At 42.8% G+C, this 57,671-nt stretch carries 45 protein-coding genes and 1 tRNA gene (2 of these 46 cut by a window edge); 18 read left to right on the top strand and 28 right to left on the bottom strand.

All coding sequences use genetic code 11. The features are described 5' to 3' along the window. Positions 1-825: the 5' portion of a 1,2-phenylacetyl-CoA epoxidase subunit PaaA gene (gene paaA, locus AC1DCV_RS14605; RefSeq protein WP_477023817.1), read on the bottom strand. The gene continues 174 nt to the left of window position 1, outside the view; the window shows 825 of its 999 coding nt (coding positions 1-825); the start codon lies at positions 823-825; its stop codon lies beyond the left edge, outside the window. 164 nt (positions 826-989) lie between these two features. Here paaA and AC1DCV_RS14610 point away from each other — a divergent pair, with 164 nt between their 5' ends. Then, positions 990-1,640: a hypothetical protein gene (locus AC1DCV_RS14610; RefSeq protein WP_477023818.1), complete on the top strand. Its 651-nt coding sequence runs from the start codon at positions 990-992 to the stop codon at positions 1,638-1,640. A gap of 67 nt (positions 1,641-1,707) precedes the next feature. After that, the gene (locus AC1DCV_RS14615) at positions 1,708-3,159 is read left to right on the top strand and encodes a S41 family peptidase (protein WP_477023819.1); all 1,452 of its coding nucleotides are present in this window, start codon (positions 1,708-1,710) and stop codon (positions 3,157-3,159) included. 73 nt (positions 3,160-3,232) lie between these two features. Here AC1DCV_RS14615 and AC1DCV_RS14620 read toward each other — a convergent pair whose 3' ends face one another. From AC1DCV_RS14620 to AC1DCV_RS14635, 4 genes are all read right to left on the bottom strand, one after another. Continuing rightward, complete coding sequence (locus AC1DCV_RS14620) at positions 3,233-4,165, bottom strand: M28 family peptidase (protein WP_477023820.1); 933 nt, start codon at positions 4,163-4,165, stop codon at positions 3,233-3,235. Positions 4,166-4,209: 44 nt separating this feature from the next. Then, positions 4,210-6,345 carry a ferrous iron transport protein B gene (gene feoB, locus AC1DCV_RS14625; RefSeq protein ID WP_477023821.1) on the bottom strand — a complete coding sequence of 712 codons (2,136 nt, stop codon included), beginning with the start codon at positions 6,343-6,345 and terminating at the stop codon, positions 4,210-4,212. Between the two features lie 175 nt (positions 6,346-6,520). Then, a complete protein-coding gene (locus AC1DCV_RS14630; protein ID WP_477023822.1) occupies positions 6,521-8,284 on the bottom strand; it encodes a PspC domain-containing protein in 1,764 nt (587 codons plus the stop codon). 34 nt (positions 8,285-8,318) lie between these two features. Further along, on the bottom strand, positions 8,319-8,657 hold the full coding sequence (locus AC1DCV_RS14635) for a PadR family transcriptional regulator (RefSeq protein WP_441578144.1): 339 nt from the start codon (positions 8,655-8,657) through the stop codon (positions 8,319-8,321). Positions 8,658-9,034: 377 nt separating this feature from the next. Here AC1DCV_RS14635 and AC1DCV_RS14640 point away from each other — a divergent pair, with 377 nt between their 5' ends. The 3 genes from AC1DCV_RS14640 (at position 9,035) to AC1DCV_RS14650 (ending at position 11,955) form a co-directional block, all read left to right on the top strand. Beyond that, the gene (locus AC1DCV_RS14640; protein ID WP_441578145.1) at positions 9,035-9,328 is read left to right on the top strand and encodes a hypothetical protein; all 294 of its coding nucleotides are present in this window, start codon (positions 9,035-9,037) and stop codon (positions 9,326-9,328) included. Between the two features lie 202 nt (positions 9,329-9,530). Continuing rightward, positions 9,531-11,180 (top strand): SulP family inorganic anion transporter, encoded by a 1,650-nt coding sequence (locus AC1DCV_RS14645; RefSeq protein ID WP_477023823.1) that lies wholly within the window; start codon positions 9,531-9,533, stop codon positions 11,178-11,180. Between the two features lie 94 nt (positions 11,181-11,274). Next, positions 11,275-11,955: a carbonic anhydrase family protein gene (locus AC1DCV_RS14650; RefSeq protein ID WP_477023824.1), complete on the top strand. Its 681-nt coding sequence runs from the start codon at positions 11,275-11,277 to the stop codon at positions 11,953-11,955. 145 nt (positions 11,956-12,100) lie between these two features. Here the strand turns inward: AC1DCV_RS14650 and AC1DCV_RS14655 are convergent, their stop codons facing one another. The 3 genes from AC1DCV_RS14655 to AC1DCV_RS14665 form a co-directional block, all read right to left on the bottom strand. Continuing rightward, positions 12,101-13,237 (bottom strand): methionine aminotransferase, encoded by a 1,137-nt coding sequence (locus tag AC1DCV_RS14655; protein WP_477023825.1) that lies wholly within the window; start codon positions 13,235-13,237, stop codon positions 12,101-12,103. Positions 13,238-13,337: 100 nt separating this feature from the next. Continuing rightward, positions 13,338-14,429 (bottom strand): mannose-1-phosphate guanylyltransferase, encoded by a 1,092-nt coding sequence (locus AC1DCV_RS14660; RefSeq protein WP_331965876.1) that lies wholly within the window; start codon positions 14,427-14,429, stop codon positions 13,338-13,340. Positions 14,430-14,431: 2 nt separating this feature from the next. Then, entirely contained in the window at positions 14,432-15,406 is a 975-nt protein-coding gene (locus AC1DCV_RS14665; protein WP_477023826.1) for a KpsF/GutQ family sugar-phosphate isomerase, read from the bottom strand. 156 nt (positions 15,407-15,562) lie between these two features. Between AC1DCV_RS14665 and recQ the strand changes: the two genes are divergently transcribed. The 4 genes from recQ to AC1DCV_RS14685 all read left to right on the top strand — a co-directional run bounded on the left by recQ (position 15,563) and on the right by AC1DCV_RS14685 (position 19,785). Further along, a complete protein-coding gene (gene recQ, locus AC1DCV_RS14670) occupies positions 15,563-17,764 on the top strand; it encodes a DNA helicase RecQ (protein WP_477023827.1) in 2,202 nt (733 codons plus the stop codon). 30 nt (positions 17,765-17,794) lie between these two features. Continuing rightward, positions 17,795-18,562, top strand: a complete 768-nt coding sequence (locus AC1DCV_RS14675) for a DUF3050 domain-containing protein (protein ID WP_477023828.1) — start codon at positions 17,795-17,797, stop codon at positions 18,560-18,562. Between the two features lie 82 nt (positions 18,563-18,644). Then, a tRNA-Phe gene (locus AC1DCV_RS14680) sits at positions 18,645-18,717 on the top strand. 324 nt (positions 18,718-19,041) lie between these two features. Next, positions 19,042-19,785 (top strand): hypothetical protein, encoded by a 744-nt coding sequence (locus AC1DCV_RS14685; RefSeq protein WP_477023829.1) that lies wholly within the window; start codon positions 19,042-19,044, stop codon positions 19,783-19,785. A 415-nt stretch (positions 19,786-20,200) separates the two neighbouring features. Here the strand turns inward: AC1DCV_RS14685 and AC1DCV_RS14690 are convergent, their stop codons facing one another. The 4 genes from AC1DCV_RS14690 to AC1DCV_RS14705 form a co-directional block, all read right to left on the bottom strand. Continuing rightward, entirely contained in the window at positions 20,201-20,611 is a 411-nt protein-coding gene (locus AC1DCV_RS14690; RefSeq protein ID WP_477023830.1) for a DsrE family protein, read from the bottom strand. 42 nt (positions 20,612-20,653) lie between these two features. Continuing rightward, complete coding sequence (locus AC1DCV_RS14695) at positions 20,654-21,628, bottom strand: c-type cytochrome (RefSeq protein WP_477023831.1); 975 nt, start codon at positions 21,626-21,628, stop codon at positions 20,654-20,656. After that, on the bottom strand, positions 21,625-22,323 hold the full coding sequence (locus tag AC1DCV_RS14700) for a hypothetical protein (protein WP_477023832.1): 699 nt from the start codon (positions 22,321-22,323) through the stop codon (positions 21,625-21,627). The genes AC1DCV_RS14695 and AC1DCV_RS14700 overlap by 4 nt, the downstream gene beginning before the upstream one ends. A 262-nt stretch (positions 22,324-22,585) precedes the next feature. After that, positions 22,586-23,398, bottom strand: coding sequence for a helix-turn-helix domain-containing protein (locus AC1DCV_RS14705; protein WP_477023833.1), 813 nt, complete (start codon positions 23,396-23,398; stop codon positions 22,586-22,588). Between the two features lie 320 nt (positions 23,399-23,718). Here AC1DCV_RS14705 and AC1DCV_RS14710 point away from each other — a divergent pair, with 320 nt between their 5' ends. Next, the gene (locus tag AC1DCV_RS14710) at positions 23,719-24,492 is read left to right on the top strand and encodes an outer membrane beta-barrel protein (RefSeq protein WP_477023834.1); all 774 of its coding nucleotides are present in this window, start codon (positions 23,719-23,721) and stop codon (positions 24,490-24,492) included. 251 nt (positions 24,493-24,743) lie between these two features. On the opposite strand, the gene AC1DCV_RS14715 is transcribed toward AC1DCV_RS14710, so the two are convergent. The 3 genes from AC1DCV_RS14715 to AC1DCV_RS14725 all read right to left on the bottom strand — a co-directional run bounded on the left by AC1DCV_RS14715 (position 24,744) and on the right by AC1DCV_RS14725 (position 28,612). Beyond that, positions 24,744-25,187 carry a hypothetical protein gene (locus AC1DCV_RS14715; RefSeq protein ID WP_477023835.1) on the bottom strand — a complete coding sequence of 148 codons (444 nt, stop codon included), beginning with the start codon at positions 25,185-25,187 and terminating at the stop codon, positions 24,744-24,746. Between the two features lie 182 nt (positions 25,188-25,369). After that, positions 25,370-26,170, bottom strand: a complete 801-nt coding sequence (locus tag AC1DCV_RS14720; protein ID WP_477023836.1) for a lipid II flippase Amj family protein — start codon at positions 26,168-26,170, stop codon at positions 25,370-25,372. 36 nt (positions 26,171-26,206) lie between these two features. Beyond that, on the bottom strand, positions 26,207-28,612 hold the full coding sequence (locus AC1DCV_RS14725; RefSeq protein ID WP_477023837.1) for an ABC transporter permease: 2,406 nt from the start codon (positions 28,610-28,612) through the stop codon (positions 26,207-26,209). A gap of 228 nt (positions 28,613-28,840) precedes the next feature. Between AC1DCV_RS14725 and AC1DCV_RS14730 the strand changes: the two genes are divergently transcribed. From AC1DCV_RS14730 to cls, 3 genes are all read left to right on the top strand, one after another. Further along, complete coding sequence (locus tag AC1DCV_RS14730; RefSeq protein ID WP_477023838.1) at positions 28,841-30,988, top strand: alpha-galactosidase; 2,148 nt, start codon at positions 28,841-28,843, stop codon at positions 30,986-30,988. 115 nt (positions 30,989-31,103) lie between these two features. Next, positions 31,104-32,057 (top strand): carotenoid biosynthesis protein, encoded by a 954-nt coding sequence (locus tag AC1DCV_RS14735; protein ID WP_477023839.1) that lies wholly within the window; start codon positions 31,104-31,106, stop codon positions 32,055-32,057. Between the two features lie 22 nt (positions 32,058-32,079). Further along, positions 32,080-33,558: a cardiolipin synthase gene (cls, locus tag AC1DCV_RS14740; protein WP_477023840.1), complete on the top strand. Its 1,479-nt coding sequence runs from the start codon at positions 32,080-32,082 to the stop codon at positions 33,556-33,558. A 5-nt stretch (positions 33,559-33,563) separates the two neighbouring features. Here the strand turns inward: cls and AC1DCV_RS14745 are convergent, their stop codons facing one another. The 5 genes from AC1DCV_RS14745 to ybeY all read right to left on the bottom strand — a co-directional run bounded on the left by AC1DCV_RS14745 (position 33,564) and on the right by ybeY (position 39,566). Continuing rightward, positions 33,564-33,980: a hypothetical protein gene (locus AC1DCV_RS14745; RefSeq protein ID WP_477023841.1), complete on the bottom strand. Its 417-nt coding sequence runs from the start codon at positions 33,978-33,980 to the stop codon at positions 33,564-33,566. Between the two features lie 118 nt (positions 33,981-34,098). Beyond that, entirely contained in the window at positions 34,099-35,460 is a 1,362-nt protein-coding gene (locus tag AC1DCV_RS14750; RefSeq protein ID WP_477023842.1) for an outer membrane beta-barrel protein, read from the bottom strand. Beyond that, positions 35,453-36,040 (bottom strand): RNA polymerase sigma factor, encoded by a 588-nt coding sequence (locus AC1DCV_RS14755; protein WP_477023843.1) that lies wholly within the window; start codon positions 36,038-36,040, stop codon positions 35,453-35,455. The genes AC1DCV_RS14750 and AC1DCV_RS14755 overlap by 8 nt, the downstream gene beginning before the upstream one ends. 362 nt (positions 36,041-36,402) lie before the next feature. Next, entirely contained in the window at positions 36,403-38,271 is a 1,869-nt protein-coding gene (gene mnmG, locus AC1DCV_RS14760) for a tRNA uridine-5-carboxymethylaminomethyl(34) synthesis enzyme MnmG (protein ID WP_477023844.1), read from the bottom strand. Between the two features lie 869 nt (positions 38,272-39,140). Continuing rightward, a complete protein-coding gene (gene ybeY / locus AC1DCV_RS14765; RefSeq protein ID WP_477023845.1) occupies positions 39,141-39,566 on the bottom strand; it encodes an rRNA maturation RNase YbeY in 426 nt (141 codons plus the stop codon). 163 nt (positions 39,567-39,729) lie between these two features. Here ybeY and AC1DCV_RS14770 point away from each other — a divergent pair, with 163 nt between their 5' ends. Next, positions 39,730-39,966 carry a FeoA family protein gene (locus tag AC1DCV_RS14770; protein ID WP_477023846.1) on the top strand — a complete coding sequence of 79 codons (237 nt, stop codon included), beginning with the start codon at positions 39,730-39,732 and terminating at the stop codon, positions 39,964-39,966. Positions 39,967-40,117: 151 nt separating this feature from the next. Here the strand turns inward: AC1DCV_RS14770 and AC1DCV_RS14775 are convergent, their stop codons facing one another. Then, complete coding sequence (locus AC1DCV_RS14775) at positions 40,118-40,345, bottom strand: hypothetical protein (protein WP_477023847.1); 228 nt, start codon at positions 40,343-40,345, stop codon at positions 40,118-40,120. Between the two features lie 1,623 nt (positions 40,346-41,968). Then, positions 41,969-42,925 (bottom strand): quinolinate synthase NadA, encoded by a 957-nt coding sequence (gene nadA / locus AC1DCV_RS14780; protein WP_477023848.1) that lies wholly within the window; start codon positions 42,923-42,925, stop codon positions 41,969-41,971. A gap of 817 nt (positions 42,926-43,742) precedes the next feature. On the opposite strand from nadA, the gene AC1DCV_RS14785 reads away from it, so the two are divergent. Together AC1DCV_RS14785 and AC1DCV_RS14790 are read left to right on the top strand one after the other, a co-directional pair. Beyond that, positions 43,743-45,830, top strand: coding sequence for a peptidylprolyl isomerase (locus AC1DCV_RS14785; RefSeq protein WP_477023849.1), 2,088 nt, complete (start codon positions 43,743-43,745; stop codon positions 45,828-45,830). A gap of 144 nt (positions 45,831-45,974) precedes the next feature. Continuing rightward, complete coding sequence (locus tag AC1DCV_RS14790; protein WP_477023850.1) at positions 45,975-46,481, top strand: DUF2480 family protein; 507 nt, start codon at positions 45,975-45,977, stop codon at positions 46,479-46,481. On the opposite strand, the gene corA is transcribed toward AC1DCV_RS14790, so the two are convergent. Together corA and AC1DCV_RS14800 are read right to left on the bottom strand one after the other, a co-directional pair. Then, positions 46,478-47,584 carry a magnesium/cobalt transporter CorA gene (gene corA / locus AC1DCV_RS14795; RefSeq protein ID WP_477023851.1) on the bottom strand — a complete coding sequence of 369 codons (1,107 nt, stop codon included), beginning with the start codon at positions 47,582-47,584 and terminating at the stop codon, positions 46,478-46,480. The genes AC1DCV_RS14790 and corA overlap by 4 nt on opposite strands. Positions 47,585-47,910: 326 nt before the next feature. Then, entirely contained in the window at positions 47,911-49,170 is a 1,260-nt protein-coding gene (locus AC1DCV_RS14800; RefSeq protein ID WP_477023852.1) for a DUF3472 domain-containing protein, read from the bottom strand. 274 nt (positions 49,171-49,444) lie between these two features. Here AC1DCV_RS14800 and AC1DCV_RS14805 point away from each other — a divergent pair, with 274 nt between their 5' ends. After that, entirely contained in the window at positions 49,445-50,041 is a 597-nt protein-coding gene (locus AC1DCV_RS14805) for a type 1 glutamine amidotransferase domain-containing protein (protein WP_477023853.1), read from the top strand. 36 nt (positions 50,042-50,077) lie between these two features. Here AC1DCV_RS14805 and AC1DCV_RS14810 read toward each other — a convergent pair whose 3' ends face one another. Both AC1DCV_RS14810 and AC1DCV_RS14815 read right to left on the bottom strand, forming a co-directional pair. Next, on the bottom strand, positions 50,078-50,473 hold the full coding sequence (locus AC1DCV_RS14810; RefSeq protein WP_477023854.1) for a septal ring lytic transglycosylase RlpA family protein: 396 nt from the start codon (positions 50,471-50,473) through the stop codon (positions 50,078-50,080). A 49-nt stretch (positions 50,474-50,522) separates the two neighbouring features. Then, on the bottom strand, positions 50,523-51,044 hold the full coding sequence (locus AC1DCV_RS14815) for a DUF2867 domain-containing protein (RefSeq protein ID WP_477023855.1): 522 nt from the start codon (positions 51,042-51,044) through the stop codon (positions 50,523-50,525). A gap of 153 nt (positions 51,045-51,197) precedes the next feature. Here AC1DCV_RS14815 and AC1DCV_RS14820 point away from each other — a divergent pair, with 153 nt between their 5' ends. Continuing rightward, positions 51,198-52,934: a thiamine pyrophosphate-dependent enzyme gene (locus AC1DCV_RS14820; RefSeq protein ID WP_477023856.1), complete on the top strand. Its 1,737-nt coding sequence runs from the start codon at positions 51,198-51,200 to the stop codon at positions 52,932-52,934. 93 nt (positions 52,935-53,027) lie between these two features. Here AC1DCV_RS14820 and tamL read toward each other — a convergent pair whose 3' ends face one another. Continuing rightward, entirely contained in the window at positions 53,028-55,526 is a 2,499-nt protein-coding gene (gene tamL / locus AC1DCV_RS14825) for a translocation and assembly module lipoprotein TamL (protein ID WP_477023857.1), read from the bottom strand. Next, positions 55,510-57,671, bottom strand: partial view of a translocation/assembly module TamB domain-containing protein gene (locus AC1DCV_RS14830; protein ID WP_477023858.1) — the end only. Its footprint extends 2,923 nt past the window's final position; only the last 2,162 of its 5,085 coding nucleotides appear in the window; its start codon lies off the right edge, out of view; it ends in the stop codon at positions 55,510-55,512. The genes tamL and AC1DCV_RS14830 overlap by 17 nt, the downstream gene beginning before the upstream one ends.

Genomic DNA, 57,671 nt, shown 5'->3' on the forward strand with positions numbered 1-57,671 from the left:
ACTTTCTGCATTTTTCTTCAGCGCGGGATCCGGCAACGTCATTCCCAGTTCCCATATTTTAGGAACATAAGATTCCAGGAACTGATTACGCATATCGTCGTTGCTGGCCATTTTCACCTTCCACTGCATCAGCTTTTCACTGTGGCTGGACGTTTTATCGGGAGGGCCAAAGAAATGCATAATAGGCTGCCACCAACGGTTCAGCGCATCCTGCAACATGGCTTTTTGTGCCGGCGTACCAGTAGCCAGTTCAATGAAAGCATCGTGACCTTGTTTCAGATGGAAGCTTTCTTCATAACAAATGCGTTCCAGCGCCCTGCAATAGGGCCCGTAAGAACCTTTTGCATTGGCTACCTGGTTTACAATGGCTGCTGCGTCTATCAGAAATCCAATCACCGCAACGTCTGCCCAGGTTTCTGCCGGGTAATTAAATACGTTGGAATACTTTGATTTTCCGCTAAGGAGATCATTGATCATGGCCTCCCTGGATTTACCCAGTGTTTCAGCGGCATTATAGAGTAATTGTCCATGGCCTATTTCATCCTGGACTTTGGCTATTAACGCCAGTTTACGCTTAAATCCCGGTGCCCTGGTAATCCAGGTGCCTTCTGGTAATGCGCCAATAATTTCAGAGTGAGCGTGTTGTTCAATCAGGCGTATCAACTGTCTGCGATACTCCACCGGCATCCAGTCGCCGGGTTCTATCTTTTCGCCTTTGGCAATACGTTCCTCAAATGCAGCGAGCTTTTCAGGCTCATCATGCTGTTCTTCTTCCCTCAACTGTTTCCTGTTGGGTTCATCGAAAATATATCCACCGCCGTACATAGTGCGATTGTTTTGGTCGGAAGTAATTTACGGAAAAAAGCCCGTTTTAGCCCGAAATCATTGTCAAAAACCGCTGGGAGAAATGTTATAGAATCGCCAAATTTTCCCACAGTGAAACAGATAGCCGGGGCATTACAGTAATTTTAGTCCGGTCTATTTTACCAATGCTACCCAACACCGCTATACTGTGCTTGCTGTTACTGCCCCATGGGCACAAACATCCGGGTTCCTCTCCGGAGAAACACCGCCATTATACCGTGATACAACTGAATTTTGAGGAAAAACAAGACGTCACCTCCCCTGTTTCAGATACCATTTTTTATGCACCTGACAGAAAACTGCAGTGGGATGATTTCCTGGCTAAACCATCACCTTCCGGACCTAGCGCCGCAGTGGCCTATACCAGCTTTGCCTACGATGGCAATAGTAACCTGGTAAATGATACCCTGCGCATTACCCTGCGCCTGCAGGTGTTTTTTATAAAAAGCGCGTCCTGGGTAAGAGCGGATGCCAAAAGCAGCTACGCACTGGCCCATGAACAACTGCATTTCGATATCACCCGGCTGGTGGTAGAACGGTTCAAACAAAAACTCCGGCAAACCGCCCTGAACCGCGATGACTATGATAGTATCATACAATATCAGTATCTTCAATCATTCCGGGAAATGAACCGGCTACAATACAAGTTTGACCAGGAAACCAATCACGGCCTGAATCCGGCGGCCCAACTACGCTGGCGGGACAAAGTGAATGTAGGCCTTAGAAATAATGGCGTACTGCCTGAAGAACTGGGTATTGAAGAGATGAGCTTTTAGAACCGAACCGAAATTTCTATGCCCTTGCGTTTAGCCATACCGGTTATACTGCACAAAACAGGAATACATGCGATCTAGCCAACTTTACCAAACACTGGCCACAGGCCTCTTTATGCTCTTTCTACTGTCCGCCTGTAACAAGGACAATAACAGCGGCCGGAACCGGGATCCCGATAATAATAACGGTTCAGCGAAAAGCATTAATGACAGCATCTTCTTTATCTCCAAAGACATTTACCTGTGGACGGATGCGCTACCAGATTCAGGTACCTTCAAACCCAACAGTTACTCAACGCCCAAGGCGATGTTTAAAGCTTTAATGTCCTATAAAAAAGATAATGCTAACAACATCCTCGACAGATACAGCTTTTTGGATAACGGAGGTACCTCCCGGGTGCTCCAGCAAGGGATTGCAGGTGATATAGGCTTTGAAGTAGGCTATCAGACCCAAACTACCTTGTATGTAGTGTATGTATATCCCGGCTCTCCGGCAGACAAAGCCGGCATCAAGCGCGGATGGAAACTGACCGCTGTAAATGGTGTTACCAGTTTTAAATATGGTGACGGTACAACGGATGAACTGTTGAATAATGCTTTTGCCAGCGCCAGCGCCACCTTTGGTTTTCTCAAACCAGATAACACACCGCAGCAAAACACATTAACCGCKGCTGAATACAAAGTGAACCCCGTGCTTTATTCCCATTTATATGACTTCAATGGTACCAAAATCGGCTATTTCGTTTTCAACAACTTCCTCGCATTGGCAGATGTAAAAACAGCGATCGATACCACCTTCGATTCCTTTGCGAAAGCAGGCGTAAAACAGGTTATTATTGACCTACGGTATAATGGCGGCGGACTGCTGGAAACAGCCGAATACCTGGCCAACAAACTGGTGCCGGCTGCCAAATCGAATACAGAGATGTATTCCCAATATTTTAATAACAACGTGAATACCAATAACTACAGTAGTTATTTCAGAAACATGAAGGCCCTCCCTTATTATCCTACCCGTAACTGGACAGATATTTTCTATGCGGAAGCCACCACGTATAAAACAGCTAAATTCCAAAAGGAAGGCGCACTGGAACTGAATAAGATCAACTTCCTGGTAACAAGAAATACGGTGTCTGCCAGCGAAATGCTGTATAATGTGCTGAAACCAGCCATGACAACCAAACTGGTGGGTGATACTACTTACGGCAAACCTGTTGGATTTATCAGTATTTCCTTTGGTAGCTATGACATGTACGCAGTGAATTTTCAGACTAAAAATGCCGCTGGTGAAGGAGATTATTTCACTGGTTTAAAACCGCAGGTGCTGGCTGATGATGACTACACCACTGACTGGGGAAATTTAGCAGATCCTTTGCTGCGGGCTTCACTGGTAGATATGGGCGTACCGGCTGCATCTCTGGGACGTTCCGCTAAAATCACCGGTAACAGATTGGCCCGTACATCGGCTAACAGATTGGATGCCACTCACTTTAAAGGCATGATTCAAACATTCAAAAAATAGGAAACTATTTGCGGATGCAGCCATTTTTTCGCGTAATACTTCTACCGAAAAAATGGCTGCATCCGTAAAACCACTACATTATTTTTGCCCCACTGTATTTATTCTCCGGCATATCACTATCCATCTTTTTCACTACGTCTAAAATTGTCTGCACTGCCCTGTAATAAAAGGAATGATTAATTCGTGTATACTCGTCCGTTGCATGATGATAGTCAGGGTGATCTTCTACACCAAAGTACAGGAAGGGAATTTTTTGTTTAAAGAATTCGTACTGATCACTTTGCCGGGTCCAGTCCTCTGCACCGCTATCCGGCCTATCATGACCGGCTATCAGCTCCACGCCACTATGGGCAGCTATCTCATCAATATATTTCTTTGTGTCTGGAAATTGAAACGTACCACATACATACAATTGGTTTTTGTCGTTGTGGGCAATCATATCCATATTAATGTTCTGGCGGATTTGCGTGACTGGTACAGGAGGTTGTGCTACAAAAGCCTTCGCACCCTGTAAACCTTCTTCCTCTCCATCCAGTGCTGCAAAGATCAGGGTATAACGGGGAGGATGTTTTTTAAAGTACGCTGCCATCGCCAGCAATCCGCCTACACCGGAAGCGTTATCGTCTGCTCCGTTATAGATTGAATCGGTGCCATTGGCATTGGCTTTTATACCCAGATGGTCATAATGTGCAGAGATTACTATTACGGTGCTTAACTTACCTGGAATATAGCCGTACAGGTTAGTGCCCATTACCTTCTTATCTCCTTCCTGGAAATAGAATGAATATTCGTAGGTATCATGGTAGGCCGCAAGGCCCAACTTCTTAAAGCGGTCAATGATATAAAACTGTGCCATGCGACTGCCGCGGGATCCAGCTTTACGGCCTTCAAATTTATCTGCAGAAAGCGTGCGTATGTCCTTCATCAGTTGTGAAGAGTCTACGGCTGTTTGTGCCATTAGGGGGAGCGCAAATAACAGGCAAAAGCTGTAACAGAGCAATTTCATAAACAATGCATTTACGATTAACTATAAATGCAATGTACAAGATATTATTTGAAGATATTAAAGATGATGAAACTGCAAACATAGGCCAGTGCGGTCATGTATACAAGCTGTATCACAGGGTATTTCCACGATTTCGTTTCCCGTTTAACAATCGCCATGGTGCTCATACACTGCATGGCAAATGCATAGAAAAGCATTAACGACAACCCGGAAGCCAGGGTATATACAGGCGCTCCGTCAGGCCAGGTGGCAGAAGACAGCTTCTCGCGCAATGTGGCATTATTATTTTCGGGATCTTCTCCCACACTGTAAAGGGTAGCCATGGTGCCTACAAACACTTCACGGGCGGCGAAAGACGTGATCAGTGCAATGCCTATTTTCCAGTCAAAACCCAGGGGGCGGATGGCCGGTTCAATAGCATGACCCAGTACTCCCGCATACGAGTTGGATAACCTGGCCGATTGGAATTCTTTGTTCAATATGGTGGCTTCCTTTGAGTCCGGAGCGACCTTGGATAATAACTGTTCGTATTTCTGATGTACCGGCTGCATTTTGCTGGCGGGGCCATAAGAGGCCAGGAACCATAAGATCACAGATATGACTACAATCACTTTACCGGCATCTCGTACAAATATTTTTGCTTTTTCTACCATGGTGGTGCCAACGTTTGCCCAACGTGGTGAGCGATACACCGGCAATTCCATGATAAAATAACTCTTCTCCTTAATGCGCACAAACAACTTCATGACAGCAGCAATAAAGATGGCCATAAAGAAGCCCAACAGGTATAATCCCATCATGATCAGGCCCTGTAAGCCGAGAATACCCAACACACGTTTGTCCGGAATAACCAGCGCAATCATCATGGTGTAAATAGGTAACCTGGCAGAGCAACTCATTAATGGTGTCACCATGATGGTGATGAGGCGTTCTTTTTTATTTTCAATGGTACGGGTAGCCATAATAGCCGGCACCGCACAAGCCACACCACTGATCAGCGGCATTACAGACTTACCATTCAATCCTACCTGTCGCATTAAGCGATCCGTTAAAAAGCTGATACGGGCCATGTAGCCGGTATCTTCCAGGATGGTGATCAGCCCAAAGAGGATCATGATCTGAGGGATAAATACGGCAAAACCGCTGATACCCGCCAGTATACCATTTATGAAGAAATCGGTGACTTTATTATCGGGCAGCGTACTGCTTAACCAGCCACTCAGTGCGCCAAAACTGCCTTCAATCCAGTCCATTGGATAAGAAGCCAGCCAGAAAATGCTCTGGAACAGGAGGAACATCACCACCAGTAAAATGGCGTATCCCCAGAAACGATGCAGCAACAGGTCATCAATTTTTTCTGAACGCAATTGTTTTTGCAGCGGATCATTTTCCACTACCGTTGCCTTCATGATATGCTTGATGCGGGCATATCGTTGCATAATTTCTTCTGCCTGTATCTTGGTTTTATTGAATTGGTACGTTTGCAGTGCATTTTTGATGGCCTGTTTCTCACCACTGCTGATAAATGACAGGTCATCTACGTTAACGGCAATATGTAAAGCGCCGTAATCGCTTTTACAGGCGGGTACAGCTTTCTTCACTTCTTCAATCACCTCTCTGGCCAGTGCGCTGTTATTGATAAAATCTCTGGGGGGCGTTCTGTATTGCGAACGTATAGCCAGGTCTATTACTTTTTTAATTTCAGTAACTCCTTTATTCTTACGTGGATTAATGGCCACTACAGGTACGCCTAATTCTCTTTCCAGTCCGTCCAGATCTATTTCCACTCCTTTTTTGCGTGCAATGTCCATCATGGTCAGGCCAATGATAACAGGGATCTTAAGGTCGATGATCTGGGAGCAAAAGAGGAGATTACGTTTCAGGTTGGAAGCATCTGCCACTATAATAACCAGGCGGGGGGTATCATTGCTGTTCTGATTAATCAGCACATCATAGGTCACATATTCATCTGCACTTTTAGGGTACAGGCTATAAGTTCCAGGCAGGTCAATGATATTGGCGGTGACGCCAGGTACTATCTGAGCTGTTCCGGTTTTCTTGTCTACCGTTACTCCCGGGAAATTGCCCACCTTCTGGTTTAAACCGGTGAGCGCATTAAAAAGGGAACTTTTACCACTATTCGGATTTCCTACCAGCGCGATGTTTATGGGAGCCTGCATTCCTTGTCTTATCCTATTATTTAATATAATGAGCTGAATATGCAAAGTTAAACATTAATCATAGGGATGAATGATCCGATCGGGAAAATCTCAGAAAGGGTATGTTAAAAAAAAGTGAAGTGAAAACATGGCGGCGTTTTCACTTCACTTGATTTATAATTAAGCAATTATGCTATTAGCTGTTGTATTTATTCACCATCAGAAAGGCCAGGAAAGAAACGCTTCCGTCTAATGCTGCTGTCTTTTTGACTGCTTTAACTGCATTTTGAGCAGATGGGCCTTTGTAACGATATCCTTCTCCTGTGGAGTCATTGTGCTCTTTTTGAGGAGCTGGCTTAGGTTCGTTAAGGTCATTGGTACCATCTGGTGTCATTTTCAGATTAAGCGGGCCTTCACCGTCATTATTATAATCATCATTATCCCAGTTATCATCATCAGAGCTATACCGGCTGAAAGAATAGTTGCGATATACTTCGCGATCTATTTCTATGTTCTTGCCTACCGGTACTCTTATGGTTACCGTAACACGCTGGCCGCGGTATTTAGAATGCGGAGACAGGGAGAATCCTTCCGGCAGGTACAGGATAGAGTCATTCTGATTCAGACGGAATGCGATATCATGTGCCAGTTCTTTTGCCTGTTGTACATTGCGGCCTCTTGAAAAGCGGGATACTTCTACACCAAAGCTGTCGTTCGGGCTTTTTTCCACTCTTATGCGGATGTAGTTAATGAGTACGGTATCATCGGCTACCAGCAAATGGTCATCAAAGAAACCGAAATGCATATCATCATCTCCTTCCGTCAGGATGCCACCTGGTGCCTTTTTCAGGATCAGTTTACCCTTAGATGGCTGTTGAATGGCTATTGTTTCCGTTTCTGTAGCGGGTCTTCTGAAGTCTTTCACTACTGAGGATACCACTACGGCTGCAAAAGCCAGTCCGAGCAACCAAAGGAACATTAAAGTATAACCAGCATAACGGTTTGTTTCTCTTACACCGGTGAGTTTACGGATGATAAATATTACCAGTGCCACAATCGGAATACCTATCAGTAAGCCGATGGCTGGCCATATGAAGAAGTTCTGAGCACCACTGAGGAAAAGATCTTTCAAGGGGAAAAGGGCCGCGGAAGATACTGCCATAGCTATTCCTACCACGATGAGGCAGATCAGCATTACTACAGCAAAGAAATAAAAGAACCCCTTGGTAACGGCTACCAACACTTTACCTAATCCACTTGCCAGGTTCACAAAAAAGCGTTCAATATCACTACCTACTTGCTTGCCGCGGCCCTGCGAAAAATTTCGGATATCTTCTCCTACATTTTTCACCTGGCCTTTCATATGATTTAATTCTTCCTGGATGGTAGATCTGATATTATTCAGGTCTACTCTTTCGCCTCTCATTTCCAGCTTCTCCGCTGCGGTATCAGCAGACGGAGTAGCTATCCAGAGAATGAAGTATACGAGGATACCGGTACCAAAACCACCAATGGCCAGCAGGGCGAAGATGATGCGGAAGATCACCGGATCAATATTAAAATAAGCGCCCAAACCGCTACATACACCACTCAGTACTTTGTTTTCCGGATCACGGTAAAGGCGTTTACGGGGACGAGGTATATATCCTGCGTCTGAAGCGTCATCCCTTTGTTGTTGTTTAGTTCCTTCTCCGGAAGCATCATCAAATTGCTCTGGTGTGCCCATGGAAGCTTTTACGGCTGTTACATCAGCATCTGTAATGCAATGTGCGCCTTTCTTCAGTATATCATGGAAAACTTCAGCAATACGGCTTTCAATGTCAGACACAATTTCATCCCCACCTTCCTCTTTCGAAAAATATTTCTTCAGGCTACCCAGATACTGGCTAAGTATCTCGTACGCACTATCCTCGATGGGGATAAGTCGGCCCGACAGGTTTATGTTGATTATCTTTTTCATTACTAGTTCATTTAGGTTTTAGGTAAGTCTTCTCTTAAAGAGGGGTACTGCTTTGTGTTAGTTGATGTACTGCATTAGCCAGTTCGTTCCAGGTACTTTCCAGTTCCTGATAAAAGGCCTCCCCTTTATCCGTCATGGAAAAATATTTTCTTGGAGGACCTGAACTGCTTTCTACCCAGCGATACGTGAGTAGCTCTGCATTTTTCAATCTTGTTAATAAAGGATAAAGGGTGCCCTCCAGGATATCCAGCTTCGCTTCTTTCATCTTTTCGATGATATCTGACGGGTAAGCTTCTCCTTGCTTAATGATGGACAGTATGCAAAACTCCAGCACTCCCTTCCTCATCTGCGATTGTGTGTTATCAATGTTCATGGCAAGTGAGCTTTAGTTTTTTTTCTTAATGGTGGTTTCTGATCAGTTATAGTTGTAATAGCTATTATTTCAATTGTACGATACAAAAGTAGGGAATATTTACTACTATGCAATACCGAATACCATAGAAAGCAAAATAACTTGCTTAGAAGGCTACCTGAAAAAGTGGGTAAAAAGCAATACAGGTAGGCATCTTCGTAAAAAAACAATAATATAGTTGATAGCGATAAAAGTGATGAACGGTATTTAGCACGGATAAACGGAAATTAGGTTGAAATAAGCCTTTTTAGTGTTAAATTGCTTTAACATTTTTTTAATGGCTACAAATCGCAATTTGTGCTTTCCCTCAATTACATTTGTACAAGCGTAAAATACACATGAAGAAAATTATCGGCATATTCCTTTTGGCACTAATGGTGTCTCAATTACTTCCAATCAAGGAAGTAGGGAAACTGCTGTTTAATAATCAGATTGTGGAAGAGCATCCTGTTGATTGTGGTGGAGACCACATCAAAATTGCCAAGGAACTGAAATTCTGCAAGCAATTTGATGAAGTTCAATTTAACCCACTGCTCATTATTGGTATTCTTCAATATCATTTAATGGAAGATATTCCAAGCAACCCTGCTCAGGAAATACACGCCCCCCCTCCCAATATGCATATCGCATAATTCCCAAAGCAGTTGTGATCACAACCGCTGATTTTTCTATTCTTTTTATTTATTCATTCAATTACTACCAGGAATTCGTGTATCCGTTATCGTAATACGAGCATCGGGTCCCAATGGTAGTGTTATTCTATCTGATTGTTTCCACGGTTGCGGCAAATGCTGCTATCCGGAAATGCGATCCCTTAACGGAAAAGCTTATTTTATGAACAAGCAAACATCATTATTCTCTAATATAAAAGGCGACTTCTCTGCCGGCCTTGTTGTTTTCCTCATTGCGGTGCCACTGTGCCTTGGCATAGCGCTGGCCTCTGGTGCTCCCCTGTTTGCCGGTATGATTTCCGGTATCGTGGGTGGCCTGGTCATCGGCTTCCTGAGCGGCTCGCAATTGAGTGTAAGCGGCCCTGCGGCCGGTCTTACGGCAGTAGTACTGGTAGCCATTACCAAGTTAGGCGCGTTCGACGTATTCCTGCTCTCTGTGGTTATTGCCGGCGTGCTTCAACTGGTGCTGGGTCTGATAAAAGCCGGTACTGTAGCCAACTACTTCCCTTCCAATGTTATCACCGGGATGCTTACGGCCATTGGTATTATTATTATACTGAAACAATTGCCCCATGCTTTTGGCTATGATGCCAACACTGAAGGCGATTTTACCTTTTTCCAGATAGATGGCGACAATACTTTCAGTGCCCTGCTTTCTGCTGTTAATCATATCAGCATTGGCGCAACACTGATTACCATTATATCCATTTTCATTATTCTGTACTGGAGCAAGATCCCGAAACTCAATGTAGTGCCAGCGCCGCTGGTAGCAGTAATTACCGGCATTTTGCTGAATATAGCATTTTCCGGCAGCGAGTTGCTGGCACTGGGATCTAATCACCTGGTATCTTTACCGGTACCTGCCAGCTTTGGTGATTTCGTAAACCAGTTCACCTTCCCCAACTTCAACGCTATCACTAATAAAGAAGTGTGGATTATCGGGGTAACCATTGCGATTGTAGCGTCTGTAGAAACATTACTGAATGTGGAAGCAACCGATAAACTGGATCCAATGAAGCGCTATACCTCTCCTAACCGTGAGCTGAAAGCCCAGGGTATTGGTAATATCGTGAGCGGTTTAATTGGTGGTTTGCCTATCACTTCCGTGATTGTTCGTTCCAGCGCCAACATCAACGCAGGTGGTAAAACTAAAATGTCTACCATGGTACATGGTGCATTACTGTTGACCTGTGCGGCACTTATTCCCGTGGTATTAAATAAAATTCCGCTGGCTACACTCGCCGCAGTATTGCTCGTAACGGGGTATAAGCTGTGTAAGATTTCCATCTTTAAAGAGATGTTTAAAAACGGCAAATACCAGTGGGTGCCGTTTGCGGTTACTGTTGTGGCGATTGTATTTACTGATCTGCTGATTGGTATTGCACTCGGTATGGTAGTAAGCGTACTGGCCATTTTACGTGGTAATATGAAAAGCTCCTATTATTTCCGCAAGGAAAAATACCATAGCGGCGACAGTATCCGTCTGGAACTGGCCCAGGAAGTTTCTTTCCTGAATAAAGCCAGCATCCTGCTCACGCTGGATCATATGCCCGATAATATCACGCTGGTAATAGATGCACATAAAACAGCGTATATAGATTTTGATGTACTGCAAACCATTCGCGAATTCAAAGACATCAAAGCACCACAAAAAAATATTAAAGTAATCCTGACGGGGTTTAAAACGGTGTATAATATTCAAAATACACCCGATCTCACAGCTGAAGAGCAATCCAGGCTGACGTCTCCTCTGGTTCACACGATTTCTTCCGGTAACCACAAAGAGTTGCTGAAAGAATTGCAGTTAAACTAATATCCGGGGCATACGCCTCCGCGCCGATTCAAATGTAAACGGAATACCATGCTTTTATCCGTTCATGTTTTTTCAATTTTTAAAAATGACAATCATGAAAACACTCAATAAAATATCTCAATCCAATATAACACCTAAAAAGGCTTTAGAATTACTGAAAGCCGGCAACAGCCGGTTTGTGGATAACCTTCGCCTGAACCGTAACCTGCTGCAGATGGTGAATGATACCTCTGACGGACAGTGGCCCATGGCGGCTATTGTGAGCTGCATGGACTCCCGTACTTCTGCAGAACTGGTTTTTGACCAGGGACTGGGCGATATTTTCAGTATACGTTTAGCCGGTGGCGTTATTTCAGATAACGTACTCGGTAGTCTTGAATATGCCTGTAAAGTAGCCGGTTCAAAATTCATCGTGGTATTGGGCCATACCAAATGTGGCGCCATTAAAGGAGCCTGCGATGCCATAGAAATGGGCAACCTCACCGGGTTGCTGAATAAAATAGCACCCGCCGTTTTTGCAGAAAAAACAGTAAAAAACGATCGTAATTCCCACAACAGTAAATTTGTGGAGGCGGTAAACAATATTCACGTAGAACGTTCTGTACAGGCCATTATGGAACAAAGCAATATTCTGCGTGAAATGATTCAGAAAGGAGAAGTTGGCATCATCGGGGCTGTGTATGATGTAGAAACCGGTATCGTGAGCTTCAAGGAGAACACGCTTATACTGGAAAACAACAGACCTGCGGAACCAGCTGCAGCGGTAGCTGTTTAATAAGCCGCCTTTTATAGCCGGGAATAAATTTGCTTTTTCATAAAAAAAAGGGAGGCATTAATAACCCGTTTGATCAATTTATTTAAAGGCAATTGATCAAACAGTTATTAACAGCCTCCTTTTTTTATTTGCAGTCCGATGCCTTTTATATGTGCAGGAGCTTTGCAGCAGCCTGTTCGAGTGTGGCCTGCTTTTTAGCAAAACAAAAACGGATTACATGATCATCTTTTCCATCCTGGTAAAATGCGGATACCGGGATCACCGCTACACCAAATTCTTTGGTCATGCGGATCGCAAAATCTTTATCTCCTTCTTCCGAAATCCGGTCGTACTTCATCAGCTGAAAATAGCTTCCCTCGCTGGATAGCGGAGTAAACCGGGTATCTTTCATCAGTTGCAGAAAATAATCTCGTTTTTGCTGGTAAAATGCCGGCAGCTCCAGGTAGTGTGAAGGTGTTTCCAGGAATTTAGCCAGACCATATTGCATGGGGGTATTTACTGAGAAGCAGAGATATTGATGCACTTTTCTATACTCTTTCATCAGGTGCTCCGGTGCTACACAATAGCCCATTTTCCAGCCGGTATTATGAAATACTTTGCCAAAGGAAAAAGTAACAAAACTGTTGCGGTAAATAGCAGGGTAACGCAAAATGCTATGATGGGTGGCGCAGTCAAATATCAGGTGTTCATACACTTCATCAGATAATACCAGCAGGTTAAATTCTGCCACCAGCTTTTCCAGTTCCTGTATATCGTTTTCCTGTAAAATACTTCCGGTAGGATTATGCGGAGTGTTCAGCATAATCATTTTTGTGCGGGGAGTTATCTTGCTGCGCACTTCCGCCCAGTTAATACGGTAATCAGGAAATGAAAGCGATATCAGGATAGGTATGCCCCCGTTTACCAATACGTTGGGAATATAGCTGTCGTATGCAGGTTCAAAAATGATCACTTCATCACCAGGATGAATACACGTAGCAATAGCGGTGAAGATGGCGTAAGTACCTCCCGGGGTAATAGTGATTTCGGTATCCGGGTTAACGGTTTGCTGGTAAAGATGACTGATTTTTTCTGCGATGGCGGATCTGAGTGGCATCAGTCCGGGCATGGGAGCATACTGGTTATGGCCTTGTTGCATGGCTTCATTCACCATCGCTTTGAGCTCATCGCTGCAATCGTAATCCGGAAATCCCTGGGAGAGGTTAATGGCTTTGTGGGTGGCCGCCAATGCGGACATGACGGTAAATATAGTAGTGCCTACATTGGGCAGTTTAGAGACCATTTATACTTTTTTTGATATTGAAATTTAGGCATTTAGTAGCAAAGCAAGTTGCTTTCAGCAGCTAAATATCTAAATTTCAATATCAAAAAAATGAAAAACTTTAGAGGAATTTTTCGCCCTTATTGCGTTTTATTTCTCCAACATATTCTTTGATCTGTTGTTCATTTTCTTTTTTACAGATGAGTAATACATCGTTAGTATCTATTACGATGAACTCATCCAGTCCCTGCAGCAGTACCAGTTTATCGTTGGGTACTTTTACCATACATTTGGTGGCATCTATTACCACTACGTTTTTGCCCTGAACCGCGTTGCCGAGATAATCTTTTTCCAGGTTTTCGTAAGCGGAAGCCCAGGTACCAAGGTCGCTCCAGCCGAAGTTGGAAGGGATGACATAAACGTTGCTGGCTTTTTCCATGATACCATAGTCGATAGAGATGTTGGTACACTGAGGGTATACCTTTTCCATCACCTCTTTCTCCTGTGGGGTATTCAGTGCCGGTGTAGCCTGTTCAAACAGTTCGTCTATTTCCGGCAGGTATTGTTTAAATGCTGCCAGGATGGTTTTCACATTCCATACAAAGATGCCGGCATTCCAGAGGAAATCGCCACTCTGGAGGAAGGTTTTAGCCAGTTCCAGGTTAGGTTTTTCTGTGAATGTTTTTACCTGGTATACATTGTCGGACACTTGTTGGGGTTCGAACTGAATATAGCCATAGCCGGTATCGGGTCTGGTGGGTTTAATACCCAGTGTTAGCAGGGCACTGTTTTTTTGTACAAACAGCAGTGCGTTGAGGCATGCGTTGGTAAAAGCAGGTCCATCCATAATCAGGTGATCTGCCGGTGCACAAATGATATTGGCCAGCGGGTCCTGTTTATGGATTTTATGGGAGATATAAGCAACACATGGAGCTGTATTTTTGCGGGAAGGTTCGCTCACAATATTGGCAGCAGGCAATTCAGGTAACTGATCGCTCACCTTGCTGTTATACTGGTGATGGGTAACCACAAAAATATTTTCCTTTGGGATGAACTGCGCGAAGCGTTCATAAGTCCATTGGAGCAGGGTTTTCCCCGTGTTCAGGATGTCCAGGAACTGCTTGGGATTGTCTGTGCGGCTGTGGGGCCAGAAGCGGCTGCCTATACCCCCTGCCATTATTGCCACATAAAAATGGCTGTTCAGCTGTGTCATTTCTAAATAATTCCTTCTCTGATTAAATCATGTAAGTGAATAATACCTTGATATCGCTCTCCGTCCATTACCAGCAGTTGGGTTATATCGTGCTGGCGCATCATTTCAAGTGCGTTGATAGCCAGCTGATCCTGCTGAATCATTTTTGGGTGCAGCGACATTATATCTTTGGCCGTTACAGCTGCTGTAGGAACATCTTTCTCCAGCATTCTGCGCAGGTCACCATCTGTAATAATGCCTCTTAATAATCCTTTTTCATCCACCACTGCGGTTACCCCCAGCATTTTGGAGGATATTTCCACAATTACCTCTCTTAAGGAGCTGTTTAGCAGTACCTGTGGGGATTGATGTTGTTTGCTGAGATCCCCTACTTTAAGATACAACTTCTTTCCCAGGGCCCCGCCGGGATGGAATTTTGCAAAGTCAGCAGCCGTAAATCCGTGCCATTCTATCAGGCATACCGCCAATGCATCTCCCATTGCCAACTGTGCAGTGGTACTGGTGGTGGGTGCGAGGTTATTAGGGCAGGCTTCCTGGCTAACAGTGGTGTTGAGTACAAAATCGGCTTCCTGGGCCAAAAACGAGCTTGTATTCCCCACCATGGCGATGAGTATGTTGCCAAAATTCTTCACAAGGGGAACCAGTACCTTTATTTCAGCAGAAGTACCGCTTTTCGAAATACACATTACGATATCTTCCTCTCTGATCATCCCCAGATCTCCATGAATCGCATCTGCTGCGTGCATGAAAAGTGCGGGGGTCCCGGTAGAATTAAATGTGGCCACTATTTTCTGGGCAATAATGGCACTTTTACCGATGCCGGTTACTACCAGCCGTCCTTCACATTGCGCGATCTTTTCAACAACTTTCTCAAAATCTGCATCTATAAACTGTTGCAAATCATTAATAGCTGATGCCTCCATGGCAATTGTGCGTTTGGCTACGTCTCCTATATTGATAGTTTGATTCCTTTTCATGACGAATTACAAATTTATCATTTTTTAGTCAGCACTGGTGCTGTTATGTAATTTATATTGATACTCCGCGCTTTTTTAAGTAACTTCGTGTCCCCTAAAAAACATATAAAATTATTTCGTCATTTGTTGGTTCTTTAGAGTTAAAATTTGAATGCAATGGCTGTTGTTAAGGAACGTTTGATGGATGCATTACGCGAACACTTCGGGTTCGATTCCTTTAAAGGAAATCAGGAAAAAATTATAAATAGCATCCTMTCAGGCAAAGATACTTTTGTTATAATGCCAACTGGTGGAGGTAAATCACTATGCTACCAACTACCGGCGTTAATGAGTCCCGGTTGTGCGCTGATTGTGTCACCACTTATTGCCCTGATGAAAAATCAGGTAGATCTGGTAAGAGGCTACAGCAGTAAAGACAACGTGGCCCACTTTTTAAACTCCACCTTATCCAAGGCGCAGATAAAAAAAGTGCGGGCAGATCTGACAGCGGGCAAAACCAAGCTGTTATATGTGGCGCCCGAAACGCTCACCAAACAGGAAAACCTGGATTTCTTCAAAGAACTGGAGATTTCCTTTATTGCCGTAGATGAAGCACACTGTATTTCTGAATGGGGACACGATTTCAGACCGGAATACCGCCGTTTGAAGGAAATGATAGACCAGATCAGCGATAACCTGCCTATCATCGCCCTAACCGCTACGGCGACCCCTAAAGTGCAGAGCGATATCGTAAAGAACCTGGCACTGAATAAAGCCAACATCTTTATTTCTTCCTTTAACCGTCCAAACCTGTATTATGAAATCAGGACCAAGCGCAAAAAGGAGCAAACCAATAAGGATATTGTTAAGTTTATTCACTCACATAAAGGCAAAAGCGGTATTATTTACACGCTCAACCGTAAAACCACAGAAGAACTGGCAGATATGCTGGTCGCCAACGGCATAAAAGCAGTGGCGTATCATGCAGGCCTGGACCCTACTACCAGGGCCCAGCGTCAGGACATGTTCCTCCATGAAGATACAGAAGTGATTGTAGCCACCATCGCCTTCGGTATGGGGATCGACAAACCAGATGTACGCTTCGTAATCCACTACAATATTCCAAAGAGCCTGGAAAACTATTACCAGGAAACCGGTCGCGCCGGCAGAGACGGACTGGAAGGTATCTGTATCTGCTATTACTCCCACAAGGATGTGCAGAAACTGGAACACCTGATGCGGGATAAATCGCTCAGCGAACGTGAAATGGGCGCACAACTCATCAACGAAACCGTAGCCTACGCAGAAAGCGCTGTGTGCCGCCGCCGGGTGATTCTCCACTACTTCGGAGAACACTTCGAAACAGAAAACTGCGGTCAATGCGATAACTGCCGCAATCCCAAAGAAAAAATAGAGGTGAAAAACCGGGTAGTGATCATGCTGAAAGCCATTCGCGCACTCGAAGAACGTTTCGGCAGCGAATACGTAATCAACATCATCACCGGCAAAACAAGCCCCCAGATCAACACCTACCGCCACGATCAGCTGGAAGTATTTGGTGAAGGCAAAGATGACGATGCACATTTCTGGAATTCCCTGATGCGTCAGATGATGCTGGAGGGACTGATAGAAAAAGATATAGAAGAATACGGCCTGCTGAAAGTCACCAACAAAGGCACCCAATTCCTCAAAAAACCATATTCCATTATGGTGGCCCTGAATCATCAGTTTGATGCAGACGCCATGGATGATGAAGATGAAGCTGCTGCAGAAGCACAGGCCTCCGCAGATCCGGCATTAGTTGAAATGCTGAAAGAACTGCGTAAAAAAGTGGCGAAAGAAAAGAACCTCCCTCCTTTCGTTATCTTCCTGGAAACTTCCCTGGAAGACATGGCCACCCAATACCCTACCACCGTTCAGGAACTGGAAAAGATCCAGGGCGTAAGTAAAGGTAAAGCGGTTCGTTATGGTAAGCAGTTTGTGGATGTTATCACCAGGTATGTAGAAGAAAACAACATCACCAAACCGGACGACTTTGTCATGAAAAGCGTGGTGAACAAAAGCGGGATGAAAGTATTTATTATCCAGAACATCGATAAGAAAATACCGCTGGAAACCATCGCCAAAAATAAAGAACTCTCCCTCTCGCAACTACTCGATGAAATGGAAACCATTGTTGCCAGTGGTACCAAATTAAACATCGACTATTGCCTGGATGAAGAGCTGGATGACTATGCCCAGGATGAAATCATGGAGTACTTCAAAGGTTGTGAAACCTCCAGCCTGGTATTGGCAAGAGAAGAGCTGATTGAAAACGATTATACGCTGGAACAGCTGAAACTGATGCGTATTAAATTCCTGGTAGTATACGGCAACTAAGCTGTTTTTATCAGTATCAAAGCATACAAAATGAGTATCAAACAAATACAGGAAACCATTGCCTCCAACAGGCAAAAAGTAGTGGCGCACCCATTATATGCGGAGCTGCAAACACTGGAAGACGTACGTACATTTATGCAGTACCATGTTTATGCCGTTTGGGATTTCATGTCGTTACTCAAAGGATTACAACAACAGCTTACCTGTGTAAACATTCCCTGGGTGCCCGTTGGTAATGCAGCCACCCGGTATCTCATCAATGAAATTGTAACCGGCGAAGAAAGCGATGTGGATAAAGCAGGGAACCGCTGCAGCCATTTTGAACTGTATGAGCAGGCCATGCAACAGGCAGGTGCCGATATCGGCAATATAAAGACGATTATAGCCGATGTAAAAGCCGGGAAGCCTATCCAAAGCATTTTGGAAAAATCGTCCCTTCCTAAGGCTGTAAAAGGCTTTTTAGGCTTTACTTTTGATGTGATTGCTACCGGTAAGGCACATATTATGGCAGCAGTATTTACTTTTGGCCGGGAAGATCTTATTCCTGATATGTTCCTGGCATTGGTAAAAGACCTGGATCAGAAATTTCCCGGCAAGCTGGATACCTTCATTTATTATCTCGAAAGACACATAGAAGTAGACGGCGATCACCATAGCCAACTGGCTATGCAAATGGTCAACGAACTTTGTGGAGCAGATGAAAATAAATGGCGGGAAGCCGGTGAATACGCCCAACAGTCGCTGTTTTGGCGTCATGAATTGTGGAACGGTATTCTGCACGAAAAAGTGATTTTATAATTTTTTTGAAAAAATATTTTGCAATTCAAAAGATTGTATTACTTTTGCAATCCCCTCACGAGAGAGGGCAACAAAAAAGGATGGTGCGGTAGCTCAGTTGGTAGAGCAAAGGACTGAAAATCCTTGTGTCGCCGGTTCGATCCCGGCTCACACCACAAAAAAAAGGTCATCGGAAGATGGCCTTTTTTTATGCCCGTAAACGTAGGCACAACTGGGCTTCAGCATTTATAATGCCCAGGGAGCGCTGCCCTCCGCAGGGCATTATCACATTTTATTGGATCAAGGTTTCAACCTGGAGGATATCTTTTTCAATATTCTCTAAAGGCCCATACACGCGCGTTTGTCATGCTCAAATCCCTCCCGAACTCTCCTTGAATATTATACAATACTCATTGCACTCGTATTAGATAATCTTCAACTTGCCCCCAAAACAGGTTCCCCGGATTATGTTATATTTATAGTAATCAAAATAATCTCCCATGGCAAAACAAATGTCTGTCATTTCTTTTACGAGAAAACTCGGCAATCTCATTGGGTATAAGCGCAATGGCCAATACTTCCTGCGTAGCATGCCCGAAAGCGTGCAGCAAACGGCTGCTACCCGCCGCGCATCCCGGCGCTTCGGCATCGCCAGCAGGAAAGGCGCTTTTATCCGTCATGCTTTCTATCCCCATCTGGATATCCATTGTGACGGCGCCCACATCAATCGGCTCAACAAGCTGCTCATTACTGCCGGCGATCATCACGCCGCCATAACAGGCTTCCGCTTCAATCAGCATACTGGAATCGATCGTTTTTTTCCAGTGGCTCCCCGGCTTTTAAGTAACGGTATATTAAATATTCCCGCACAAACCATCGCCGAATATCAAGGTATAGCTGCCCTGGAAGTAAAAGTGATCGCAACGCGTATTAACTTTATATCACGTCAGGTGACAGGTAGCGAAACAGTTACGCTAATGATAGAGCCGGATACCACTTTCCAGGAAACAAATGTTTCACTCGATGTACCCGGGGAGGGCTCACTGGTAGTGGTTTTCCAGGTAAGAGCGATGTACAAGGATGGCCCATCCGGCAACAGACAATACATGGCCGCCGATATTATTGCGGTGGCAGCACCACAGGTACCCAAACAGGCTAATAAACGCACTTACCCAAAGCGGAAGATATTGCTTCCCAACCTTACCTATACATACACATATCCAGCTGTCATTCAACTGGAATAAAGCGCTCCTTGCCCCGGAGATATTTTGATAAATAAACGCTTTATACCTACATCCTTTCAATAGTGTATTTCTTTCTGCAGCTACAGTTGGCACTGAAGCCGCCCTGCTATGGCTGGTTCTGACCTCCATACACCTTCTGATGCAATTTCATCGGGGTTATACATCCGAACGTCATCCCCGCATCAAGTCCACCTCCCCTGCAGTACTTCTATAGGTACTAAGCGGTTGCTAAGCATAAAATCGACAGTACCTACATAATGACTATGCACTTTGTAGGTAATGCTGACCATAATGATGAGTGTTCTTAATGCCTTATAAACGTTATGCTTAAAATTCACGCTATCCCCAAATTTTCTACTTGATTCTCTATTAGGCCCAGGGAGCTCTGACCTCCGCAGGGCATTATCATATTTTATTAATGCGCCACTTTAATATACCCCCACCCTTCTCTCTGTTTGGTGATTATTTCATAAATGGCATCCGGTACAACTTCAACACCGGGAATCAATTCACTGGCATCTTTATTATTCCGTTTCATGGTAGCTCCACATACTTTTACACTCACTTTTTTATTGTTCAGCAGCTCAGTAAGGGCAGGTGTTATTTTTGATTTATCTTTCAATACCATATCCAGGGCGTCACCATAAACTGCCACTTCCAACTGTGCATCCGGGCTACCTTTCAGGATACCGTTCACTTGTCGTATCACCGTGTTATGATCCTCTACCGATTTACTGGTAATATCAAATACTACCTTGTAATCTGCCTGGGCATAGGATGCGAGATATCCAAGCAAACATCCAACAAGTACGAATAGCTTTTTCATGATCATATTGTTACTTGAAATGATGAATATCAACCGGCTTGTTTATTTAATGTGCTGCTTCTCCCTTTGATGTAGAATAGGACCAAAAGGACCATATTTATGTTGTTGCTCAGAAAAGGTATCGCTAAACGGCCCGAAAGGATGATCTACCGGCTTGGTGCTTACTACAGGCCAGTCTTCAGGGAACTCCTTAACGGGACGAATTTGTGAATTTACAAAGGCAGCCACATCCCAGGCATCCTCGTCCGTTAATAATGTTTTGCTATAGTCGGCACCAAACGGCATATTGTTTTTTACATACCCGGCAAATCTCGACAGCCTGTAGATACCTGCGCCTGTATTATAAGTTTTCTCTCCCCACAAAGGTGGATACTCGTACTCAACAGCACCTCCGGATAGTTTCCCTTCACCATTCTCTCCATGACATTTACTGCATTGCTGCATATACACCAGCTTCCCTTTTATGGTATCTGCCCTTCTTTCCAGGTATGCTATTTCCTTTATTCCGCTTCCTGGTGGTTTGTATCCTTTAGGTACATTTTTCCCGAGCCATTGAATGTAAGCTATGATAGCCCTGAGCTCCCGGCTGTTACTGTCGAGGGCAATACCATTGAGACTGYGGATCAGACAATCATTCACTTTTTTTGCAATCGATTCAACAGTGCCGCTCCTTTCCCTGAATTTTGGATACGTAGATGCCGTGCCCCCAAAGTTGTTTCCCCAACGCTTGGTGCCCGCCTCCAAGTGGCAATTCTGACAGTTCATACCGTTGCTGACAGCTGCTATTTTTCCTTTGGGGCCCAGGTATACGGAAGTGTGGGCTATAAGATCCTGGCCATAGCGGATCATTGCACCACTTGGTGTATGTGGGATCGTAGCCGTATCTGGCGCCATCCACAACGTCGTCATTACCTTTTTTCCGCGTTTACCCTGATTGTTGAAAACCGTTTTAACAACAACCAGAATCACCCCCAGCAACACTATGCCCCACAACGTCCGGAAAAAAATCCTTTTCATCCCGCAAAACAATAGCCGCAATTCTTTTCCTGAGCGCGTCCTACAGCCCATACGCCGGAAGGCACCAATTGTATTCCTGGTAAGATTCCTTCGATCCATTCTTTCTTGACCTCGGCTGCATCGAGTGACATGTTTTGTGCCACCACTGCACTATACACGGTTATTGCCATGTTACATACGCAGAATAATACGCCACTGGCCTGCAGTTCATTGATTCCGATAGCTACGTCTCCAACACCCGGAACTTTAAAGTCTCCCGGCTTAGGCTCCCAGAAGGGGTTTCTGACTGCCGGCGCTTTTGTGGCAGGATCATCTGCCTTAAACATCTCTCCAAATTTATACTTGGCCCATAGCTCACTTTTCATAGCATATGGAATCGCATCGTGACGCAACACTACCACCACACAGCATTCTTTTTCGGGTGTGCCTGTAGCTGCATTGGTCAGTAAAAATACTTTGGGCCAGGCAAAAGGCAGTATATCGTGCGGACGAACTACATCCAGCACCATTTTGTGTTTGCCCTTGATTTTATTCACCCATGCTTCGGGGTTTTCGAGGCCAATATTTTGTTCATGGGGAAATGCAGCCTGCAGCTCTAAAGGAACAAAAGATGGCATGGTCAGCACCGTTGCTCCTACAATGATTTTTCCGAGAAAATCACGGCGGTTGGTCGCATCGTTTTCGATATAACTCATATGATTGCTATTTTGGTGAATGGAATATTTACCTGTAACATCTGCTATTGCTAATAGCAGGCAATCAATAAACCAGCTTTAAAGGATAGTGGGAATTTCAAGAAAACGGTCAAAAATATCAGGAGATGCATTTTCGACATCATTAATACGGCCAATTCGTCAACCAATGTTATCATTGCTTAACCGCATTAATACGGGGAACTACAAGTGATGCTAATTTAGGAAAATAAAAACGGGGACTATCGGATAAAAGTGACAAAATTTAAATCCCCAACGCCAGCTCCAGGCTGCTGCGGAAACCAGGATATTCATGTGGTAAACATCCTGCGAAATGCCTGAACTCATTGATAAAATGAGTTTGGTCGCTATACCCGAACCGGTTAGCCAATAAACACCATTGAATTTTTCTTTCTTTTTCCATGTATTCAATCGTTCGCCGGAAACGCACAATACGACAAAATGTTTTCAGGTGAAGCCCTGTCTGTTCCAGGAAATTTCTTTCTAAAGTACGTTTGGTAAGATAAGTTTCCGACTCCAATTGCCGGATGGTAATATTGCCATCTGCTGCATATATCAGCCGTATCGTCTCATTCAGATTTCTAGAATATTTTCTTTCGCTCAATAACCGGCTGATAAGAAATGTTTCCAGGATGACAACCTGTTGTTCTCCGCTGCTACATTCCCTTAACTGCTCCCCTAATTCATGCATTTGAGAGCCGACAATAACCGACAGATCAATGCTTTTGTTTGTGAAATTTGTCGCCGGAATATGGAAGAGTTTAAACCAGGCAGCTGGTTTAAAATTTATCACCTGGTTTTTCATTCCCGCGTAAATGCAGCGTTCACAAACAATATCATTGGCACCTGTAATACTGTCTGCCGCTACATATTCCTTATTAGTGATATCATAAACCTTGTCTGGCGGACCTAAATTAAATACCAGACTTTGGATCAGGTGCGGCAATATGGTCATCTTCCGGCTGCCTTCTTCCCGGAAATCGCTTTCCAGTATTAGGTGGGAAAGTATATAATCCTGTAACAACCGGTGTGGTTGAAAAGATTGCACCTTGAACATATTCAAACGCTTTATAGATACCGGGTATCTGGAATATCAAACTGCTTTGAAATAGTTAATAGTGGCAAAGACCCAACTTGAATCCATATGCAAATATATGAATCATTATCCTTCTTATAAATCCGGCAATTTCCGCCAGATCCTCCACTAAGCACTTCGGCTTCTCCCCGGCTCCTTTCCACATGAAAACGGGGTATTTTCCGATGCCCCGTTTTCACGTCTATAAACATCGGCATCTTGAAAAGTATCTTTTCTTTTTAACCCGCTTTTAATTTCCTTATACCTTCCCAAAACGTAGTTTTTATTACTTTTCAGAAAAAATGAAATCCTTATTGCCTCTGTTTGCGCTGGCATTGATCCCAGCCATCGTTACAGCACAAAAAATTGAACTGAAAGTAAACGCCGGTGCTAATGTTAGTATGCTCCCCAACTTTAACAATCAAATCATAATCGTGAATGGTTTTACGATTCCGGGCGTAATAAGTGTGGCCAATGCCGCCAATCCTCCCATGGTCACCACTGCTAGTTCTAAAACTAAACAGCAGGTTGGTTTTAACTTTGAAGTGGAAGCCGGGAGGAAGCTGTCTGATAGATGGAAGATTTCACTATCCCTGGGCGTAAATCAGATCCGGTATGATTACGATACCCACATTTATCAATCCATTCTTTATAAGAATGATTTTAATTTAAGCGAACTAACAACGAAGTATGGCGATTCAAAGTTCACCTACCTCACATCACGTCCATTGAATGTTTCACTAACATTTGACCGGTTCTCCTTACAGGCTGGCCCCATTGTCAATTATCTGATTGGCAAAAAATACTCAAACTATGTGGTCGTTTCCAATGCAGATACCCGGGAAGCAATCGGCGCCTTCTTTGAAAGCAAGGGAGATGTACAAAAATTTCTATATGGTGTACATTTGAATGCCCGCATGGCTGTGGCAAAAAACCTGGAAATTATGCTGGGCAGTCAGTACTTCCTAAACTCTCTCTATAAGAAAGAAACTACGTACAAGCCGATATATGATAAAAGCAAGGCACTACAGATGCAGTTAGGATTGAGCTATAATTTTGCCGCTTTTATCAGGTAATCCCAATCCACATTACCTGATGACATATACCCCGTCTAATGAAAACGTCCCCGAAAAAGTCACCTCTAATGACCTTTTCCGGGCCCTAAGTACCAGGTATAAAAAATAATATCCTTCCTGTCAGACAGGCTCAGGACATAAAATATCCACCGCAATACAGTTGTGCTACAACTGCCAATTGCCGGACGGATTTCTCCAATACCAGTAATCCCCTCCATTTCAGGTGAGAAATATGCACTCATCCCTTTCCATTAAAAATAAACCTGCTTCTTTTCCAGGACCTTCAACATCTCTTCTTTTACTTCCGCTGTTCTTTCATTGAAGCGCTGTAAAGACTTCGTCACCACCCGGTCCAGGACTTGAACGGTTCCATTTTCGACCGCTTCTTCAAACAGTGCGATATCAGCAGAACTGATCATCTTTCTATCATACCAGCTGCTGCTTAGTATCAGGTAGTGAATGTCAAACCCAGACTGGTTAAAATATGCCAGTATGTTTTGCACATCCCCTATACCATTACCAGGCACCAGATTCATGACCACAAAAAAAGAAGTGTCAGATTCCCTGTGAAACTGAATGACGGTCTTAATACGCATCAGGTAATCATCTGAACCATGATAACGGGGAAAGATAATTACAAACTGCTCTTCTCCAAATGACGCCGCTTGAATCGGCTGCTTAAAAGGAAAAAACATTTTCCTTTCAAAGATTTGCTGGGTCGTTTTTCCTTTGCCTGTATGGGGGTTACCAACAATAGCAAAAAACGTTCTGGGCTTAACAATCATCTCCCAAAAAGCAAAAAAAAACGGAAAAAACTGTTAATCAATTCCAAATAGTATCAACATTGTAGATCACTTTACGGGAAAATAAGTACCTGCTATACTTTTTCCGCCAACAACGCAATGAGCTGGGCACAAGGCAGGAAGAGTATCTGTGCTAACAATGTACCGCCAATCCTGGCAATAACCATATAGGAAATATATTTTCGGAAAGAGCTCTCCGCTACCTTACCCAATACCACATCATCTGTAAGGATCGATAAATGAGGATCTATAAATAACGCCATTAACACAGTAGCCACCCCATTTATAACCCCGGAAAGATTACTGGCTGTTGTTCTGTATTCCGGATTCAAATAAGCCGCATATACACAGGACAACACCGCAATAGTAAGTATGGCCGTAGCCAGCAGGTTATACAAAAATATACGCCATGGAAAACTCTTCTGAACGGTTAACTCCACTAAGTGATCCCTCGATGGCATTTTCAAACTTTCCTTCACAAACTGCATTCCGGCACCGGAAAGACCCAGATAAAATAATCTGGGTATCGACTTATGCACACTGAAATGCACCACCGCCCTGGACAATAACCTCTGAAAAGTAGGGATAAGAAATGCTCCCAGAACAGACCCGACCGTACATGATAAAATAATGTACCTGAACATGAGCGTATTGGAAGCTACCTGCAACTTCAGATCCTGTTCTACCGTTTTAGCCAGTAGTGGTGCCTGTAGCGTGTTAGCAGTACGTGATAATAATACAAGGATATTAAATAATGAAAAGGTAATGGCAATTCTTCCTGTCCTCACTCCCACTATCCTTACTGCATAAGATAATGTAGTAATCAGGTTGATCAGCAAAGTGAGGACGAGTACAATAATAATCTGGGTAGTCATTTTAGTAGCAATTATAAACTGCTACTAAAATAATCTTTATTCTGTTCTAAGGCTTTTTACCGGGTTTGTAGTCGCCAGTTTCCGCGTCATGCCAATAATAACAAATGCTACCAATAACATCAGCAACACACCTACTATTAAAAACGGTCCGGCGCCAATGTTAATTCTATAAGCATAATCCATTAGCCAGGTATGTAACAGGTACCATGACAGCGGCCATGCCACCATATTAGAGGCAACAATGATCCAGGAAAATTCCTTCACGAACAACGTAATAATATTAAGTACAGAAGCTCCCAATACTTTCCTTATTCCCATTTCCTTATTCCTTCTGGCAATACTTAAGGTAACTATTCCCAACACCCCGAGTAAAACAATCATCAACGACACAATCGTAGCAGCCCTTGCCGCCTTTTGCATTTGTGTTTCTGTTTCATACAACTGTGCAATGCTGTCATCCAGGAACTTAAAATCAAAAGGAGTATCCGGAAAAACCTGTCCCCACTTATTTTGTAACGCTGCTATTTGCTTAGAAGTATTACCTGCATTTAACCGAAACGAGATGAAACGATAAATACCCATTGATTCTACCGTCATAAAACAAAGAGGGGAAATCGCATCACGCAAGGTACCAAAATGAAAATCACGCGTAACACCGCTCACATACATCACTCCACTAAAATTATGCATCCGCACCGGCTGATTTATCGCCTCTGCTGCACTTTTCCATCCAAGCGCACGAACTGCAGCTTCATTAATAACAATTTTCGATGAGTCTGCCTGCGTACCTGTGTAATAAGCACCTGCGCTCATCTTAATACCATAGGTAGCTACAAACCTTTCATCTGATATAACCGATACCGAAGAAATAGCGGTACTGGAATCATTCTCCGGCCTATAAATCATGTTGGCACCATTACTCCACCCATCAGGGATCGCATAAGAAAATGAAGCATCTTTTACCTCAGACATCGTACGAAACTCATCTCTCATTCTTTCCATATGCTTTACACCTGAAAAGGTCCAGTCCCGCGGTACCGGAACGGTGATAACGCGCTCCTTATTAAAACCGAGATCTGAATTAAAAAAGAAAGATACTTGTCTGTCTATGACGATGGCGGCTATGAATACCACTATAGCGGTTACAAACTGCACGGTTATCAGTGCCCGCCTGAATAACAACTTCTCCTTTATATTCTTCAGCTTTCCTTTTAACGCAGTTACAGAAGGTTGTGCGGACAATACAAAAGCCGGATATAATCCTGCCAGCGCCCCCGTAAACAGAATAATAAATACCGGTAAAAAAGCGAACCAGGCAGGGAAGGAAGACAAGCCTGGTATATCTTTCCCTATCATCTGGCTGAATAGTGGTTTTAATAAAAAGAACATCCCGAGCGATACCACAAAAGAAAATGCCACCACTAACACCGATTCCGTAATAAATTGAAACACTAACTGTCTCTTTTTACCACCCATAGCCTTTCTCACACCAATTTCCTTTAACCTGGTTAAAGAGTTCCCAATAGAAATATTGACGAAATTAATAATCGCCATCAGCAGGATGAACATCGCTACGAAAGAAAAAATAGCGATCATTCTACCAGCAAGCCCTTTATACATACCCAGATAAATGTCCTTTAATGCTACCGGATATACCTCCAGTGTTTTTTGTATTTCAGAAGAAGCATTTGTTTTTATCAACGTGGCCAGTGGTACTTTTAATTGTTCCGGTTTTATCCCCGGCTTCAATAATACATACCCAACAATATTAGGTGATAGCCAACTATTGAAGCCAAACTCACGGCCAAAGTACCTGATACCCGCAGGCCCCATGAATAGCTCATTTCCGGGTTTAGTATAGTTGGTAACGGTATTAAACGGCAGATCTTTTATCACTGCGGTTACTTCAAAATCTTCATTCCGCCCATCAAACGATTGAATCTTCAACAGCTTTCCTACTGCATCTGCTTTACCGAAATATAATTTCGCCTTCTTCTCCGTAAGCACTACTGCATTAGGTTTATCCATAGCAGTACGCGGATCGCCATAAGCGACCGGTAAATTAAATACATCAAAAAAAGTAGAATCTCCGGGGTGTATCCCTTCCCGGTAATGTTTATCTCCTACTGACACCACTGTAGTAATGCCATCATGACTATACGCTTTCTCTATCAGCGTAGGGTAATTATCCTGCAATTCTTTTGTTAGTGGTCCTAACGTTGCAAATTCAACCCCTGTTTCAGGATTCGCCCACTTACTTTTCAACAGAAAAATGCGGTCGTTGTTTTTAACGAACCGGTTCACCTGTAGTTCCCCCCAGGTATATGCTCCTATCAGCAAAACAAACGTGATTCCTATTGATAATCCCCAAATATTCACCATCGCAAAAAACCGATGCTTCGCAATATTTCTCCAGGCAACCAGAAAGTAGTTTTTTATCATAAGACAAGCGTATAGCGCGTTGGTGCAGCTAAAAAAATGCCGCAACAGAAAGCATTGATAATCAATTTCGTCATTATCGTTTCATTGTCCGATAGCGTACAGCCGCTGTCCACTTCTGTACGACCTCTTTTTTGCATGAAAAGTACAAGGACCAGGTAAATTAGCATATGTATCCTTTCTTTTTATTTGTATTTTGTACACTTATTCCTCGTTAGTAAATGTTTAAACATGAAGAAACTACTGGCCATAGGCCTGGTATTGCTGACCCACTTGGCTTCGGCACAAAATATACACATCCGTATTAATACCCAACATGTTAGCCTGGTATATGGCGTTAACAGGGAAGGACGGTTGGTACAACAGTATTTAGGCAATACACTACAGCCTGCCTTTGCGGACACCACATTAAAAGGCAAACAGGAAGCCTATGTAACCGCTGGTATGGAAAGTCTGCTGGACCCCGCCATTCGTATAGTACACAATGATGGCAATCCCTCTCTGGAACTGAAATATGCTGCTCACGAATCAGCACCACAGAAAGAAAATAATGTCACCGCTACCACTATTACGCTGAAAGATCCCGTATACCCGGTAACCGTTATCCTTCATTTTGAGGCCTATTACAAAGAAGATATCATCAAAGCCTGGACAGAAATAAAACATGCAGAGAAAAAGCCGGTACAGGTAACCGCATATGCCTCTTCCATGCTGCATTTGAAAGCGGATAAATACTGGCTGACCCAGTTTCATGGCGATTGGGCAAAAGAAGTAGACATGCAGGAACAATACCTGACTACTGGTATGAAAATTCTTGACAGTAAATTAGGTACCCGCGCCAGCATGCTGCAATCTCCTATGTTTCTCCTCTCTCTTGATCATCCGGCAGAAGAAGAAAACGGCGAAGTACTGGCTGGTACACTCGCCTGGACAGGTAATTTCAAATTTGGCTTTGAGGTAGATGAACATAATGCGCTTCACGTTAACGCAGGAATTAATCCTTACGCCAGCGACTATACGCTGAAACCAGGTGAAACATTCACCACTCCGGCATTCATTTTCACTTTATCCGCAAAAGGAAAAGGACAAGCCAGCCGTAATTTTAATCGCTGGGCACTTGACTATGGCGTCCTGGATGGGCGTGGTCCGCGTCTTACCCTGCTAAATAACTGGGAGGCCACCGGCATGGACTTCAATGAACAACGCCTGACCAGCCTTTTTGGAGGCACCAAAAAATTAGGTGTAGATCTCTTTTTGTTAGATGATGGCTGGTTTGCCAATAAATTTCCCCGCAATGCCGACAATGCAGGTCTGGGTGATTGGGAGCCCAATACCACCAAACTCCCACACGGCCTGGGATACCTGGTACAGGAAGCCCAGAAACAAGGCGTTAAATTTGGTATCTGGCTGGAACCCGAAATGGTAAATCCAAAGAGTGAGCTGTATACCCAACATCCTGACTGGGTGTTGCGCCTCCCTAACCGCGCAGAAAATTATTTCCGTCATCAAATGGTGCTCGACCTCACCAACCCGGCAGTACAGGATTTCGTGTATGGGATAGTAGATAAAACAATGTCAGAAAATCCGGGAATTGCTTACATCAAGTGGGATTGCAACCGGATGCTCACTAACATCTGGTCTCCTTACCTGAAGGAAAAACAATCACACCTCTTCATAGAATATACAAGGAGTTTATATAAGGTGCTGGACAGGGTCAGGGCCAAATATCCTCACCTGCCCATCATGCTTTGCTCCGGCGGTGGCGGTCGTACTGATTACGGCGCCTTAAAATACTTTACCGAATTCTGGCCCAGCGATAACACAGATGGTCTGGAAAGAATTTATATCCAATACGGATACTCTCACTTCTTCCCATCTAATACAATGGCAGCACACGTAACCAACTGGGGCCATCAATCATTGAAATTCCGTACTGATGTAGCTATGATGGGTAAGCTGGGATATGATATAAAGGTGGATGACTTCACCGAAAAAGAATTACAATTTAGTCATGATGCTGTAGAAACGTATAGGCGTATCAGTGACATTGTATGGTATGGTAATCTTTATCGCCTGGTATCTCCATATAAAGAAAACAGGGCCGTGTTTCAATACACCAGTGAGGATCAGAAAAAAACAATTTTGTTTAACTACCTGATGAACGTCGCCAAGAATGATGTATTTGCAGCAGTAAAATTACAAGGCCTGGATCCTCAGAAAAATTATCGTATCCGTGAAATCAATTTGTATCCTGACACCCATACCTCCTTTCATTTTGATCAGCTATATAGCGGTGATTTCCTCATGAAAGAAGGCATTCAGCTGACAGGCAACGGCAGATCATTGAGCAGCAATATTCTTGAAATAACAGCTGAGTAATTTTTCAGAAAGTTAATGCCCTGTTTCTTTCGGAACAGGGCATTTCTTTTTGGGGAGTCGGGTTTAAAACAGAAGCTATTGATTCACTATCTTCAGTACATCAAAATACATGCGTATGCTTCCTTTTGCCAATATGCCTTACGGTAATGCGCCTGGTTATTGCTTTCCGGTAACAGAACTTTGTATGTATGCTTTGCTGCTTATATGCGGCTGGCATGCCTTTAAAAAAGGTACCGGACATATATCCTGGTTATTGGGGGCATTGGGCTTCGGCCTGCTGTTGGAATATGTAAACGTAGCCACCAATAGCGGCTATGTATATGGCCAGTTTTGGATAATGCTGGGAAAATCTCCCCGCAACATTCCTTTTTGTATTGGGTGCGGCTGGGCAGTGATTATATACTCTTCCAGGCTATTCACTGATAACTTCGCACTTCCTTTATGGGCTGCTGCTGCATTCGATAGTCTGCTGGCATTAAATATTGATCTGAGTATGGATGTAGTAGCCTATCGCCTCCACATGTGGCACTGGGATTGGGTAGGTAGAGGTTATCCCACAGAAACCCTTACAGGGCAATGGTTTGGCGTACCTTATGCAAATTTCTATGGCTGGCTGCTGGTCGTATTTTTCTATTCGTTGTTTGGCAGACTGCTGGAAAAAGTATCTGTTGCCGCTATATGGAAAGCCATACTCCCCCTGCTTTCTATCATCATTTCCCAGGTGGCGTTGTGGGTGGCGTTGTTCCCACTGGCTGACTTATTGAAACAACTTTTTGGTATCAGCAGCATGCATAGGCTGATCGCACTATTGGTATTACTTGTGGCGTTAGTCATCTCCGGATATATAAAAAAAGGAAAAACAGGTGTTCATTACTTTCCATTGGCAGCATGGATTGTTCCGTTATGGTTCCACGTGTATTTTCTGGCGTGGTTATTTCTGGGAGGCTTTGCCGGAGAAAACAACCGTATGACTACCTTTTCTATCTTCAATGTGGTATTGGGTATGCTCATACATCTACCGTTATTAATAAAAAAGAGACCCGTAACCATTTTAGTGGAAACGCGTTAATAGTATATCTTGCTTACAGTTTATGAAAACGCTTATCGGTTATCTTACAGGAACAGAGTGGCATCCTTATATTAAAATAGGTAGTAGCATTTTGCTAGTACTTATTTTCATTGGCCTCGTAGCCACAATTCTGCTTGAAAACCGCAACCCGGTTAAAGCCATTGCGTATATACTCCTGCTGGTATTTATTCCTGTTTTAGGGCTCATTGTTTATTATTATCTGGGCAGAGATCTGCGTAAAAAGAGGCGATTTACGCTAAAAGGCAGTAAAGATGAAGGGTTGTTTTCCCGATACTGGGAGTCGCAAAGAAGTGAAATAGAGCAAATGCAGCTGGAGTTGCGGCAACTGGCCGGCAATAAGCAGGAGCTTTCTGCCATGTTGCTGAATACACGGCAATCTGTTTTAAGTAAAAACAACCAGGTACAACTGCTGATCAATGGAGAAGAAAAATTTCCAGCTGTTTTTAGCGCCCTCCGTGCTGCCAAACACCATATACATATAGAGTATTACATGATTGCTGCAGATGACGTAGGCAATGAAGTCACCGAAATACTGATTGAAAAATTAAAGGTAGGTGTACAGGTACGTTTACTCTATKATGATATGGGCAGTGATCGTATTCATGCTATCCCGAAACGCCTGAAGGAGCATGGCGCCAGCGTATATCCCTTTTCGCCGGTGCTGGTAGATTTCTATCTGAACGCCAACTACCGGAATCACCGGAAAATAATTGTGATAGATGGCACCGTAGGTTTTGTAGGTGGCATCAACCTGGATGAGCGCTATATCAACAATGGCAAGCACCCCACCTTCTGGCGCGACACACATCTCAGGATTGAAGGTGATGCCGTAAACATCCTGCAGCTACAGTTTTTAATGAGCTACCGATATTGCAGTAAAGAGGTGTTTCCCTTTGCGGAACCTTATTTCGTAAGATCCGGATTAACGGGCACCTGCTTTACAGATATTGTTGCCAGCGGCCCGGATTCTGAGTGGCCCGTGGCCATGCAAACCATCCTGATGGCGATTAACATTGCCAAAAGAAGGATACGTATTACCAACCCCTACTTTATTCCCACAGAAGAACTGTTGACTGCCCTGCAAATGGCTTCACTGGCAGGTAAGGATGTACAACTGATATTACCGTTAAAGGGTGATTCTTACATTGTGCAGCATGCAGCACTTTCCTATCTTAAACCGTTGCTGGCAGCGGGCGTGAAAATATTTTTTTATACCCGTGGCTTTATTCACGCTAAAACGATGGTGGTAGATGATAACCTGGCCTGGGTGAGTTCTGTTAATTTCGATAACCGCAGCTTTTACCTGAACTGCGAAATAGGCGCACTCATCTACGATAAAGAAGTGGCAGGCAAGCTAAACCGGGCTTTTGAAGATGATCTTTTGTATGCTGTTCCGGTGCAGGAAACGCGATGGAACAAGCGTAATTTGCTCAAGCGGTTTATGGATGCCGTGTGCAGACTCCTCACACCGCTACTGTAAAGCCCCTAATCCTTCTCTTCGTCCAGGTCGAGGAACTCACCGTTATCTTCTTCAAGATCTTCGTGTCTGTCGCCTCCTATGCTGTAAATATTGTTTTCTTCGTCTTCCTCACCTATTGCTTCGTTCTCGTCATCGAGTTCTGCCCCTGGAACATCGAGGTCATCACCTACTTTATCTTCCCGCCAGGTTTCTTCCTGTTCATTCGATTTATCAGCGGGTTTTCTCTTTTCAGTGGGCAATTCACTGTTATGCCGGAAAGAACCAGTTACCGCATCCATGTCTACATCCACTTCTTTATCCCGGTTCCGTTTGCTCATGATATCTTCTCCGGCAGGATATTCAGGATAACCGGGAAATTCCTCTTCATCCTTTTTAACGGGTTTGTGATCACCCTTACCTGGTTTGCTATCTTTATTGCTCATAATCAGATCTTTTAGTGTGGACAATGCTGAAAATGCCGTGCCACATACAGTAGCAGGCATTGTATTATGATGGATAACAAGATAGTATAATGATTGTTTAACACCCACAGGATGCTTATCAGCGCTTTTTGCCCACCAGGTTTAGTTGAAAGGACACTCCGGCGGAGTATAGTTTCACCTGTCCCAATCCTACCCCATGCAGTGGAATTTTGGCGTAAGGTTGTACGCCAATGATTAAGCGCCTTCCTGCCGGATGCTGGTATAATGCGCCCACATTTAAAATAGCGAGGTAATGCTGATTTTGATTCTCAACCGTTTTCTCCCACTTGGGATAATATTTATAGATATACTGATATTGCTCTTTCAGCATAAAATAGTTCGACACTCCAAGCGTAGCACTTAACGTATTGTTATTTACCTGCAGAAAGGTATAGTTCATATTCACGGGTATGTCCAGCACATCACAATTGGCATTTACTTTCACCAGATCATAAGGCACTGAGCCGCTGGTCGGTGGTGTATAATCTTTATTGGTAGCTCCGTATAGTTTCTTACTGTACACGGCACCGGTGGTAACAAACCAGCGGCTGTTGAAATAGTAATTGGCCAACACGCCTACATTAAAACCCACTTTCCCATAATTCAGGGAAGGCGCCACATTCAGATCTGGTCCGAGCGTAACACCTATAGACAATCCTTTTGAATTGATTTTCCGTCGTGGCATTTTCTTATTCATATCCGGCTGAATGTCTTTATTTATAGGCATTTCAGCGATGTGTGATATTTTCGTATATCCGTTGAAGTTATTAACATTCTTTATTTTAATAGCGTTGATTTCATTTTGCTTAACAACGGTGACACTATCTATATTTATTTTTTTTCCAGCTGCAGTGCTGATATCCAGGTTATCATTTCCGTTTGCTGTTATATTTTTTTCCGGGAGATGATTACCTGGTTTGCTGATTGTTTTGTTGTTTGATTCGTTTTCAGAAGATACAGATGCGCCCGGCAGATGCTTTTTAGTTTTATTTATCGTTTCGTTATTAAGTTTGTTTTCGGGAGACGCAGATGCGCCCGGCAGATGCTTTTCCGATTGCTTTATTGCTTCGTTGTTTGATTTGTTTTCAGGAGATGTGGATATACCCGGCTGCTTCTCTGTTGGTTTGTTGGTTTCGTTATCTGGTGTAATTCCGTTTGATTCGGTTATGACTTTATCTTGGCTACTTCCGTTCAATACAGCAGTTTTTTGCGCAGAAATAGCAACACGTTCCACTTTCGTATCAGCAGTGGACGACTGAATAATCCACCATCCCATACCTCCAAGGAGAGGCAATAGGAAGAGCCACCACCAGCCTACCGGGCGCTTGTTCTTATCCCCGGCATCCAGCAGTGATTCCATTTTTGTCCAGGCATCCTGGTCAAAAGGAATATCAGCTTGATTCAGCTTGTTACGGATGCTATTTTCAAATGCGTCATTCATTTTTGTATAAGGGCATATTTACGTCCACTCCATCAGATGTACCCATGGATGCTTTCGTAATTCTTTCTTTCAGTATTTTTTTTGCTTTAAACAAATTTGATTTGGAAGTTCCTTCAGATATGCGCAGCATGGCAGCTATTTCCTGGTGCTGGTATCCTTCCATAATATACAGATTAAACACGGTTCTGTAAGCCGGCGGTAATAACTGTACATGTTTCAGCAGTTCTTCATAGGATAGCTTATCTATTATCTTCTCATCTGTTCCTGGCTCTGGTACCTGGTTAATATCATCTACAAATACCAGTTTCTTTTTACTTCTTAAAAAATCAATAGAAGTATTCACCATAATTTTAGCCAACCATGTTTTAAATGATCTGCTGGTATCAAATGATTGAATGTGTTGAAATATTTTAAGGAATCCGTCATTCATGATTTCAACTGCCTCTTCTCTGTTTTGTGCATATCTCAGACAAATGCTTAATCCGTACCCGAAAAAATTCCGGTATAACGCTTCCTGACTGCTGCGTTCTTTTCTGCAGCAACCGGCAATCAGATCATTAATATTATTCAGCTCCTGCACAAAAATATTCTTGTCTGCTTTTTGTATTAAATGCGTTTATTGATGTCTTTCTGAAATAATTGCTTGATTTTGGTTTTTAAAAAATCAAATCTGATGGTGGATACGATCAACGAAGAAAAAAGGTTGCTTTCGGTTTAAAAAAACATTTCCACTTCAAAAAACGCATTTTTAGCCCTTTTATTCAATTCAACCCTATTTTTAACACTTATATCCGGCTCTTTACAGATATACGAAATTTACGCACTTTCCGGAGGTCGATTTTTAGGCATTTTTTCATTTTTTTTGTCTTTTTTGACCTTCCAACATAAAAAAGCGGACAAACTGTAAAAACAATCTGTCCGCTTCAAAACGTTTATTTTTTTCTATCTGCCCATGTATACCATCAGAATTTGTACATCGCTTGGATTAACTCCGCTTATGCGACTTGCCTGACCTAAAGTATGCGGACGTATTTTATTAAATTTTTGCCTTGCTTCATTTGATAAGGAAACGAGTTTGGCGTAATCGAAGTTGGAAGGAATCACAAGGTCTTCCAGCTGACTCATTTTTTGCACCAGCTCATTTTCCTTTTCAATGTACACATCATACTTGATCTGAATTTCTGCTTGTTCCAGGGTATCCTTATTGAATCCGGCGAGTGCCTCTGCAATTCTGGGTACCTGGTCTTTTATGGAGAAAATATCCAGATTGGGACGTAACAATATCTGGTGCGCCTTCTGTTTTTGCGTTAATGGAGCAGAAGATCTGGCTTCCAATAATGCGCTTATTTCTTCCGGCTCTACTGACAATTCTTTCAGTATCCGCTTAATCTTTTCTACGCCGTCTTTCTTTTCCTGCACTTTTTCCATTCTTTCAGCAGAAGCCAATCCCATTTTAAAGCTTCTTTCTGTTAAACGCAGGTCCGCGTTATCCTGGCGAAGCAGTGTTCTGAACTCTGCTCTGGAGGTAAACATACGGTAAGGCTCTTCAGTTCCTTTATTAATCAGGTCATCTATCAGTACACCAATGTAAGCTTCACTTCTTTTCAATACAAATGGAGCTTCTTCTTTTGCTTTCAGATGGGCGTTGATACCAGCCATTAAACCCTGGCAGGCAGCTTCTTCATATCCGGTGGTACCATTTATCTGTCCTGCAAAAAACAGGTTCTGCACCTCTTTAGTTTCCAGGGAAAACTGAAGTTGTGTAGGTGGAAAGAAGTCATATTCTATAGCATATCCGGGTCTGAACATGCGGCAATTTTCAAACCCAGGCACAAGGCGCAGAGCTTTCATTTGTACATCTTCAGGTAAGGAGGTAGAGAACCCATTCACATAAATCTCTACAGTATCCCAGCCTTCCGGCTCCACAAACAGCTGGTGGCGTTCTCTTTCTGCAAAGCGATTGATCTTATCCTCTATACTTGGGCAGTAACGAGGACCAGTACCCTGAATACGTCCCTGGAACATCGGAGATCTGTCAAATCCGGTGCGGAGCATTTCATGTACGGCTTCGCTGGTATAAGTAATCCAGCAGCTTCTTTGCTGGGCGGGTTTAATTTTCTCTACATCCAGGTAAGAGAATCCAACGATTTCTTCATCTCCCTTCTGCTCTTCCATTTTGGAATAATCCAAACTACGTCCGTCAATACGGGGAGGTGTTCCTGTTTTTAAACGATCACTTTCAAATCCAAGTGATACTAATTGTTCAGTGATGCCGGTCGCCGCTTTTTCAGCTACCCTGCCTCCACCGAATTGCTTATCGCCAATATGTATTACTCCATTTAAAAAAGTACCATTGGTAAGTACTACCGCCTTTGCCTGGATCTCATGACCCAGTCCTGTAACAACACCATGGCAACGACCATCTTTCACCAAAAGGCCTTTTACCATATCCTGGTAGAAGTCGACGTTTGGCGTTTTCTCTAATGCTTCACGCCATTTTGCAGCGAATAGCATGCGGTCATTTTGCGTACGGGGACTCCACATGGCTGGGCCTTTTGAACGGTTCAGCATCCGGAACTGAATCATAGACTGATCCGTTACTATTCCAGAATACCCGCCCAAGGCATCAATTTCTCTTACAATTTGCCCTTTGGCAATACCTCCCATTGCGGGGTTACAGCTCATTTGAGCGATGGTTTGCATGTTCATGGTCACCAGTAAAACCTTGGAGCCCATATTAGCGGCAGCGGCAGCGGCTTCACAACCAGCATGTCCTGCGCCTACAACAATTATATCGTATGATGGAAACATAATAACTTTAGAAAGTGCAAAATTACGTAGAAGAAGGGAGATTGTTCTGAGAAAGTGGAATGTTCCACGTGGAACATTCCGGCTCCTCTTTTATTGCCTCAAACGAAGGTAGCTTTTGTAAAGCTAATCAGATGTTCCACGTGGAACATCTGCCTAATCTATAAAAATAATTCCTTCAAGAAAAAGACTATCTCCCAAGGAAATATTCCAGAGAGCCTATAGTGTGTCTATTATACTTCCTTCATAGAAGATAACAATGAGCTAAAATCTATCAAAGAGAAGTACATTTTATATCGAGGCTTTTTATAAGCCTAACTCTTCAAAAAAAATCAAAACCAACTGTGATTCGTGAACAGGAAGACCTATTTAGATAAAATATACCTGATTTCAAGAATACCATCTTCTTTGAAGAGCCAACAAATAAAAATGAATGGAGGTATAATACTTCCCCTTGAAGACCTCCAATCCATCGGAAGTCGATTCGACTAAATACTGATACATTTTCAAACGACCAGACAGATGTTCCACGTGGAACATCTCGCCATCTCCTGCAGCCACTTCATAAGGCACAATTCTCTCCTCAATTCCTATTACAATACAAGTCGTTTTTAAAAATAGAAAAATATCTGCGTTCACATTCGACTCTAAAAGTACAATCCCTCATTTAAAATGCGGCATTGCCTGAATTGGAAACCAATGTTTCACGTGGAACATCTGCAAACTCTAAAATAACCTCCTTCCGATCCAAGAATAAACATATCCCTCAGTCGCAAAAAACTACTGCCACATGTTCCACGTGGAACGTCCTAACATAAGAAATGTTCCTAACGGAACACTTCAACTATCTAATATTCTCTATCAAGAATAAGTCACTTCACAAAATATTTCTCCAGGTATTCATCCTCTTTACTCCTCATTAACGCTACATCCTTCTTACTCTTATCTTTAAATCCACATAAGTGTAACGCCCCATGAAAAATAACCCGATGTAATTCTTCGTTTACCGTTGTTTTAAACTTTTCAGCATTATCCAGGACCCTATCTATGCTGATGTAAATTTCCCCTTCCGCAATCTCCGGATCCTCTCCCATTTCAAAAGTTACGATATCGGTGTACGTATCGTGCTGTAGGAATTGCTTGTTAATCTCCAATAAGTAGGCATCTGAACAAAAAACAAAATGCAAACTTTTTAAACCTTGTCCTTCAGCTGAAAAAAGGCCAGCCAGGAATAACTTCAACTTCCGCTTCTCCTTTAAATAATCTTTTACCTCGTGCGATGTAAATTGAACTGCCATTTATACTAAAAAAATTAAGTGGATGTAAAAGTAAAATGAAATTTTGGATTGGGGCGACCTTTCTTTTTGCATATTGACTGTACAAGGGTAACTTTGCTTATCATTCATGAATGAGCATCCCAATTGTCCCGGAACAAAGTTTAAACAGATTAATAATCAGGATATGAAAAAGGGCGTTATAAAGTTATCTTCCCTAACAACGGGAAAAAGTGCAGTAATTATAGAATTCGCAAAAAATGATCTTCATATTAAACTGATGGAAATGGGTTGCGTACCAGGTGAAACAGTTAAGATCGAAAAAATTGCCCCGCTCGGAGACCCTATTTCAATTATGGTAGCGGGATATAATTTATCGCTTAGAAAAACTGAAGCGGATCATATTTGGGTAGAGGAAATTTAGTTTTCCTCTACTTTCTTTCCTTATTCTACAATGAAAATTCTTTTTCCATACTAAAAACAAAAAAAATTTTAAAAAACTGCTCTTTTTTTTAAAATAATACTATTATCAGCGCTCTTATCTACATCTAAAAGTCAAAAAAATAAAAAATTTATTATTTCAGAGCTTCTCTCCTCCTCTTTTTTCGCAAGCAAAACAAAAAAATCTCATTCCATTTTTCCACATCCTCTCTTCCTTTTGCCCTTTTTATCTCAAAAAAGCTCAAAAATTTCGGTGCTTTTTCCACATTTACTGGCTTTACACGGAATTCAGTCAGTAAAAACCCTTCTCGACCAACTTTTTCCACATAAAAAGGGCAGCAAATCTGAATTTTGTTCCACATCTCATTAAATCAAAATTGAGGAGTCTCACAATACGATAAAATCTTTCAACACTCTTTTTCCAACACAAAAATTAAATTTTCCATCCTCAGCAGCCTCATTTTCTCTAATTTCCCATTATTTTATCCACATACTACTTCGCTTTCTATCACCTCAAACCCAAACCAGCATAATTTTTAATTTTTCTGTAGGCTCTACAAGACTAAATCCCCAAAACATTCCCCAGTCTGCCAAAAAATATCAGGCCTTGGCGCTCATATTATATCCTGAGAATTTTCTATTTATTTATGCCTTCGGCACATCCACCAAAATTCCAAATAAGCAAATCTCAGCCGTTTAACGGTGGCTTGAGAATCGATTCGCCCCCCCTTTCTCGGACAAGTCATTTGTCTCCACCAAAATATCAAAACCTCAGCGCACTCTCCACCGTCTGAGGTTCCCATTAAAATCCTTCACCTTGCCAACCCCTGAAATAATTCAAAATATTTAGACCTCAGCAAATTCCTTTTGCGCTGAGATTCGACCCAAAACCCCCTTATCAGTATAAGTATTAAACCGATACAGAATATTAAAATCTCAGCACACTCCCTACCCGCTGAGATTTCAACCAATAATCGTCATCAGAGATTAGTGTAAAAAGTCTTTAAAAAGAGGAATCTCAGCGCACTCCTAGTGTGCTGAGATTCCGTCATAATTTTCTATTTGACAATGGCTACAAAACCAATTATAAATATTCGATTCTCAGCAGACTTGTAAGGCCATGAGCTTTAAACAGACTTATCTTTTTTCGATTAGTCTCAAAAAATAAAATCCATAAGATTCTCAGCGCCTTGGTAATACGCTGAGAATCTTATGGATTTTATGCATTACGGCATACCCCAATGCCCATTCCATTCTCAGCACACTACAAGCGCTTTGAGAATTGAATGGGATATAAAATCACGGGGTACCCCAATGATTTGACAAAATATTGGATTCTCATAGCACTTTTTTAAATCAATTGCTGCTACTATGCGAATCCATTATTTAACGCAAAATAACCTGGTGAAGAAGTATATAGCCAACTGCGCACAAACTGGAAATGAAGCTTAATTGCCGAAAAATTAAAACAAGTGGAAAAATTAAATGGGCTGAGAATCCGCCATACTACTCACTATCGGCATAACCCAAGGGAAACAAAAAATATGGAAATCTCAGCAGCTAAAAAAAATATTCCCTCACAAGCTCCTGGAATAAAATTCTTCACATCTGCTCATCAAAAAAAAAAATATCAAAACCTCACAGGACTATCAGCGCTCTGAGATTTTGATATTCAAGAAATTCCCTCACTTACCCAATGAAAGAAATTTTTTTTTAATTCTCAGCGCGCTAAAAATTATTTTCAATTCGTTTTTAACATAAAACGCAAGTCCCTAAAGTTTCTAGATATTGATTTTAAAGGAATTGATACAGACGCGGCCGAAATATACAATTCTCAATGGCCTCGTAACACGCTGAGAATTAATCGATTCGTATGTAAATACGAAGGCCTTGAGAATATTAAATTCTCAAGGCCTTGCGCATAATTATTATTTATTATTACTATTAAATAGTATTCGAATTTATTTGAAAATCAAATAGTTATATTAAAGTCCTGCTTGTGCACTTATTTCTAACATGCGTTCAATTGGCTTTTTTGCGGCTATTCTAAGACTATCTTCCATTGTAATTTCCGGTTGTTCGTATTCCATGCACAGGTACAATTTTTCCAGCGTGTTCAATTTCATGTGTGGGCAGTCATTACAAGCGCAAGCATTATTGGGTGGAGCTGGAATAAAAGTTTTACCAGGATTATCCTTCTGCATCTGATGAAGTATTCCGGTTTCTGTAACTACGATGTATTCCTGTGCATCGTCCCGATGGCTGAATTTTAGTAATCCCGTTGTAGACCCAATGTAATCGGCGATGGCCAATACAGCTGGTTCGCATTCCGGATGCGCTATCACCTTCGCTTTCGGATGACGAATCTTCAATTTTGTGATCTTCTCCAGGGAAAAAATCTCGTGTACCATGCATGCTCCGTTCCAAAGAACCATGTCTCTACCCGTTTTTTTGATCAGATAGGCCCCTAAATTCCTGTCAGGTGCAAAGATGATCGGCTGATTGTGAGGAACGCTTTCGATGATTTTCTCGGCATTGGAGCTCGTGCAAATGATATCGCTGAGTGCTTTGATACCCGCAGAGCAGTTGATGTAAGAAATTACGATATGGTCCGGATAACGGTCCCGGAACTTCTTAAACAGCTCTGGAGGCGCACTATCGGCGAGTGAACACCCTGCTTTCAGGTCCGGTAAGAGTACTTTCTTCTGCGGACTCAGAATTTTTGCCGTTTCCGCCATAAAATGTACTCCGGCAAAAACAATCACATCTGCATCCGTTTTGGCAGCCTGCTGACTAAGGCCCAAACTATCTCCGATGTAATCCGCAATATCCTGGATATCTGGTTCCTGGTAATAGTGAGCTAGTACGATAGCGTTTTTTTTCTTTTTCAGATTTTCTATCGCTTCAAACAAATCCAGGGAGGGATCGACTGATATATCCAAAAATCCGTTGTGTTGCAAATTTTTTTTCGCTTCAGCGATTTCCATAATCATAGCTATATACTTCTTTAAATATTTAAAAGAAAAAGCCCACTACTATTAGGGCTGTGAATATGTGGAAATTTAATTTCCGGCTCGTGTACAAATGTAGTTGTTATTCCTTTTTACTACGCTTTCCACATGAAATTAACATGCTCTTTCCGCGCTATTGCTGATTTTTCTTACTTTCATCCACATAGGTGGATATCCTTGTTGGTGAAAATCTTTTTCTTCAACAGGGTATTAGGAAAATGTTAAAAGATGGCGTTTGCTATCCACAATTCACATCTTCATTTTTTAAGGGTAAATTTAACCACAATAACAAAATTAGTTTTACCTGTGAGCAAGGGTACCTTTTCCCACGTTATTTTACGTTTTACAGGGGTTTTTACACATCAATTGTGGAAAAGAATTGGTTGCGAATGAAAAACGGTCAAAATGCATACACGTCTAAATTAGCCCTGTTTTATTCACATTTTTATGTGGATTATAAAAACCGCCTTTTTAACATTTGTGAATAACCCTTTCATGTTATTATCGGTTCTTTTTTGTGGAAGTAGCAGCTACAGTCAACGTTTAAAAACATTAAACCCTTGAAAAAAGATAAGTTGTTAATAAAGCGTCCATGTGGAAAACCTGTGAATGATATATAGTCCACAAAAGTGTTATACCATCTTGAAACCCTTTGCTGTATTGAGTTTCATGGCAAAAAATACTCTTTTGCAGTTACAGTTATTTTATTCTATTTTTGCTATCCTTAAAAATGTAGACTATATAATATATGTCAGTAATTMAGAAAATCAGGGACAAGTACGCCGTCATGATCGTTGTAGTGATTTGCCTGGCTATTGTTAGTTTCCTGTTGCAGGATGCCTTTTTTGGCAAAAGTTCTCTCACCCGTCGCAGTACAAGCGTGGGTAAAGTAAATGGTGAAGATCTGGACTTAGCAGACTATCAACGCCGCATTCAGGACGCAGAAAATGGCGCCCGTCAGCAAATGCCTAATATTGACGATCAAACACGTCAATATATCCGTGAACAGGTTTGGAACCAATTTCTGAATGAACAAATTATGCAGGCTCAATACAAAAAATTGGGTATTGTGGTAACTGAAGCAGAAGTGGTAGACCAGATCCGGGGTAAAAACCCTAATCCGGTAGTTGTACAGCAATTTACACGCGATGGTCAGTTTGACCGCGCCGCTTTACAACAAGCTATTGCGCAGGCAGGCACCAATCCTCAGATCCGTGAAGGGCTGCATCAGCTGGAAAGCTATATTTCCAAATACCAGGAACAACAGAAATATGTAACCCTTGTTAAACAAGGTGTATACTACCCTAAATGGTTGGCAAAACAACAACAGGAAGATAACAGTCAATCTGCTGCTATATCCTATGTAAGCGTTCCTTATGCTACCATTTCTGACTCCACTATTAAAGTAACAGATGCTGAACTGGATCGTTTTATCCAGGATCACAAACAGCTGTTTAAAGTAGAAGAATCCCGTAAAGTAGAATATGTGTCATTTGATGCTATCCCTTCTGCTATAGATTCTACTGCTGCCATTCAACAGATTGTTGCGATGAAACAAGAGCTGGACACTACTAAAGACGTTGCCGGTTTTATTAACCGCAATTCTGATATTAAATTTTATGATGGATATATTTCCAAGAACGAAGCAAAAGTTCCTCAAAAAGATTCTATCGTGAATTTGCCTGTTGGCGCGATCTTCGGGCCATATTATGATAATAACCTGATCGTATACGCGAAAATGGTTGATCGTAGAAATATGCCGGATAGTGTGAAAGTTCGCCACATCCTGATTGGATCTTCTGCTCAGGGTGGTTTGCCAGATTCTATTGCTAAGAAACGTGCTGATAGCATTGAAGTAGCAGTAAGAGGTGGTGCTGACTTTAAAGCATTGGTTAATCAATACAGTGATGACCCAGGCAGCAAACAAACTGGCGGTGAATACGATTTAACTCCTTCTTCCCAGTTTGTTCCTGAATTCAAAACATTTGCTTTTGATGGTGCTAAAGGCCAGGTTAAAGTGGTGAAAACCCAGTTTGGTTACCATGTAATTGAGATTATGGATCAGAAAAACATTGGTCCTGCCATTAAAGTGGCTTATCTCGGTAAATCTGTAGAAGCAAGTAAAGAAACCAATAACATGGCTTACAGCGCTGCCAGCGATTTCGCAGGTAAGAGCMGTTCTGCTGCCAACTTTGAGAAAGCAGTACAGGAAAGCAAGTTGAATAAAAGAATTGCTGACAATGTTCGCCCTATGGATTTTGTAATCCCTGGTATTGGACAATCGCGCGAACTGGTACGTTGGGCTTACGAAGCTAAGAAAGGCGATGTGAGTAACGTATTCACTTTCGATGATAAATATGTAGTCGCGGTTTTAACAAGCGTTCGTAAAGAAGGTACTGCTCCGCTGGAAGATGTTAGACCTCAGGTAGAATCTGAAGTTAAAAAACATAAGAAAGCAGAACAGATCATTGCTAAACTGCAAACTCCGGCCAGTCTGGATGCAGCAGCTAAAACTACTAACCAACCAGTGCTGAAAGCGGAAGGTGTAAATTTTGCTACTCCGTTTATCGCTTCCCTGGGCTTTGAACCACGCGTTGCAGGTGCTGCTTTCAATAAGAAATGGGGTACCGCTAGTGTATCTGCTCCTATTGAAGGAAATGCAGGTGTATATGTAATTAAAGTAGATAGCTTCCAGCCATCTGCTCAACCTGCCCAGGACGTAACCGCCCAGCAGGCTGCATACGAACAAGGTGTTAAATCAATGCTGGATCAACAACTGTTTGAAGTGCTGAAAAAGAAATCTGATGTGAAAGATACCCGTGGTAAATTTTTCTAGACCGCTACATTTTTTACTGACATAAGAAGAAGGGAAGCAGCAATGCTTCCCTTCTTCGTTTTGGACCCTTTCCCCACCTCTCATACCACTTATTCACATTCCTGCACCGATATTCGTAAATTTGTATCCTTAAATAAGGACAAAATGGACGAAATCATAAATAAAGTAGCGCTGAGTGGATTGGAAACCATAGATCTGGAGGATTATTATCCACAGGGAGAGACTGTGATCTTTGATATGAAAGATTACCTCTTTATGGGGCTCATTCTGAAAGAAAAAGATTTTCGCGTGTCCCTGCAGTCGCTCGATTGGGAACAATTCCGTGGAAAAAATGTGGGTTTAATCTGTAGTGTAGATGCAGTGATCCCCTTATGGGCATATATGCTGGTGATGACTAACCTGGAACCCATCGCGGAGTATGTTGCCTTTGGAGATGCTGAGTTTATTCACAAAACACGTTATCTGCAAAACCTGGCTAAAATTGATGTAGCATCCTTTACAGACAAAAGAGTAGTAATAAAAGGGTGTGGGGATAAACGTGTGGGAGAAATTGCCTACGCAGAAATTACCCGTCTGCTTCGTCCGGTGGTAAAGAGTATTATGTATGGTGAACCCTGCTCTACAGTACCTGTTTACAAAAAGAAAGGCTAAAACCAGCCTCTTTTTCTGAAGAAGAAGATCATCAATAATAATAATATCCCCATTCCCCCTAAAGTATAATAGTACCCGTGCCTGGTTTCCAGCTCAGGCATATAATGAAAGTTCATGCCGTAAATTCCGGCTAAAAGTGTTGGCGGGGCCATCAAAGTGGTTACCACCGCCAGCACTTTCATTATTTCATTCATTTTCAGGTTCAGCTGTGTATGGTACATTTCCTGTAAGTTCAATACTGTATCCCGATAGTTATCTGCCAGGTCATTACATTGAATAATGTGATCGTACACGTCTTTATAATACTTAGTCACTTTATCTTCCAGCAGATCACTTTCACTTTTCAGAAAGCCATTTATTAACTCTCTCACCGGCGAAATGGCCCGCTTGAATAAAAACACCTGCCGTCTTAGGTAGTTGATACGAGCCAGTGTGCGGGTATTGGGCTGATGTTGTACCAGGTCTTCCATCATTTCTATCCTTTCTCCCAGCTTATCCATTACAATAAAGTAGTTATCCACAATAACATCCAGCAGGGAATAACATAGGTAATCTGCTCCCCCGTTGCGTATCCTGGAGCCTTTCAACAAAAGTTTAGTTCGTACCGGATCAAATACGTCCCTGGTAGGATCTTCCTGGAACGAAATCACGAAATTTTTGCCCAGTACAATGCTTACCTGCTCCATATCTACGGAGGATGTTTCACTATTAAAGTAAATCATTGGAAGCAAACAGAACATGCGATCGTTGATTTCATCCATTTTTGCTCGCTGGCCTATGCTGAGTATATCTTCTTCTATCAGTGGATGTATCAGAAATTGCTCACAGACAGCGTGGATTTCCTCTTTTCTGATGCCATCAATATTAATCCAGCTCAGTTGCGAAGACTCCATATATTTGAAAGTATCTTCTACCTTATCTAGTACAAGCTCAGAACAAAGACTTGTGTTATAGTCAAAAACAGTGATTTTACTATTATCAGCCGGTTTACGGAGTGCCACTCCTTCTGCCGGATTAAAATTCATGATACGTTGCTTCTTCACTTTGAATGGATTCAGGACTTGTACTACGCCGGGAATAGGCAGTTTATTTTTCAATGCCATATGCAACTGATGTTATCAGGATTTAAAACCGAATTTAAAGTAAAAATTGCTTAGTAGCCGGTTAACAGAAAGAATTATGCCCTTTCTCAAAAGACATCTAAAATGCCCATTTCACCAGAAAATTGTCGTGCGTATAAGAAAATAAATGCGTAATATCTGTCCTATGGGGTATATAGATTAGTTTAAGTGAGCACTTATCTCCTTATATCGTTGACAAATAGGTGGTTAATATAGTTTTAGAAAGATAAAAAAGGAGGATGTATCATTTATCCGATACATCCTCCTTTTTCCAGTTGCCTGGTTGTTTTATGGAAAGAGAAGCTGTTTTAAAACTTCGGAAGCTCTATCACTGGTGGTGTTCTGGTTGCTGGCCTTTCAAACAGATCACCATATTGCGCATTTGCAGGTTTAAATCCGCTGTTCCATAAATAGAACCATCCGTTTTCTGCACCGCCACCATAATCAAGACGATCTTTTGCTTTAGCGGTGGCATCATTGGAGAATTTTGCTTTTGTCAGTTCTATCCATTCACCGGTATTGGTTTTTATCCAGTGATTACCGAAATATCCTTTGCGGCCAAGATGTCCGTTTTCAAAAGAGAAATTTTCCAGGAAAGAGTAAAGGTGCCCCATGTATTTACCATCTTTAGGCGCTCTGAAGCTGGCTATCAGCTTCCACTCTTTATGCTCAGGAACATAAAAATAAGCAGTATAGGTAGTGGTATTGCCAGAGGGAACGCTGTGCATCAGGAAGCGATAGGTATCACCAGCTTTCCAGTTGTACACCCAATGACTATGCCCACCGGTACCTTCTCCGCCAAATCCGCTGGCATCTACACTATCTCCTTTTGCCAGCATTACTACCTGATCTTCGTACTTTACTTTGCTGCGTTCCTGTGGTTCTCCACCTGCATCCCAAACAGAAAAAATCACTCTTCTTTCTGTAGGAGAATTTACCTGCATACCAAAGTACCCACGATGAAAACCGCATGACATGAAATAAGTACCGAGTTTGTCTTCTCCTTCCGGCACTTTGATTTCTCCATAAAACCACTCTACATTTTTACCTTCCGGAACAGGGTAGTTTAAATGTACAGAAGCCGCGCGACGCCAGGGTTTGGCGTTAAATTGTATATCTTTTGTTGCGGTACCCGTTAAGGAAACGGCCTTCACATCTGCATACACGGATCCTGTTTTTTCTATGCCTTTTAAAGAAACGCAATAGAAACCAGGCTTTTTAATATTCGTTTGCAGAACAGGAATATTTACAAAGTCATTATTGTTAGGAATGCTTATTATTTTTTCATTTCCATTTACTGACACACTTACTTTGCTGGCTGCATCTGCTTTTGCCAGCAATGCTACTTTAAGCGGACCGGTAGTAGCGGCATGAAAATAAAAATTAACGGTGTTACTGTTACCGGTCCAGTGTATGACGCCTTGGTTATGACTGATGTCTACATTTTCTTCTACCGGATCGGCATAGGCGGCAAAGCCGGGAAGTTCTATGGCGGGAGCCTGTGCAAAGGCATGATCAGCAGCCAGGCAAATAGCCAGCAATGCAGAAAGGAGTGTTTTCTTGTTCATTGTTCTGTAATTGTATATCAACAAATAAAGTAGCATCTGTTTCCAAATGCAATTTTCTCAGAAAAAAATTACAAACGAATGAGAAAGCAGATTGGAGGCATATGCTACGGTATGAGTAAGAAATTATACAGCCCCGCAAACGCACTGATCTTTTACAATGCTCTGCCGGCATCACCATTTGCAACGGGAATTGTTTTTGAGGTTGAAGGCGATGGTATGAAGAGTATCTTCTGCCGAAGGCTAAATATTATAACACTATATAAAATAGCATCTTATGGAAAATCAATTAAAAGGAAAAAAAGTAGCTATTGTAGTAGCAAATGGGTTTGAGGAAGTGGAACTTACCAAGCCATTGGAAGCATTAAAAGAAGCAGGCGCCACTGTGGACATTATATCACCAGAAGAAAAAAACGTGCGTGCATGGGCTGAAACCGACTGGGGAAAAGACTATCTGGTGGATAAGAATATAAAAGATGTGATTGCGCAAGACTATGATGCGTTGGTATTGCCAGGAGGTGTGATGAATCCGGATCACCTGCGCACCAATGATCGCGTGATTGCTTTTGTGATCGGATTTTTTGATGACAGCAAACCTATTGCAGCCATTTGTCATGGCCCATGGACGTTAATTGAAACCGGAGAATTGGATGGTCGCAAAATGACTTCTTTCAAATCATTGAAAACAGACCTGGAGAATGCAGGTGCATTGTGGGTAGATGAGGAAGTGGTGACTGATAACGGTCTTGTGACCAGTCGTACGCCGAAGGATTTGCCCGCGTTTTGCAAAAAGATGATCGAAGAAATTGCGGAGGGAAGACATGATCAAAGGGGAAATAGTGCCAGGCGTGGTGGTGTACATCAATTGGGGTAAATAAACGTTACAGGAGTGAGTCACCTCACTCCTGTTCTATTTTTTCTTTTTCGGCTTTTTGTATTTCACTTCTACATTGGCAACGCCGGTATTCAGCATTCCCAGTTTGGAAGCGGCTTTGTGTGAGAGGTCTATGACACGTCCGGGTACAAAGGGACCACGGTCATTAATGCGCACTTTGACGCTTTTACCATTAGCGATGTTAATAACGGTTACGCGTGTACCAAAAGGTAAAGTTTTATGTGCTGCAGTGAGTTGTCGCTGATGGAATGTTTCGCCACTGGCGGTTCGTTTGCMATCGAATGAGTCTGCGTAATAGGAGGCCTTTCCTGTTTCGGTAAGTTTCCGGCTACAGGAAGTGGTTACTGCTGTTATCAGGATAACGAGCAGCAATACAGTATTGCGTTGTAAGGGCGCAGGGATAGGTTTCATTGGTAGCGATTTAGACGATGCTATAAAAATAGTMAATTTTCTGTGCCTTTTAGCTGCCGGCTGTGCGTAATTGATGAATGGTGCTTTTTATCATTGCCGGAACAATGAGCCGGTGGAAAGGCTTTACAAAGAAGAAATAAATCTTCCCCAGGCGGTTGTTGAAATGCACAGCAGTTGTACAGAGTAGTTGTTGGTCTGCCGGTTGTTGCTGCAGATAAAGGGAAACGCGGAAATCAAGGTGCTTGTCATTTTCTCCCAGAATTACTTCTTTTTCATTCATGTCCATGATTTTAAAGATGCCTAATTGGTCGCCACGGTTAAATGTTCTTGGGCCTTTGTGAGTTGACCCTTTACCGGTTTTAAGACCAAAGGGGCTTACTATCAGGTCTCTTATTTCCTCTAGTTTTTTGATCCAGTTGGGTGCTCCGATAGAAAAAGCAATTGTTGTTTGCGTAATGTTTACGGGGTGAGCTGTAGGAATGTTGGAAGCAAAGCAATCCTGATAGTGAATAGTAGCCATTTGCTTGTACAGCAGGGAGTCTTTGGGCAGGGCGGGTTCTACAATAGTCATATAGGTTGTTGTTTCTAACGCAAAATTAACGGTAGTAGTACCATTATGGAGATTAATTTTTATTTGTCACGGCCTGCTTATTGAAAGTAAGGAGGATGAACAATGTGGGAAAGCAACTGTTTTTATTATTCATACATCAGTAATACAAATATTATGGCAAAACTTGTAGCGGATCAATTAGTGGAGATGCTGGCATCTGCCGGCATTAAGCGCATTTACGCGGTTACCGGCGATAGTTTAAATCATATAAACGATGCGGTGCGCCGTGATGGGAGGATCCAATGGATACATGTAAGACATGAAGAGGTGGGGGCCTACGCAGCCGGTGCCGAAGCGCAGTTAAACGGGCTCGCCTGCTGTGCCGGTAGCAGCGGCCCAGGGCATGTACACCTGATCAATGGTTTGTATGATGCACACCGTTCAGGTGCTTCTGTGCTGGCCATTGCATCTACCTGTGCGACCAATGAATTCGGTAGTGATTATTTCCAGGAGACGAACACCATCAAATTATTTGACGACTGCAGTTGTTATAACCAGTTGGCCACTACGGCGGAACAGGCGCCCCGGATGATGCAGGCTGCCTTACAGCATGCGGTGCATAAACATGGGGTGGCCGTATTTGGTTTACCGGGAGATGTGGCCGCAGCTGATGCCAGGGATATTCCTACCGCTACCAGGTTGTATCATCCGCGTCCGGTTATTTGCCCTTCCCCACAGGAACTAAAAGAGTTGGCTGAGTTATTGGGCACAGCTCAAAAAATAGCGATTTATTGCGGGCTGGGAGCTGTTCCTGCCCATGATGAGGTCGTAGCCCTCTCTCAGCTGCTAAAAGCGCCTGTTGCCTATTCATTTCGTGCTAAAATGGGCATACAGTATAATAATCCCAATGAAGTAGGCATGACCGGCCTGTTGGGCCTTGCATCGGCTTATAAAAGCATGCATGAAGCGGATGTACTGTTGCTACTGGGTACCGATTTTCCTTATACTCCTTTCCTACCAGAGAAAGCTAAAATTGTGCAGATAGATATTCAGCCGGAAAGGCTGGGCCGCAGAATTGCATTAGAGATGGGGCTTTGCGGTGATGTAAGCGACACCCTGAAAGCGCTGTTGCCCATGCTGAAGGAAAATACCGACCGGAACTTCCTGGATTCCATGGTAGAATTCTACCGGGAGGTGAGAAAGAAAATGCAGACTTATGTGGATGATAACGGAAAGGAAGATGCTATCAGCCCTGAGTTTGTAGCCGCCACGCTGAATAAGATTGCCGCCGATGATGCCATATTTACAGTGGATACCGGTATGACGAATGTATGGACAGCGCGCTACCTGGAGGGAACAGGAGAGCGGACGTTGCTGGGTTCGTTCAATCACGGCTCTATGGCCAATGCTATGCCGCAGGCTATCGGCGCAGCTTTGGCACAGCCAGGCCGGGAAATATTTGCATTATGCGGAGATGGTGGTTTGACCATGTTACTGGGTGATCTGATGACCATTAAGCAATATAATCTTCCTGTAAAAGTGATTGTATTTAATAACCGTGCGTTGGGTATGGTAAAACTCGAAATGGAAGTTGCCGGATTACCTGACTGGCAAACAAATATGGTAAATCCTGATTTTGCCGCGGTAGCAGTAGCGATGGGCTTTACCGCATTTACCATTCACAAGCCGGAAGATGTGGAAGCAGTATTGGCACAAGCCAACAAAACTGCCGGACCTGTATTGGTGGATGTATTTACTAATCCGGAATCACTGGCGATGCCGCCGAAAGTGGAGTTTGCGCAGATGAAAGGGTTTGCGCTCTGGATGGGGAAATTGATTTTAGGAGGAAGATATGAGGATGTATTTGATGCGGTAAAATCAAATTATAAGCACCTGAAAGATGTGCTGTAGAACGGGATTAAAAATTACGAATTACGGATTTGTGGGAAGAAGACATACATAACCTCTCTTATTCGTAATTCGTAATTTTTAATTMGTAATTCTTTAGAACGGATATCCAATTGCGATATTGAGAATCAGATTCTTTTTGCGCCATTCCGGATCACCGAAATCAATTTTATTCAGTACCCAGCGCTCATTTTCTGGCAGATATGGAATACGGAAAGGCATGGCCAGATCCAGCCGTACTACCACAATAGACGCATCTATACGTAAACCTATACCACCGCCTACCGCTATTTGTTTATAGAAAGAACTAAATTCAAATTTACTGCCAGGTTTATCCGGGACATCTTTTTGCAACCAGATATTACCGGCATCAACAAATGCAGCAAAGTTAAATACACTGGCCAGGTGTATACGTACTTCGGAGTTGAACTCCAGTTTGATATCGCCGGCTTCATTGGCCAGGAGTGCGGACGTATCTACCGCTTTGTTATGATAAGATCCGGGGCCCAGTGTACGTGCCCTGAAAGCCCTGATACTGCTGCTGCCTCCTGTAAAGAATTGTTTTACAAAAGGCAGCGTTGCGGAGTTTCCGTATGGTAAACCATATCCCAGTAACAGCCGGTTGATCCACTGTTTGCCTTTACCAATATTCCAGTAGTGCCGACCCTCCACTGTAAATCTTTCGTATTGTGCAAAGGAGTTACCCAATATCGTTCTCTGGCCTGTGTCGTTCTTTGGTATCAGCAGTCCCGCAATGTTACCGGATATGTCAACATTACCGCTTACATAAAAACTATGGACACGGTTGGGCTGTTGATTATTGTAAGTGATGTTATAGTTGCCACTCAGTATAAATTGTTTTTCAATGGCGTTGCGCTGGCCTGGATCATTCTTCAATATGCTGTCGTAAGCAGCTGTGGTTTTAGTTGGCAGTACATAAGTTATAGCAATTGGTGAAAAAGCATGACTCAGGAATTGCGTACGTTGCCAGAGATATTGCAGCTGGAGCGTATATGCGTTAAGGTTATACATGTCTGCTCTGCTGTATAATTCATATGTCGCGCTTATACGTGTTTTGGGTACATAAGGGGTACGAATATTTAATCCACGAAATGGCGTAATGAATCTTGGAAAGGTAACAGCTACTTCTGCTCCCAGCCCATATGAATTGGATCCACCGGAACTTTTATTACCTGTTTGCCATTCCATTCCCCCGCGTAAACCAATTTCCAGTAAAGCGGCAGAATGCAGCCAGTTACGGTTTTTGGCTGTCAGTTGGATTTCCGATCCAATGAATCCATTGGACTTGGAGGTGCCCCGAAGTTCTGCTTGCAGGGAACGGCGTTTATAGGGCGTCAAATAAAATTTAGCATCAAGCCATCCGCTGTCGAGAGAGATACGGTTATTCACCATAGCGCGGTAATTGCTTGCCAGCGAAGTGTCACGGGTGTAAGTCGGATCGCGTTTGAACCGCCCGCCAGATGTGTCTCGCCTGCCTGCATTTCTTGCGGAAGAATCTCTTCTACCACCGGGTAGATTTGGGTCACCACCAATGATATTATGAATAGAAGTATCTCTTACCGGTGAAAACTGTCCTTTTACAAATTTGAACACACCCAGATTAATCAATCGTTGTAGCGTAATATTATGTGAGCTGAGGCGATATAAACTATCCGGCCGTAAAAATACAGAACGATCAAAAGCGGAGGATTTGAAACGTTTAGCAGAGTCAATGATGTAAATACTTTTATATTTTACCGGCGTGCCTAATGTGGAAGTGGAATCATTGTCCAATGAATAATCCGGGAATAAGGAAATATCATGCATCCGGTATGGACGCAGTGCCAGCAAAGGGGTATTATCTTTTATTTTTACAAAAAGATCCACTTGTCCGCCATTGGTGCTATCTACTTGCACCAACAAATAATCCGGTGTAAAATAATAGAAACCCTGTTCCTTTAACATGGAGTGTATGCGTTCCCGTTCAGCCTTAATGGAATCGAGCGAATATGGGGCACCCACTATCAACGAACTTTCCGGCTTCGTTTCTTTTACTGTTCTTCCAATGGCACTTGTATCTGTTATATAGGTAACGCTTTTAATAGTATACCGGTGGTTTGGAGTAGCAGTATACTTAATGGACGCTTTTTTCTTGCCGGAGTTTTTAACGGCAGATACAACACCTGCCTGGAAATAACCATTATCCACCAGGTATTCTTCCAGAATTTTAGAGGTATAATCAGGTTTAGCCTGACTGAGTAGCACAGGAGGTTCCCCCCATTTTCTACGTAATATATAATTGAGTCCTTTTCCTTTGGGTTCGTTTCCTAAATTATAAAGCCACAATTTAATAGGCATGCCCAGGAATTTCCTGTTCCTGTTAGGACGGATGCGTTTATTCATTCCATCCATAAGGGAGCTGTAGTCGCGAGGCTTTTTCTTTGTAACAGTATCTGCTAACCACTTTACTTCACTGCCGGTATATAAGCGATCTCCTTCCGGCACTGTGCGTGTAGTACTACAGGAACTGAGCACCAGGTATCCCAGGCAAAACAGTATACAGAAGAAGGTGATATGACTATTTGCTTTTCGCATCAGGAGTCGTCGTATTTTTATCGTCTTTTTTATTTTTTTTCTTATCGCGGACTTTTTGTTTCTGCGATGTTGTTCTGGAACGTTGCAGAATTTCCCGGAACTCATCATAATCCATGATGAGTGCGAATGCCACACCTGTTTCCACTACTTGTCCGTCAATAACCGTATTGTTATCGTTGTTTTGGTAAACCCGGATCCGATAACGTCCATCACGGGTAAGTTTGTATTCAACGGAGATATCACCTATCAGGGAGCTGGCATTTTGCTGGTTACCCTGCAGCATAATATTTGATCCAACGGAAACGGTTAAACGATCATTGAATAACTGTTTGGAAGCACCCACTTTCAGACTGGTTGTTTCCTGTGCAGTACCGGTTGAGTAATCCTCCTGGTTTTGCAGATCGAAATTGAGATCTATTCCTTTTATCAGGTTACCTGCCAGATTATTCAATTGTTGTGAAAGGATTTTACTCACGCTGTTTTTCGCAGCCTGTCCTACGCCACCACCATTTCCACCATCCAGTGTACTCATAGGATCTTCCGGGATAAATGTATTCAGTACAAGTAAGCCCATTACCTGTTTATTCAGCTCTGATGGATTCTGATTAATTTGTTTCAGCTTGTTGTAAGGAGTACCGCTTAGTGTATTCCTGTCTTTCTCCGGCAAGTCAAGCCGGAAACTGATATCGGGTTTTAACAGGCTGCCTTTGATCATGAGATACACTTCAAATGGCATCCGTTGTTTGTACATATTACGCTGCTGGGTACTGATGTCCTGGAGTTGACCAGCTACCAGGTCGTAAGCCGGTGCATTTACGGTGTATTTGGCCGTGATATCGAGGTCGGCATTGGTGGCATCACCGTTGAACGAAATAAAACTTCCTTTCTGAATATCGAAGGACCGTTTGATGAGTTGGTTCAACGACATTTCATATTTACCTTCAGAAATTTCATAACGGCCGGTAAGACTTAGTTTACTGCTGGGGTCCAATGTGGCGTTGATATTAGCCGTACCTTTTGCCTGCACATAGTCACCATTTTGTGAATCGATAATAATTTTGATGATAGATTCTGGTGTAATTTCCAGGTTGCCAGAGAGGAACATTCCTTTCAGGCGGGTGGTCTTATACTTTAAACTATCTTGTTTAGCCAGCAGTGCAGAATCTATCGGGTTAGACATATCCACAAACTCAACTACTCCTTCCCTGTTGGCCAGTCCTGGTTCGTCCTGTGGCAACGTCATGGTTACACTGGATTTATCGCGAAGCTTAACGGTGGCGTCAATCCTTGGCAGATCCAAAGAGCCACGGATTCTTACTTTGCTATCTATATATGCAGGACCATAGATCCATTGATCAGGATTTTGTTGACGGCCTAGTGCMATAAAGTTGTCGGCAGTAACATTCAGATTGAAATTATAGCGGGTAAAATCTTTTGTATTGATACGACCATCTACAACGAGCTCGTTGTTGGCACTGTCGGCAATGACGAGATTATTCAGCAGTATGCCTTTCTCATCTATTACAATATCTTCATCCGGTAAGTGGAACTTACTACCGATCATTGTCACCATTCCGGTAGCATTGTCGAAATGTAGTGCACCGGTTACTTTGGGAGCAGACGCTGTACCGGAAATGTCAAACTGGCCATTGGCGCTGCCAGTCATTTTGGTTACACTCCCCATAGTAAATGGCTCCAGTGAAGCCATGCTCAGCTTATTGATATTCAATTGCGCATTGATGGTGCTATCGTAGGTGCCTTCTACTTTAATATCGTTGTCGTTACCCGTTAGTCCAGCTATTAGTTTATACTGGCCAGGGCCATTGTTTTCCACATTGGCATCCAGTGTTCCCATGCGTGTATTCTTCACCGTTAGGCTGTCTACTTTCAGGTTAGCATGGATCAGGGGAGATTTGTCCCAGTTGCGTACAGTAGCTTCTGCATTCAGTGTGCCATTCGCCAGGAGTGTATCCGTGGCCAGCAGCCCTGTGATGGTAGAGAGCTGGAAGTTAGCAATATTGGCCTGTAATGCTGGTACCGCGCTGGTATCACGTAATGTGGCGATTTGTATGGATTGGTTGCCCTGAGACAGCTTGATATTGGCGGTATCAGGAGCTCCGTTTTTTATGCGTAAAATATTATTGT

This window comes from Chitinophaga sp. 10T418 (assembly GCF_056394125.1).

Coding starts and splice junctions, on each gene's coding strand:
- AC1DCV_RS14610 (WP_477023818.1), top strand. CDS start 990: ATGCTACCCAACACCGCTATACTGTGCTTGCTGTTACTGCCCCATGGG.
- AC1DCV_RS14620 (WP_477023820.1), bottom strand. CDS start 4,165: ATGAAATTGCTCTGTTACAGCTTTTGCCTGTTATTTGCGCTCCCCCTA.
- feoB (WP_477023821.1), bottom strand. CDS start 6,345: ATGCAGGCTCCCATAAACATCGCGCTGGTAGGAAATCCGAATAGTGGT.
- AC1DCV_RS14630 (WP_477023822.1), bottom strand. CDS start 8,284: ATGAAAAAGATAATCAACATAAACCTGTCGGGCCGACTTATCCCCATC.
- AC1DCV_RS14635 (WP_441578144.1), bottom strand. CDS start 8,657: ATGAACATTGATAACACACAATCGCAGATGAGGAAGGGAGTGCTGGAG.
- AC1DCV_RS14640 (WP_441578145.1), top strand. CDS start 9,035: ATGAAGAAAATTATCGGCATATTCCTTTTGGCACTAATGGTGTCTCAA.
- AC1DCV_RS14645 (WP_477023823.1), top strand. CDS start 9,531: ATGAACAAGCAAACATCATTATTCTCTAATATAAAAGGCGACTTCTCT.
- AC1DCV_RS14650 (WP_477023824.1), top strand. CDS start 11,275: ATGAAAACACTCAATAAAATATCTCAATCCAATATAACACCTAAAAAG.
- AC1DCV_RS14655 (WP_477023825.1), bottom strand. CDS start 13,237: ATGGTCTCTAAACTGCCCAATGTAGGCACTACTATATTTACCGTCATG.
- AC1DCV_RS14660 (WP_331965876.1), bottom strand. CDS start 14,429: ATGACACAGCTGAACAGCCATTTTTATGTGGCAATAATGGCAGGGGGT.
- AC1DCV_RS14665 (WP_477023826.1), bottom strand. CDS start 15,406: ATGAAAAGGAATCAAACTATCAATATAGGAGACGTAGCCAAACGCACA.
- AC1DCV_RS14675 (WP_477023828.1), top strand. CDS start 17,795: ATGAGTATCAAACAAATACAGGAAACCATTGCCTCCAACAGGCAAAAA.
- AC1DCV_RS14685 (WP_477023829.1), top strand. CDS start 19,042: ATGGCAAAACAAATGTCTGTCATTTCTTTTACGAGAAAACTCGGCAAT.
- AC1DCV_RS14690 (WP_477023830.1), bottom strand. CDS start 20,611: ATGAAAAAGCTATTCGTACTTGTTGGATGTTTGCTTGGATATCTCGCA.
- AC1DCV_RS14700 (WP_477023832.1), bottom strand. CDS start 22,323: ATGAGTTATATCGAAAACGATGCGACCAACCGCCGTGATTTTCTCGGA.
- AC1DCV_RS14705 (WP_477023833.1), bottom strand. CDS start 23,398: ATGTTCAAGGTGCAATCTTTTCAACCACACCGGTTGTTACAGGATTAT.
- AC1DCV_RS14710 (WP_477023834.1), top strand. CDS start 23,719: ATGAAATCCTTATTGCCTCTGTTTGCGCTGGCATTGATCCCAGCCATC.
- AC1DCV_RS14715 (WP_477023835.1), bottom strand. CDS start 25,187: ATGTTTTTTCCTTTTAAGCAGCCGATTCAAGCGGCGTCATTTGGAGAA.
- AC1DCV_RS14720 (WP_477023836.1), bottom strand. CDS start 26,170: ATGACTACCCAGATTATTATTGTACTCGTCCTCACTTTGCTGATCAAC.
- AC1DCV_RS14725 (WP_477023837.1), bottom strand. CDS start 28,612: ATGATAAAAAACTACTTTCTGGTTGCCTGGAGAAATATTGCGAAGCAT.
- AC1DCV_RS14730 (WP_477023838.1), top strand. CDS start 28,841: ATGAAGAAACTACTGGCCATAGGCCTGGTATTGCTGACCCACTTGGCT.
- AC1DCV_RS14735 (WP_477023839.1), top strand. CDS start 31,104: ATGCTTCCTTTTGCCAATATGCCTTACGGTAATGCGCCTGGTTATTGC.
- AC1DCV_RS14745 (WP_477023841.1), bottom strand. CDS start 33,980: ATGAGCAATAAAGATAGCAAACCAGGTAAGGGTGATCACAAACCCGTT.
- AC1DCV_RS14750 (WP_477023842.1), bottom strand. CDS start 35,460: ATGAATGACGCATTTGAAAATAGCATCCGTAACAAGCTGAATCAAGCT.
- mnmG (WP_477023844.1), bottom strand. CDS start 38,271: ATGTTTCCATCATACGATATAATTGTTGTAGGCGCAGGACATGCTGGT.
- ybeY (WP_477023845.1), bottom strand. CDS start 39,566: ATGGCAGTTCAATTTACATCGCACGAGGTAAAAGATTATTTAAAGGAG.
- AC1DCV_RS14770 (WP_477023846.1), top strand. CDS start 39,730: ATGAAAAAGGGCGTTATAAAGTTATCTTCCCTAACAACGGGAAAAAGT.
- AC1DCV_RS14775 (WP_477023847.1), bottom strand. CDS start 40,345: ATGTGGAACAAAATTCAGATTTGCTGCCCTTTTTATGTGGAAAAAGTT.
- AC1DCV_RS14790 (WP_477023850.1), top strand. CDS start 45,975: ATGGACGAAATCATAAATAAAGTAGCGCTGAGTGGATTGGAAACCATA.
- corA (WP_477023851.1), bottom strand. CDS start 47,584: ATGGCATTGAAAAATAAACTGCCTATTCCCGGCGTAGTACAAGTCCTG.
- AC1DCV_RS14800 (WP_477023852.1), bottom strand. CDS start 49,170: ATGAACAAGAAAACACTCCTTTCTGCATTGCTGGCTATTTGCCTGGCT.
- AC1DCV_RS14805 (WP_477023853.1), top strand. CDS start 49,445: ATGGAAAATCAATTAAAAGGAAAAAAAGTAGCTATTGTAGTAGCAAAT.
- AC1DCV_RS14815 (WP_477023855.1), bottom strand. CDS start 51,044: ATGACTATTGTAGAACCCGCCCTGCCCAAAGACTCCCTGCTGTACAAG.
- AC1DCV_RS14820 (WP_477023856.1), top strand. CDS start 51,198: ATGGCAAAACTTGTAGCGGATCAATTAGTGGAGATGCTGGCATCTGCC.
- tamL (WP_477023857.1), bottom strand. CDS start 55,526: ATGCGAAAAGCAAATAGTCATATCACCTTCTTCTGTATACTGTTTTGC.